This is a genomic window from Leisingera sp. ANG-S5, from assembly GCF_000813925.1.
Lineage (GTDB): Bacteria > Pseudomonadota > Alphaproteobacteria > Rhodobacterales > Rhodobacteraceae > Leisingera.
The window spans coordinates 669,132-726,170 of sequence record NZ_JWLH01000001.1 but is presented as its reverse complement, the minus strand read 5'-3'; the positions used below and the strand labels follow the sequence as shown (position 1 = coordinate 726,170).

At 62.1% G+C, this 57,039-nt stretch carries 50 protein-coding genes and 1 tRNA gene (2 of these 51 running past the window's edge); 30 read left to right on the top strand and 21 right to left on the bottom strand.

Annotated features, from left to right (window positions below; all coding sequences use genetic code 11):
* A protein-coding gene (locus RA25_RS03590) for a glutamate-5-semialdehyde dehydrogenase (protein WP_039170210.1) crosses the window boundary here: on the top strand, nt 1–1,083 show its 3' portion. It extends 183 nt beyond the left edge of the window; 1,083 of the gene's 1,266 nt are visible here — the last part of the coding sequence; its start codon lies off the left edge, out of view; the stop codon is at nt 1,081–1,083.
* Nucleotides 1,084–1,144: 61 nt separating this feature from the next.
* Here RA25_RS03590 and RA25_RS03585 read toward each other — a convergent pair whose 3' ends face one another.
* On the bottom strand, nt 1,145–1,741 hold the full coding sequence (locus RA25_RS03585; protein ID WP_019297802.1) for a histidine phosphotransferase family protein: 597 nt from the start codon (nt 1,739–1,741) through the stop codon (nt 1,145–1,147).
* A gap of 34 nt (nt 1,742–1,775) precedes the next feature.
* On the opposite strand from RA25_RS03585, the gene RA25_RS03580 reads away from it, so the two are divergent.
* The 5 genes from RA25_RS03580 to tsf all read left to right on the top strand — a co-directional run bounded on the left by RA25_RS03580 (nt 1,776) and on the right by tsf (nt 5,566).
* Nucleotides 1,776–1,958, top strand: coding sequence for a DUF3553 domain-containing protein (locus RA25_RS03580; RefSeq protein WP_039145992.1), 183 nt, complete (start codon nt 1,776–1,778; stop codon nt 1,956–1,958).
* A gap of 107 nt (nt 1,959–2,065) precedes the next feature.
* On the top strand, nt 2,066–2,821 hold the full coding sequence (locus RA25_RS03575) for a GNAT family N-acetyltransferase (protein ID WP_039170206.1): 756 nt from the start codon (nt 2,066–2,068) through the stop codon (nt 2,819–2,821).
* Nucleotides 2,818–3,648, top strand: a complete 831-nt coding sequence (locus RA25_RS03570; protein WP_039170204.1) for a lysophospholipid acyltransferase family protein — start codon at nt 2,818–2,820, stop codon at nt 3,646–3,648. The genes RA25_RS03575 and RA25_RS03570 overlap by 4 nt, the downstream gene beginning before the upstream one ends.
* 188 nt (nt 3,649–3,836) lie before the next feature.
* Nucleotides 3,837–4,610, top strand: coding sequence for a 30S ribosomal protein S2 (rpsB, locus tag RA25_RS03565; RefSeq protein WP_019297798.1), 774 nt, complete (start codon nt 3,837–3,839; stop codon nt 4,608–4,610).
* Between the two features lie 80 nt (nt 4,611–4,690).
* Complete coding sequence (tsf, locus tag RA25_RS03560) at nt 4,691–5,566, top strand: translation elongation factor Ts (RefSeq protein ID WP_019297797.1); 876 nt, start codon at nt 4,691–4,693, stop codon at nt 5,564–5,566.
* A gap of 490 nt (nt 5,567–6,056) precedes the next feature.
* Here the strand turns inward: tsf and RA25_RS03555 are convergent, their stop codons facing one another.
* Both RA25_RS03555 and aroQ read right to left on the bottom strand, forming a co-directional pair.
* Nucleotides 6,057–6,812, bottom strand: a complete 756-nt coding sequence (locus tag RA25_RS03555; protein ID WP_019297796.1) for a LuxR family transcriptional regulator — start codon at nt 6,810–6,812, stop codon at nt 6,057–6,059.
* The gene (aroQ, locus tag RA25_RS03550; RefSeq protein ID WP_019297795.1) at nt 6,809–7,258 is read right to left on the bottom strand and encodes a type II 3-dehydroquinate dehydratase; all 450 of its coding nucleotides are present in this window, start codon (nt 7,256–7,258) and stop codon (nt 6,809–6,811) included. The genes RA25_RS03555 and aroQ overlap by 4 nt, the downstream gene beginning before the upstream one ends.
* Nucleotides 7,259–7,531: 273 nt before the next feature.
* On the opposite strand from aroQ, the gene RA25_RS03545 reads away from it, so the two are divergent.
* Nucleotides 7,532–8,743, top strand: a complete 1,212-nt coding sequence (locus RA25_RS03545; protein WP_039170202.1) for a serine hydrolase domain-containing protein — start codon at nt 7,532–7,534, stop codon at nt 8,741–8,743.
* Between the two features lie 54 nt (nt 8,744–8,797).
* The gene (locus tag RA25_RS03540; RefSeq protein WP_019297793.1) at nt 8,798–9,661 is read left to right on the top strand and encodes an acyl-CoA thioesterase; all 864 of its coding nucleotides are present in this window, start codon (nt 8,798–8,800) and stop codon (nt 9,659–9,661) included.
* Nucleotides 9,662–9,985: 324 nt separating this feature from the next.
* Here the strand turns inward: RA25_RS03540 and RA25_RS03535 are convergent, their stop codons facing one another.
* From RA25_RS03535 to pdxH, 5 genes are all read right to left on the bottom strand, one after another.
* On the bottom strand, nt 9,986–13,630 hold the full coding sequence (locus tag RA25_RS03535) for a vitamin B12-dependent ribonucleotide reductase (RefSeq protein WP_019297792.1): 3,645 nt from the start codon (nt 13,628–13,630) through the stop codon (nt 9,986–9,988).
* A 723-nt stretch (nt 13,631–14,353) separates the two neighbouring features.
* Nucleotides 14,354–14,430, bottom strand: a tRNA-Pro gene (locus tag RA25_RS03530).
* 43 nt (nt 14,431–14,473) lie between these two features.
* On the bottom strand, nt 14,474–14,905 hold the full coding sequence (locus tag RA25_RS03525; RefSeq protein WP_039146005.1) for a DUF192 domain-containing protein: 432 nt from the start codon (nt 14,903–14,905) through the stop codon (nt 14,474–14,476).
* Nucleotides 14,906–14,957: 52 nt separating this feature from the next.
* On the bottom strand, nt 14,958–15,497 hold the full coding sequence (locus RA25_RS03520) for a cold-shock protein (protein ID WP_019297790.1): 540 nt from the start codon (nt 15,495–15,497) through the stop codon (nt 14,958–14,960).
* 133 nt (nt 15,498–15,630) lie between these two features.
* Entirely contained in the window at nt 15,631–16,236 is a 606-nt protein-coding gene (gene pdxH, locus RA25_RS03515) for a pyridoxamine 5'-phosphate oxidase (RefSeq protein ID WP_039170199.1), read from the bottom strand.
* 132 nt (nt 16,237–16,368) lie between these two features.
* On the opposite strand from pdxH, the gene fabI reads away from it, so the two are divergent.
* The 5 genes from fabI to trpE all read left to right on the top strand — a co-directional run bounded on the left by fabI (nt 16,369) and on the right by trpE (nt 22,592).
* Nucleotides 16,369–17,172 carry an enoyl-ACP reductase FabI gene (gene fabI, locus RA25_RS03510; RefSeq protein WP_039146008.1) on the top strand — a complete coding sequence of 268 codons (804 nt, stop codon included), beginning with the start codon at nt 16,369–16,371 and terminating at the stop codon, nt 17,170–17,172.
* Between the two features lie 72 nt (nt 17,173–17,244).
* A complete protein-coding gene (gene gpt / locus RA25_RS03505) occupies nt 17,245–17,748 on the top strand; it encodes a xanthine phosphoribosyltransferase (RefSeq protein ID WP_019297787.1) in 504 nt (167 codons plus the stop codon).
* A 180-nt stretch (nt 17,749–17,928) separates the two neighbouring features.
* Nucleotides 17,929–19,104, top strand: coding sequence for an aminotransferase (locus RA25_RS03500; protein WP_039170349.1), 1,176 nt, complete (start codon nt 17,929–17,931; stop codon nt 19,102–19,104).
* 118 nt (nt 19,105–19,222) lie between these two features.
* Nucleotides 19,223–21,064, top strand: a complete 1,842-nt coding sequence (locus RA25_RS03495; RefSeq protein ID WP_039170196.1) for a peptidylprolyl isomerase — start codon at nt 19,223–19,225, stop codon at nt 21,062–21,064.
* A 16-nt stretch (nt 21,065–21,080) separates the two neighbouring features.
* The gene (trpE, locus tag RA25_RS03490; protein ID WP_039170193.1) at nt 21,081–22,592 is read left to right on the top strand and encodes an anthranilate synthase component I; all 1,512 of its coding nucleotides are present in this window, start codon (nt 21,081–21,083) and stop codon (nt 22,590–22,592) included.
* Nucleotides 22,593–22,689: 97 nt separating this feature from the next.
* Here the strand turns inward: trpE and RA25_RS03485 are convergent, their stop codons facing one another.
* Nucleotides 22,690–24,261 carry a polysaccharide deacteylase family 2 protein gene (locus RA25_RS03485; protein ID WP_039170190.1) on the bottom strand — a complete coding sequence of 524 codons (1,572 nt, stop codon included), beginning with the start codon at nt 24,259–24,261 and terminating at the stop codon, nt 22,690–22,692.
* Between the two features lie 188 nt (nt 24,262–24,449).
* On the opposite strand from RA25_RS03485, the gene RA25_RS03480 reads away from it, so the two are divergent.
* The 7 genes from RA25_RS03480 (at nt 24,450) to lexA (ending at nt 30,045) form a co-directional block, all read left to right on the top strand.
* Nucleotides 24,450–25,031 carry an anthranilate synthase component II gene (locus RA25_RS03480; RefSeq protein ID WP_039170188.1) on the top strand — a complete coding sequence of 194 codons (582 nt, stop codon included), beginning with the start codon at nt 24,450–24,452 and terminating at the stop codon, nt 25,029–25,031.
* Entirely contained in the window at nt 25,028–26,047 is a 1,020-nt protein-coding gene (gene trpD, locus RA25_RS03475; protein ID WP_039170186.1) for an anthranilate phosphoribosyltransferase, read from the top strand. Before RA25_RS03480 ends, trpD begins: the two co-directional genes overlap by 4 nt.
* Nucleotides 26,044–26,715 carry a uracil-DNA glycosylase gene (locus RA25_RS03470; protein WP_039170183.1) on the top strand — a complete coding sequence of 224 codons (672 nt, stop codon included), beginning with the start codon at nt 26,044–26,046 and terminating at the stop codon, nt 26,713–26,715. The genes trpD and RA25_RS03470 overlap by 4 nt, the downstream gene beginning before the upstream one ends.
* Nucleotides 26,716–26,726: 11 nt before the next feature.
* A complete protein-coding gene (trpC, locus tag RA25_RS03465; RefSeq protein WP_039170180.1) occupies nt 26,727–27,539 on the top strand; it encodes an indole-3-glycerol phosphate synthase TrpC in 813 nt (270 codons plus the stop codon).
* 10 nt (nt 27,540–27,549) lie between these two features.
* Nucleotides 27,550–28,020: a cyclic pyranopterin monophosphate synthase MoaC gene (moaC, locus tag RA25_RS03460; RefSeq protein ID WP_039170178.1), complete on the top strand. Its 471-nt coding sequence runs from the start codon at nt 27,550–27,552 to the stop codon at nt 28,018–28,020.
* Nucleotides 28,021–29,193 carry a molybdopterin molybdotransferase MoeA gene (locus RA25_RS03455; RefSeq protein ID WP_039170177.1) on the top strand — a complete coding sequence of 391 codons (1,173 nt, stop codon included), beginning with the start codon at nt 28,021–28,023 and terminating at the stop codon, nt 29,191–29,193.
* A 144-nt stretch (nt 29,194–29,337) separates the two neighbouring features.
* Nucleotides 29,338–30,045, top strand: a complete 708-nt coding sequence (lexA, locus tag RA25_RS03450; RefSeq protein ID WP_019297776.1) for a transcriptional repressor LexA — start codon at nt 29,338–29,340, stop codon at nt 30,043–30,045.
* On the opposite strand, the gene RA25_RS03445 is transcribed toward lexA, so the two are convergent.
* On the bottom strand, nt 30,039–32,102 hold the full coding sequence (locus RA25_RS03445) for a ComEC/Rec2 family competence protein (protein WP_039170173.1): 2,064 nt from the start codon (nt 32,100–32,102) through the stop codon (nt 30,039–30,041). The two genes, lexA and RA25_RS03445, sit on opposite strands and share 7 nt — an antisense overlap.
* A 79-nt stretch (nt 32,103–32,181) precedes the next feature.
* Between RA25_RS03445 and gltX the strand changes: the two genes are divergently transcribed.
* From gltX to RA25_RS03430, 3 genes are all read left to right on the top strand, one after another.
* On the top strand, nt 32,182–33,582 hold the full coding sequence (gene gltX, locus RA25_RS03440) for a glutamate--tRNA ligase (protein WP_039170171.1): 1,401 nt from the start codon (nt 32,182–32,184) through the stop codon (nt 33,580–33,582).
* Between the two features lie 127 nt (nt 33,583–33,709).
* Entirely contained in the window at nt 33,710–35,005 is a 1,296-nt protein-coding gene (locus RA25_RS03435) for a citrate synthase (RefSeq protein ID WP_019297773.1), read from the top strand.
* Nucleotides 35,006–35,300: 295 nt separating this feature from the next.
* Nucleotides 35,301–36,167: a calcium-binding protein gene (locus RA25_RS03430; protein ID WP_039170169.1), complete on the top strand. Its 867-nt coding sequence runs from the start codon at nt 35,301–35,303 to the stop codon at nt 36,165–36,167.
* Nucleotides 36,168–36,226: 59 nt separating this feature from the next.
* Here the strand turns inward: RA25_RS03430 and RA25_RS03425 are convergent, their stop codons facing one another.
* The 11 genes from RA25_RS03425 to RA25_RS03375 all read right to left on the bottom strand — a co-directional run bounded on the left by RA25_RS03425 (nt 36,227) and on the right by RA25_RS03375 (nt 48,752).
* A complete protein-coding gene (locus RA25_RS03425; protein WP_039170167.1) occupies nt 36,227–37,006 on the bottom strand; it encodes an enoyl-CoA hydratase-related protein in 780 nt (259 codons plus the stop codon).
* Between the two features lie 110 nt (nt 37,007–37,116).
* Nucleotides 37,117–37,590, bottom strand: a complete 474-nt coding sequence (locus RA25_RS03420; protein WP_039170347.1) for a cytochrome c-type biogenesis protein — start codon at nt 37,588–37,590, stop codon at nt 37,117–37,119.
* Between the two features lie 5 nt (nt 37,591–37,595).
* On the bottom strand, nt 37,596–39,560 hold the full coding sequence (locus RA25_RS03415; RefSeq protein ID WP_039170165.1) for a heme lyase CcmF/NrfE family subunit: 1,965 nt from the start codon (nt 39,558–39,560) through the stop codon (nt 37,596–37,598).
* Between the two features lie 110 nt (nt 39,561–39,670).
* Nucleotides 39,671–40,246: a holin family protein gene (locus RA25_RS03410; RefSeq protein WP_039170162.1), complete on the bottom strand. Its 576-nt coding sequence runs from the start codon at nt 40,244–40,246 to the stop codon at nt 39,671–39,673.
* The gene (locus RA25_RS03405; RefSeq protein WP_039170159.1) at nt 40,237–40,848 is read right to left on the bottom strand and encodes a holin-associated N-acetylmuramidase; all 612 of its coding nucleotides are present in this window, start codon (nt 40,846–40,848) and stop codon (nt 40,237–40,239) included. Before RA25_RS03405 ends, RA25_RS03410 begins: the two co-directional genes overlap by 10 nt.
* Before the next feature lie 197 nt (nt 40,849–41,045).
* Nucleotides 41,046–41,489, bottom strand: coding sequence for a cytochrome c maturation protein CcmE (gene ccmE / locus RA25_RS03400; RefSeq protein ID WP_039170156.1), 444 nt, complete (start codon nt 41,487–41,489; stop codon nt 41,046–41,048).
* Nucleotides 41,490–41,529: 40 nt separating this feature from the next.
* Nucleotides 41,530–42,558: an N-acetyl-gamma-glutamyl-phosphate reductase gene (gene argC / locus RA25_RS03395; RefSeq protein ID WP_039170154.1), complete on the bottom strand. Its 1,029-nt coding sequence runs from the start codon at nt 42,556–42,558 to the stop codon at nt 41,530–41,532.
* Nucleotides 42,559–42,672: 114 nt separating this feature from the next.
* Entirely contained in the window at nt 42,673–43,482 is an 810-nt protein-coding gene (gene murI, locus RA25_RS03390) for a glutamate racemase (protein ID WP_039146054.1), read from the bottom strand.
* Nucleotides 43,483–43,491: 9 nt separating this feature from the next.
* Nucleotides 43,492–44,370, bottom strand: a complete 879-nt coding sequence (locus RA25_RS03385) for a lysophospholipid acyltransferase family protein (protein WP_039170152.1) — start codon at nt 44,368–44,370, stop codon at nt 43,492–43,494.
* A 118-nt stretch (nt 44,371–44,488) separates the two neighbouring features.
* Nucleotides 44,489–45,082 (bottom strand): dimethylsulfonioproprionate lyase family protein, encoded by a 594-nt coding sequence (locus RA25_RS03380; protein ID WP_039170150.1) that lies wholly within the window; start codon nt 45,080–45,082, stop codon nt 44,489–44,491.
* Between the two features lie 250 nt (nt 45,083–45,332).
* Nucleotides 45,333–48,752 (bottom strand): indolepyruvate ferredoxin oxidoreductase family protein, encoded by a 3,420-nt coding sequence (locus RA25_RS03375; RefSeq protein WP_039170148.1) that lies wholly within the window; start codon nt 48,750–48,752, stop codon nt 45,333–45,335.
* Nucleotides 48,753–48,921: 169 nt separating this feature from the next.
* Between RA25_RS03375 and RA25_RS03370 the strand changes: the two genes are divergently transcribed.
* From RA25_RS03370 to RA25_RS03340, 7 genes are all read left to right on the top strand, one after another.
* Nucleotides 48,922–49,827: a LysR family transcriptional regulator gene (locus tag RA25_RS03370; RefSeq protein ID WP_019297760.1), complete on the top strand. Its 906-nt coding sequence runs from the start codon at nt 48,922–48,924 to the stop codon at nt 49,825–49,827.
* Between the two features lie 399 nt (nt 49,828–50,226).
* A complete protein-coding gene (locus tag RA25_RS03365; protein WP_082023029.1) occupies nt 50,227–52,497 on the top strand; it encodes a mechanosensitive ion channel family protein in 2,271 nt (756 codons plus the stop codon).
* Nucleotides 52,498–52,528: 31 nt separating this feature from the next.
* Nucleotides 52,529–53,611, top strand: coding sequence for a BamA/TamA family outer membrane protein (locus RA25_RS03360; protein ID WP_039170144.1), 1,083 nt, complete (start codon nt 52,529–52,531; stop codon nt 53,609–53,611).
* A 103-nt stretch (nt 53,612–53,714) separates the two neighbouring features.
* Nucleotides 53,715–55,880 carry a phosphoribosylformylglycinamidine synthase subunit PurL gene (gene purL, locus RA25_RS03355; protein ID WP_019297757.1) on the top strand — a complete coding sequence of 722 codons (2,166 nt, stop codon included), beginning with the start codon at nt 53,715–53,717 and terminating at the stop codon, nt 55,878–55,880.
* 132 nt (nt 55,881–56,012) lie between these two features.
* Nucleotides 56,013–56,477, top strand: coding sequence for a hypothetical protein (locus RA25_RS03350; protein ID WP_039170141.1), 465 nt, complete (start codon nt 56,013–56,015; stop codon nt 56,475–56,477).
* A gap of 65 nt (nt 56,478–56,542) precedes the next feature.
* The gene (locus RA25_RS03345) at nt 56,543–56,779 is read left to right on the top strand and encodes a BolA/IbaG family iron-sulfur metabolism protein (protein WP_019297755.1); all 237 of its coding nucleotides are present in this window, start codon (nt 56,543–56,545) and stop codon (nt 56,777–56,779) included.
* Between the two features lie 26 nt (nt 56,780–56,805).
* On the top strand, nt 56,806–57,039 hold the 5' portion of the coding sequence (locus tag RA25_RS03340; RefSeq protein WP_039146073.1) for a hypothetical protein. Its footprint extends 39 nt past the window's final position; the window shows 234 of its 273 coding nt (coding positions 1–234); it begins with the start codon at nt 56,806–56,808; its stop codon lies beyond the right edge, outside the window.

Sequence of the window (57,039 nt, the reverse complement as noted above, 5' to 3'; positions counted from 1 at the left end):
GGCCGAAACAAGGGCCTGTCGGACGCGATGATGGACCGGCTGATGCTGGACGAGACACGCATTCAGGGCATCGTCGATGGCCTGCGCGCTGTGGCGGAGCAGCGCGATCCGGTTGGCGAGGTGATGGAAGAGTGGGAACAGCCCACCGGCTTGAAAATCCAACGCGTTCGCACCCCGCTGGGTGTGATTGGTGTGATCTATGAAAGCCGCCCTAATGTGACAGCTGATGCCGGCGCGCTCTGCCTGAAATCGGGCAACGCGGTGATCCTGCGCGGCGGCTCTGAAAGCTTCCATTCGTCGCAAGCCATCCATGCCTGCCTGGCAGAGGGGCTGAAGTCGGCAGGTCTGCCTGAAGACGCCGTGCAACTGGTCCCGACCCGCGACCGCGCTGCGGTGCAGGAACTGCTGACCATGACGGACTATGTGGACGTCATCGTGCCGCGCGGCGGCAAGGGGCTGGTCGGGCTTGTCCAGCGCGAGGCACGGGTGCCGGTCTTTGCCCATCTTGAAGGCATCGTGCACATCTACCTCGACAAGGCTGCCGATCCGCAGAAGGCGTTGGATGTCGTGCTGAACGCTAAGACCCGCCGCACCGGCATTTGCGGCGCCGCGGAATGCCTGCTGGTCCATCAGGACATTGCACCTACGCTTGGCAAAATGGTCCTGGACGCGCTAGCCTCTGCCGGTGTCGAGATCCGCGCCGAGGCAGGGCTGCCCGGACCGGACGGCATGATCGCGGCCACAGCCGATGACTGGGGTAAGGAATACCTGGATTCTATCATTGCAGCCAAGCAGGTAGCGGGCATAGATGAAGCGATCCAGCACATCCGCACGCATCACTCGCAGCACACCGATTGCATCATCACTGAGGACGAGGACGCGGTTCAGAAGTTCTTTTCTGAACTCGACAGCGCCATCCTGATGCACAACGCCTCAACCCAATTTGCCGATGGCGGCGAGTTCGGGATGGGGGCAGAGATTGGCATTGCCACCGGAAAGATGCATGCCCGCGGACCCGTCGGCGCAACTCAGCTCACCAGCTTCAAATACCTGGTACGGGGCAACGGAACGACACGCGTCTGACCCTCAGAAATGCAAAACGCCGGGCGGATTGCCCGGCGTTTCTTTGGTCAGAATGCAGTGTTCAGAACTGCATTGTGATATTTTCCAGGTTCAATTCCAGCCGCACCGTGCGGCCTGCTTCCTTGGCGGCCTCCGGCAGCAAGGCGAACTGAACCAATGCCGGGGTAATCTCGGCGTTTGAGCTGCCGCCGCTCACGCGGGCCCACAGCTCATCATCAACCGTGACCTTGCGGCCTTCGCCCACCACCGTCCATTTGCCGTCGGCACAGAATATCTTGACCGTGCCGCCATAGGGCAGGGCGCTTTCCAGGCACAGCGCCGACAAGAACGCCAGCCGTGCCTCGCTGCGGGTGCAGCCCTCCAGCGGCGCCCATTGGTATTTGATGCGCCCGCCTTTGCTGACGTCCTCGAGCACGGAAACGACTTCGGCCCGTGGTGTTTGCTGGTCGCCGGCGGCTCCAAAAGCGATGCGGAAGAAGCGGATGCGCGCATTGGCATTGGCGACGCTATCGGAAATCAATTCCAGCTCCGGCCCCGACATGCTGCCGGCCATGCCCAGCAGTTCCAGACCGTTGTTGATGGCGCCGACCGGGCTGATCAAATCATGACAGATCCGCGACCCTACCAATGCGGCCAGATTGGCGTTATCTACACCCATAACTATTACTTCCTCCGAACTGGGCCATCCCCCTATGAATGACCTCAACGCTATTTTAGCCCCCGGCATGTTTGTCCGGCACCCGGACCACCCTGAATGGGGTGTCGGCCAAGTGCAGTCGAACGCAGGCGGCAAGATCACGGTGAACTTTCCCGATCAGGGCAAGCTTGTGATTGACGGAGCGCGTGTCTCCCTTATTCCCGTCTTTGATCCATAACGGTTTATGAAGGGTTAACGTAATCCCTCAAATTCTCTCCAATTCCTGCGCGCTCTTTGCCTTATTGGCGAGTAGCGCTCAAGCCTGAACGACGCGAAGGTGAGTGAATGTCCGACACCGCACCGGAATTTTCCGTAAAGATCGCCGAAACCGAGAGTGAACTGCGCGCCGCGCAGGCCCTGCGCTATGACGTGTTCGTTCGCGAATTGGGCGGCGGCGGCGAGATGGTCGATCATCAGGAAGGGCTGGAACGGGATCGTTTTGATCCTTACTTCGACCACATGCTGGTGACAGATAAGGCCACAGGCACGGTGGCCGGGGTTTACCGGCTGCTGCGGGATGACCAGGCGGTAAGGGCGGGGCAGTTTTATTCTGAGGATGAATATGACCTGACCTTATTGAAGGCCTCGGGCCGCCGGCTGCTGGAACTGGGTCGTTCCTGCCTGCACCCGGACTACCGTGGCGGTATGGCGATGTTTCACCTTTGGTCCGGCTTGGCGGATTACGTCGAACAGCACGGTATAGAGGTGTTGTTCGGTGTTGCCAGTTTTCATGGAACGGATCCGCAGGCCCTGGCCAATCCGTTGGCCATGCTGCATCACAACCATCTGGCACCTCCGGATCTGCGCGTGCGGTCAAAAGTATTTCAAAGCATGGACTTAGTTGTCATTGATGATCTCGACCGCAAGCGTGCCATGGTCGAAACTCCAGCGCTGATAAAAGCCTATCTGCGGCTCGGCGGGTTTGTTGGGGAAGGCGCCTACATTGATAGGGCATTCAATACAACTGACGTTTGCCTGGTGCTTGACACGGCAAGGATGAACGAGCGGCAGCGCCGGATCTATGCCGGAGGCCGCGGATGAGCATCAGTTGGCACAGTGAGGACAGGCCTGATCCGGTCCGGATCAGCCCGTTGGGCTGGGTTCTGGTGCTGTTGCGCGGCCTGCCGCTGGCGCTGCTGGTCTTCGGAGGGCTGCTGGTACTGCTGCTTCTGCGGCTGGCAGAGCGGCCGCTGTTCGGGCTCCAGCGGCCGGTCACGCCGTTTATAACCCAGTTTGTTTGCCGCAATGCGTTCCGGATTATGGGGATCCGCTATCAGACCCGCGGCACGCTGATGCGGCAGCGCGGGCCGGTTGTTGCCAACCACTCCTCCTGGCTGGACATTTTTGCCCTGAACGCGCGCAAGCGGATTTATTTCGTGTCCAAGGCCGAGGTTGCCGGATGGCCCGGCATCGGCTGGCTGGCGCGGGCCACCGGCACCGTATTTATCGAACGGAACCCCAAGAAAGCCAGAGAGCAGGCGGAACTGTTCGAGCATCGGCTGCAGGCCGGGCATAAGCTGCTGTTCTTCCCGGAAGGCACGTCGACTGACGGGTTGCGCGTTCTACGTTTCAAAACAACACTTTTTGCCGCGTTTTTCACCGATCAGCTCCGCAACGGCCTGTACGTTCAGCCGGTTTCGGTGGTGTATCACGCCCCCAAAGGCGCCCCCGCCCGCTTTTATGGCTGGTGGGGCGACATGGACTTCGGGCCGCACCTTCTTAAAGTTCTGGCCGCCGCGCGCCAGGGCACGGTTGAGCTGATCTATCACCCACCTCTGAAAGTAGCGGACTTTCCGGACCGCAAGGCGCTGGCGGCCCGGGCTGAGGAAATGGTGCGCAAAGGCCATCAGGACGCCTTGAAAGCCTGAAATCCGGGGCAGGGCGCCGATTTCTGCGGGACGCCTCTTGCCAGCTGGCGGTTTCTGATCTATAGGCGCGCCTACGAACCCGCAGGCGGGGTTTGGCCTGATCAGGGGAGACATCCCTGACGGACCCCCGGTTGGAGCATCCGCTCTGAACCCCCGCCGAGGATAGAAACCGGAAAGGATATAATAGCATGGCTCTTCCTGAGTTCACCATGCGTCAGCTGCTGGAAGCTGGCGTTCACTTCGGCCACCAGACTCAGCGCTGGAACCCGCGCATGTCGCCCTTCATCTATGGCGCGCGCAACGGCATCCACATCATGGACCTGACCCAGACTGTTCCGATGCTGGACCAGGCGCTGCAAGTCGTCCGTGACACCGTTGCCAAAGGCGGCCGCATCCTGTTCGTCGGCACCAAGCGCCAGGCAGCTGCACCGATTGCCGAAGCTGCTGAGAAGTCTGCTCAGTACTTCATGAACCACCGCTGGCTCGGCGGCACCCTGACCAACTGGAAAACCGTTTCCCAGTCGATCAACCGCCTGAAGGAAATCGACGAGAAGATGGCTGGCGGCGCCGAAGGCCTGACCAAGAAAGAGCGTCTGGGCATGGAACGCGACCAGGAGAAGCTGCAGGCCTCCCTGGGCGGCATCCGCGAAATGGGCGGTGTGCCGGACCTGCTGTTCGTCATCGACGTGAAAAAAGAAGCACTGGCCATCGCCGAAGCCAAGAAACTGGGCATCCCGGTTGTGGCTGTTGTCGACACCAACTGCTCCCCCGATGGCGTTGACTACATCATCCCGGGCAACGACGACGCTTCGCGCGCCATCTCGCTGTACTGCGACCTGGTTGCCCGCGCCGCTCTGGACGGCATGTCGGCTCAGCTGGGCGCTGCAGGCGTTGACCTGGGCGCGCTGGAAGAAGCACCGGCAGAAGAAGCCGTTGCTGAAGAAGCAGCAGCCGAAGCCTGATCCGTCCTGTCACGGAACTGACATGCGGGGCAGGGTATCACCTGCCCCAAATCTGTTTTTGAATTGAGGAGAGCCAAGAGATGGCAATCACTGCAGCAATGGTGAAAGAACTGCGCGAATCCACCGGCGCAGGCATGATGGACGCGAAGAAAGCGCTGGTCGAAAACGACGGCAACATGGAAGCCGCTGTTGACTGGCTGCGCACCAAAGGCCTGGCGAAAGCCGCCAAGAAATCCGGCCGCACCGCCGCAGAAGGCCTGGTGGCCGTTGTCGTCGAAGGCGGCAAAGGTGTTGCTGTTGAAGTGAACTCCGAAACCGACTTCGTTGCGAAAAACGGCGAGTTCCAGGAGATGGTTGGCAAAATCGCCACCGCAGCTCTGGGCGCTGCAGACATCGAAGGCCTGGCCGCAGCAGATCTGGGCGGCAAATCCGTTGCCGACACCCTGACCGACAAGATCGCCACCATCGGCGAAAACATGTCTCTGCGCCGCATGGAAGCGCTGGAAGGCGAGACCGTTGTGTCCTACGTCCACAACGCGGCCACCGCAGGCATGGGCAAGATCGGTGTTCTGGTTGCGATGAACGGCGGCGACGAAGCCATCGGCAAGCAGGTTGCGATGCACATCGCAGCTGTGAACCCGGCTGCGCTGTCCGAGGCTGACCTGGATGCTTCCATCGTTGAGAAGGAAAAGCAGGTTCAGATCGACATCGCACGTGAATCCGGCAAGCCGGAGCAGGTGATCGAAAAGATGATCGAAGGCCGCATGAAGAAATTCGTGGCGGAATCCACTCTGCTGAACCAGCAGTTCGTGGTGAACCCGGACCTGACCGTCGAAGCCGCCGCCAAGGAAGCTGGCGCCACCATCACCGGCTTTGTCCGGGTTGAAGTCGGCGAAGGCATCGAAGTTGAGAAGGAAGACTTCGCAGCCGAAGTTGCAAAGGCAGCTCAGGGCTGATCAGCCCTCCAGTCTGAAAATAGAAACCGGCAGGAACTCCTGCCGGTTTTTTTGTGCCCGGTGCAATGGCTGAACCCTGGCAGCGCGCGTCGGGACGCGCCAGTAATGGTCTGGTCTGGTCTGTTGGTCCGGGAGAAGGTGCGAGGGGCCCCGCTGATGGGGATGGGCAGGACCCCTCAGATATCGGGGCAGGACACGGATCTATACGTGCCTGCCCCCGATCAGGTAGGAGAGCCCTGTAATCGCAAGGTTCAATACCCAAAGTTCCTTGGCCAAAGCCACCACTCACGGAACATGTGCAAATTGCAATGAATTATCCTTTAACGGTAGTACTGAATACCATACTTCTTGACGCTAATTGGCGTCGTGTGGACATTGCAGCCGGAGGCAGCCACGCTAAAGCGTTTTACTGAAACCAAATTTTGGAAGAAGATCCAGATTTATAAGCCCGTGAAGTTTGGGCCGTGCCCAGTGTGCCCGCCTGCCAGGTTCAGGTGTCCATCACATACATCTGGTTATGCAAGGCTGCCTTCAGAACTGCTTGCGCAGTGGTCTCCACAGAAAGGGATTCCCTGGCGAGCCGCAGGTGTTTTTCAATTGTTGCAGGGGTCAGCCCCATCAGCAGGGCAATATCCTGAGTAGTTTTGCCGTCGCCAACCCATTGCAGCACCTCCCGTTGCCGTTTGGTCAGGCTCCGGTTCGGGGCCGTATAGGGCAGAGTGAGGATCTTCAGGTGCGCAACGTTGTTCATCAGCACGATATCTTCGCCCAGCTCCTGCCACAGGGCATCCACCTGATCCTGAGAAAGGCCCGGCCGCGCCGCCAGCGAAATTGCCCCCTTATAGCGCGGGGAAGTGGAATAGAAGCTGACAGTATAGCCAGCCGTCATGTCCAGTTCCTGATTGAACGCATGCACCTTTCGGGCTTCAGGCCCCAGCGTTCCATTGGCGGCCATTTCTTGCACAATCCGCCAGCTGCCGGCGCCTTCATTCTCCAGCGCCCAGCGAAGCATCGGCGCGTGAAAATAGAGCCCCCTGTGCAAAAAACCCTCAAGATACGCGTTGTTGTGGTTCGACAGGATGACAAAGTCGTCCGGATCGCCAAGCGAAGTTTCAGTTTTATAGCGGGTGTATCCATAGATCAGCCGGTCAAAACCATATTCCGCCATCTGCTGGACGTGCCCATGCCATAGCTCCTCCAGGCTCTGCGCACCGCAGAGGAAATTCAGATACTTTTGGAGCTTCATGCCGTGCCGGCCTCTTTCAAACGCGCGGCCAATGCGTCCAGCGCCAGCAAGTAGCCCTGGGCGCCAAAACCGCAGATTTGCCCCTGAGCTGCCTTGGAGATGTAAGAGGTATGGCGGAAGTCTTCGCGCGCATGAATGTTGGAGAGATGAACTTCAACTGCCGGAATTTCCACGGAAATCAGCGCATCCATAAGCGCTATCGACGTGTGCGTATAGGCTCCGGCATTCAGGATGATACCCTGGTGCTTGCCTCTTGCGTCATGAATGGCGTCAATCAGCGCGCCCTCATGGTTTGACTGCAGGCAGGAAACTTCCAGCCCCAGCTTTTGCGCGTGGGCGGTGCAGGCGTCTTCTACCATCGCCAGAGTAACAGAACCATAGACTTCCGGCTGGCGGGTGCCAAGCAGGTTCAAATTGGGTCCGTTCAATACCAGAATACTCGCCATAAGATTTATGTCCTTACCGTCTTTCCCTTTGAACTTCTAAGACAAATTTGTTTCGAAAGCGAATAGGCAAACGTCTTTGGAGGAAAAAAACTTGGCGTAACCAGCTTAGGGTTGAACGTTTGCAGTGAATTGGATGGCGGACTGCCTTTGCGCTGCCGCTGGCCGAACTCCCAGCACCGTTACCACGTATTTCGCTCGACCCTGTCTGCGCGGCAGCGCATATTCCGGAGAACCCGAGACGGCCGGCCGGCCGCAAAGAAGAGAGGGGCAGCAATGAAATCCGACCGCAGTCACAGGATCAGATCCTGGCAGCAACGCTATGTAGATCAAAGGAAATATCCAGGCAGCGCCTTGTTGATCCGGCGCGGCAGCGAAGAAATTTATTTCCATGCAGCCGGACAGCGCAATGTCGAAGAAAACCTGCCGTTCACGCGTGATACCCTGGTGCGGCTCTATTCGATGACCAAGCCGGTGACATCAGTTGCCGTTATGAAACTTCTTGAGCAGGGCCTGTTTCACCTGGATGCCCCCGTAAGCAACTTTCTCCCGGAATTCTGCACCATGCGGGCGTTGGTGCCGGGGGCAACTGACTTAGATCAGACTGAACCGTGCCAGACACCAACTCTGCATCAGCTGCTGACACATACCAGCGGGTTGAGCTATCCGTTCAACCCCGGACTGCTGCCGGAGGCAATGGAGCAAGAGGATCTTCTGTTCAAACCGGACCACGGACCGCTGTCCGCCATGGTGGCACGTCTGGCGGAGCTGCCGCTGGCGTTCAAGCCCGGAAGCCGCTGGGAATACTCTGTGGCAACTGACGTGTTGGGCCGGGTTGTTGAGGTTGTGTCCGGCAAGCCCCTGGGCGACTTTCTGGCTGCTGAGATCTTTGAGCCGTTGGGCATGACTGAAACCGCGTTTCAGGTGCCGGAAGGGGCAGGGAACCGCTTTGCCTCTCTCTACACCCCGCTGGCAGGTGACGCGATGGCGCTCAATTCAGCTGATGCCGGCAGTGACAGCCTGCGCCTGACCGACAGCTACGGCAGTTCGCCGTTTGAACAGGTAACTATGCATTCCGGCGGCGGCGGGCTGATCGGAACAATTGACGATTACATGAAATTCGCTGAGATGCTCCGCCGCCGCGGGCGCTGTGGAGATGGCTTCATTATCAGCCCTCAAACCGCTGATTTTATGATGCAAAACCATCTTGATGGCGACATCGCTTCAATGGGGCCAAGCAGTTTCGCTGAACAGCCGATGGAGGGTATGGGCTTCGGCCTTGGCGGTGCTGTAGTGCTCAATCCGGCGCGCGCGCGCTGTCCAGGCTCCATCGGTGATTTCAGCTGGGGCGGGATTGCATCGACCTTTTTCTGGGTCGACCGGCAGCTTGAAACCTCGGTGGTATTCCTGACCCAGCTCGCGCCATCCAGCTCCTATCCGTCACGGCCAGAGCTCAAGGCGCTGGTGTATGGAGCCTTCACAGAATAGCGTCCGGGCGCAAACCCTGCCAAAATGACGGCCGGTCAAAGGAAAACACTGTAAATGTCTGATACTGCCAAAATCCTGCTGGATCTTCTGGACCTCGAAACGCTGGACACCAATCTCTACCGCGGGTCGGGATCCGGCGGCGAAACTCCGACACGCATTTACGGCGGCCAGGTGATCGCCCAGGCGCTGGCAGCAGCATACGCCAGTGTTTCCGGAAGGTTATGCCACTCTCTTCACGCATATTTCATCCGGCCCGGGGATCCTTCAAGACCAGTGATCTATGAAGTCGATCCAGCCCGCGATGGCCGCAGCTTCACCACACGGCGGGTGGTGGCTATGCAGAACGGCAAACAGATCCTCAACCTTGCGGCGTCGTTTCATGCTGAAGAAGACGGCTGGGACTTTCAGCACGCTATGCCGGATGTTCCGGAGCCGGGCAGTTTGGAGCCGCGGCACGAGATCCTCAAGCGGAACGCCAGCCGGTTTGCACCGGAGCGGCAGGCTGAACTGCTGCGGGCACGGCCGTTTGAGATCCGGGAGGTTGAGCCGCGCGATCCTTTGTCACCGGAAGAAACCAGTGATGCCAACCAGATGTGGATCCGGATGGAAGCGGCACAGGGCGCAGGGCCTGAACTGCAGCACATTTTGCTGGCGTATGTGTCGGACTTCGGGCTGCTGGGATCCTCGATGCGTCCGCACGGGCTGACGTTTCACAATCCGAAAGCGATGACCGCCAGCCTGGACCATGCAATGTGGTTCCATGCACCGGTGCAGTTGCAGAACTGGCATTTGTATTCGATGGACGCGCCATTTACAGGCAAAGCTCGCGGGTTCAATCGCGGTTCTATCTTTTCCGAGGATGGACAATTGGTGGCCAGTGTTGCCCAGGAGGGTTTACTGCGGCCTATAAGGCGTTGATCTTATTTGAAAGTGATTGGCTTTCGTGTCTTGTCTTCCGCCATATTTACCATAATTCTGATTATAAGATATCCAGATCAGCGAATAGCAACGGTTCCTAACGAGAAACCAAAAAGAAAATGGCTCCCTCTGATCCAGAGGAAGCCAGTTGTCACCGGTCAGGCTCCTTCATTGACTGCCCGAAAGTTTTTTCTTACCTGGGCCATCCCGGTGTTCAGAACGGGCGCACCCGTTCCTGATGTCGTCACAAGCAGCCCTCAGCCTGCCTGCAGTGTTTGGGTGCGGCGCCGTCGGGGGTAAGACCGGCGCCGCAAGCGAAGGTCCTCAGCTGCAGCCGGAGGTTCCCCCGCAGGTGTTGCATTTCATGCAGGTCCCGTTGCGCACCAGCGTGTAATTGCCGCATTCGCCGCAGGCTTCGCCTTCATAGCCTTGCATTTTTGCCTTGGTACGCGCGTCCATGCCGCTAGTATTTTGCGCCGGTGCTGCACTGGTCTCCGGAACCAGGGTTTGCAGCGCCGCCACCGGATCAGTTCCAGTTCCCAGCACGCCGGCGTCGGTCTGGCCGCCCTGCAGCACCACCAAATCCTGCGGCAGACGCTTGCGCAGATAACCGGTTGAGGAAATTTGCTTCAGAACTTCCAGCGACCGGGTCGCTGCGCTTTCGCTCAGCTCCGACAGGTTTGACACGCCTTCTTCCTCGCCCCGGCCAAGATCGTCAAAGGTTGCGCCTTCAGGTTTCACATGCGCCAGATCGGTGCGGTCCAGATAGCTGACCGCCAGTTCGCGGAACACATAGTCGAGGATCGAGGTCGCGTTCTTGATCGAGTCGTTGCCCTGGACCATGCCCGCGGGCTCAAACTTGGTGAACGTGAAGGCGTCGACAAACTCCTCCAGCGGCACACCGTACTGCAGGCCGACCGACACCGCGATGGCGAAGTTGTTCATCATCGCCCGGAAGCCTGCGCCTTCCTTGTGCATGTCGATGAAGATCTCGCCGAGGTTGCCGTCCTCATATTCGCCGGTGCGCAGGTACACCTTGTGGCCGCCGACAACTGCCTTCTGGGTATAGCCCTTGCGCCGCTGCGGCATCTTGGTGCGGTGCGATTTCAGCACCTCCTTGATGACCACTTTCTCGACGATCTTCTCGGCCAGAACCGCCGCCTTTTCCTGCGGCGCGCCGCTTTCCAGCACCTCAGCCGCATCGTCGTCATCCTCGACCAGCGCCGCTGCCAGCGGCTGGCTCAGCTTGGAGCCGTCGCGGTAGAGCGCGTTCGCCTTGATGCCCAGGCTCCAGCTCAGCTCATAGGCTTTCTGGCAGTCCTCGATAGTGGCCGAGTTCGGCATGTTGATGGTCTTGGAGATCGCGCCGGAGATGAAGCTTTGGGCCGCCGCCATCATGCAGATATGGCTGTCAACACTCAGGAAACGCTTGCCTTTCTTGCCGCACGGATTGGCGCAGTCAAAGATCGCATAGTGTTCTTCCTGCAGATGCGGTGCGCCTTCCAGGGTCATGGTGCCGCAGACGTGATCGTTGGCAGCCTCGATGTCCTTCTTGGTGAAGCCCAAGTGGCGCAGCAGATCGAAGGTTGGATCGTTCAGCTTGGTTGCCGGGATGCCCAGCACGCCGGTGCAGAAATCCTCACCCAGGGTCCACTGGTTGAACACGAAGCGGATGTCAAAGGCCGATTCCAGCGCCGCATCCACCTTGGCCAGCTCGTTCGGGCCAAAACCGTGGCCTGCCAGCGAGGTGTGGTTGATGCCCGGCGCGTTGCCGATGGAGCCATGGCCCACCGCATAAGACACGATTTCCTCGATCTGCGAGGAGCTGTAGCCCAGACCCTCCAGCGCCGACGGAACCGAACGGTTGATGATCTTGAAGTAGCCGCCGCCAGCGAGCTTCTTGAACTTCACCAGGGCAAAATCCGGCTCGATCCCTGTGGTGTCGCAGTCCATCACCAGGCCAATGGTGCCGGTCGGTGCAATCACCGTGGTCTGGGCGTTGCGGTAGCCGTGCTTTTCGCCCAGTTCCAGTGCTTCGTCCCAGGCGCTGGCGGCCAGATCGGTCAGCAGCGCATCCGGGCAGCTGGCGATATCCAGCGGCACCGGTTTCACGGACAGCGCCTCATATCCGTCAGCATTGCCCTTTGCAGCATTGCGGTGATTGCGGATCACACGCAGCATGTGGTCTGCGTTTTTCGCGTAGCCCGGGAAGGCACCCAGTTCCGATGCGATCTCGGCGGAGGTCGCATAGGCCACACCGGTCATCAGCGCGGTCAGCGCACCGCAAAGCGCCCTGCCCTCATCCGAGTCGTAGCTGTAGCCCATGTTCATCAGCAGGCCGCCGATATTGGCATAGCCCAGACCCAGGGTGCGGAAGTCATAGGAGCGCTGTGCGATTTCCTTGGACGGGAACTGGGCCATCATCACCGAAATTTCCAGCGTCAGCGTCCACAGGCGGCAGCAATGCATGTAGTCATCTGCCTGGAACTGGCCGTCCTTCAGGAAGCTCAGCAGGTTCAGAGATGCCAGGTTGCAGGCGGTGTCGTCCAGGAACATGTATTCCGAACAAGGGTTTGAGCCGCGAATCTCACCATCTTCCGGGCAGGTGTGCCACTCGTTCACGGTGTCGTGGAACTGGATGCCGGGATCGGCACAGGCCCAGGCTGCGTGGCCGACTTTCTCCCACAGATCGCGCGCCCGGATCACCTTGGCAACCTTGCCGTCGGTGCGGTTGAACAGCTCCCAGTCGGCGTCTTTTTCGACCGCATGCAGGAAGGCGTTGGTCACCCGGATCGAGTTGTTGGAGTTCTGCCCGGAGACAGAGCTGTAGGCCTCGGAATCCCAGTCGGTGTCATAGGTCGGGAACTCGATCGAGGTGTGGCCCTGCTTGGCGTAATCCAGCACCCGCTTGATGTAGGTTTCCGGGATCGCCACCTTCTTGGCCTCTCGGATGGCCGATTTCAGCCCGCCGTTGACCGCAGGGTCGTAGGCGTCGGCCTCAGCCCCGTCCCAGCTGCGGATCGCCTCGAAAATGCCGTTCAGCATCTTCTCGTGCATCTTGGAGCCCGCGACGATGGACGCGACCTTCTGCTCCTCGATCACCTTCCACTGGATGAAGTCTTCGATATCCGGGTGATCGGCGTCAACGATCACCATTTTTGCTGCCCGACGGGTTGTGCCGCCTGATTTGATGGCGCCCGCCGCGCGGTCGCCGATTTTGAGGAAGCCCATAAGGCCGGAGGATTTGCCGCCGCCGGACAGCGGCTCGCCCTCGGCGCGCAGATGGGAGAAATTGGTACCGGTGCCGGAGCCGTATTTGAACAGACGCGCCTCACGCACCCACAGGTCCATGATGCCGCCATCCTTCACCAGGTCATCGGAGACCGACTGGATGAAGCAGGCATGCGGCTGAGGGTGTTCATAAGCGCTGTCAGACTTGGTCAGTTTGCCGGTCTTGTAGTCGACGTAGTGGTGGCCCTGCGCCGGGCCGTCGATGCCATAGGCCCAGTGCAGGCCAGTGTTGAACCACTGGGGCGAGTTCGGGGCCGAGCGCTGGGTCGCCAGCATGTAGCGCATCTCGTCGTAGTAAGCGCGCGCATCCTCCTCGGAGGAGAAATAGCCGCCCTTCCAGCCCCAGTAGGCCCAGGCGCCCGCCAGACGGTCGAAAACCTGCTTGGAGGACGTCTCACCGCCAAATTCCGCGCCCTTATCGGGGACAGAGCGCCACAGGAACTCGGGCACGTCTTTTTCACGGACTTTCTTCAGCCGGGACGGCACACCGGCCTTGCGGAAATACTTCTGAGCAATGACGTCGCTTGCGACCTGGCTCCAAGAAGACGGGATTTCGATGTTGTCGAGCCGGAAAACAATGGTCCCGTCCGGGTTACGGATCTCCGAGGTGGCGGAGACAAAAGCCAGATCGGCATAAGCATCCTGCCCGGGTTTGGTGAATTTCCGTTCGATCTTCATGCTCTGCCCCTTCTCAAGCACACATCGGTCAAGTGTCACGGTGCCCCCGCACCAAATGTCCCGGCCACGCAACACGCAGATACCCAGCGCACGCCGCATACGGCGCACTTGCGGCCCTCGCCGGCCATTCTACAAAGGACTGTCTGCTGTCTTCAGCGTTGTTGCTGTGGCCCCTTAACCCACCAGATTTAGTGCCATCGCAACCGGTGTCCACAATTTGGCGTATTCACACACAAAGGGTCAACGTTAAATTTACCCCTTGGCAACGATCTTTGCTGTTGACGCTATTCGCGGTTTCAAGGGTCCGGCGACGGCCATTGATTCATCCACAGGCTGCCACGTCCGGCGGTGTAAAAATCCAGTTTGCGGGCAACCCGGATTTCTTATGCCAAGCAAGTAACTTGCCGCGTCGCAGAGGCGCCGGAGCGGCAGCTCATTCGGGCAATGATTCACATCCCTTGAGCGGCCAGCGGCAAGTGGCATGCACAAACAACTTTACGGTGATCTTCCGATGGTATCATGGCGCTGCAGCATTGGACCCCGTGGCGTCCTTAACAAACTGATGCGGTTCAGCGGCAGTTGGTTAAGGGAGTGTTAACAGTGTATTAAGAAAGTATTAACACTCATGATTGCATCAAGTCGATTACCCTCCCCAAAAGCGGGAACCGAATCCTTCAGGCGGTTTTACCTGGCAAAGATTCGCTGCAATTTTATGGAGAGAAGTGGTCGGGGCGGCGAGATTCGAACTCACGACCCCCTGTACCCAAAACAGGTGCGCTACCAGACTGCGCCACGCCCCGGACCGTGCGCCTTCCTATCTCCGGCGAAGTGATTTGAAAACCCCTAACAGGGCCAAACTGCGCCTCTGGCGGAAAAAATTTCATGCCGCATCTGACTGCCCGGGGCGATACCGTAGCGGCGGGCCAGTCCACCGTTTATTTCGAGAACGGCAAACACTTCATCGCCGCCTGGGATTGGCGTCAGATCGCCGGGTTTGGCATTTTCATGAACCGAAGTGACCCGTCCGCTTTCATCCAGGAAAATGATGTCCAGCGGGATCAGCGTGTTCTTCATCCAGAACGCCGCCGGCTGGGGGTGCTCATAGACGAACAGCATCCCTGCCCCGCGCGGCATCGTTTCGCGGAACATCAGCCCTTGGGCGCGCTCCTGCTCGTCATCGGCAATTTCAACAGAGAACCCGGTCTGCCCCCAACTGCCGCGCAGGTCTACCCTGCCGGGCTTGCAATCCCCGGCAAAGACTGGGGCGGCAATCACGGAAAATGCGGTGGCGGCGAAACTCCAGCTAAGAAGACGCCGCGGCACCAGATCAGACCTGGCTGCCGGCCGCCAATGCGGCTTCCCATGCAAGAACTTCGACCGCCATGCGGCCGCGCTTGCCGTCAATCACCCGCATCGCCAGTGCTTCGCCCGGCTGCAGGTCCGCCAAGCCGGACTGGCGCAGAACCTCAACATGCAGGAACACATCTTCATCCCGGCCAAACACATTGGCAAAGCCGAAACCCTTGCCCTTGTCGAACCACTTGACCCGCGCGGGCTCCAGCGGCTCGTTCTGCAGGCTGACCATGTCCAGCTCGGCAAAGTCGCTCAGCACCGGGGTGTCTTCGCGTTCCGGCGGCTGGATCGAGATGACCTCAACCGCTTGAACGCCGCGGCCGGTCTGATGCGTTACGATTTCAATCCGGGCGCCGTCCGCGACAGAGCTTTGCCCGAAATTACGCAGTACATTCACGTGCAGAAGGATATCCGGGCCGCCAGCGTCGGAAACGACAAAGCCATACCCTTTCGCCGGGTCGAACCACTTCACCAGCCCCTGAACTTGCTGCAAGCTGCTGAGATCTTCTGCCACTGGATTTTCCCTACCGCGTTTCTTGTTTTTTTGATGCTGCCCTGATGCGCCAAACTGACCTTGGAATTCAAGCTAAAAAGTCTTGAAAATGTCACGAAAGACGACTTGACCCAAGGTAAACTGACGATTCCTGTCAGGGATTAAGGCGATTAATATTCCATGCTGCAGATGCGTCATCGCGGCGCCAGCGGAACCGGTCGTGCAACCGGAAGGCGCCATCGGCCCAAAACTCGATTTCCAAAGGTACCAGACGGTAGCCGCCCCAGAACGGCGGCCGTTCCGGATTCGGTCCCTTCATCGCTGTCACTTTTGCGACCTCCGCCATCAGCGTGCCGCGGCTGTCCAGCGGCTGAGACTGTTTCGAGGCCCAGGCGCCTAGCCTGCTCTTGAGTGAGCGGGATCTATAGTATTCATCCGCCTGCGGCCCGTCCTCGCGCGTGATGGTTCCGCGCACCCGGATCTGGCGGCGCAAGGATTTCCAGTGCATGACAAATGCAGCCTTGCCTGCATGATCCAGCTCCTGCGCTTTGGCGCTCTCATAGTTGGTATAAAAGACAAAGGCGCCGTCCTCTATTTCCTTGAGCAGCACCATGCGGCTGTTGGGCAGCCCAGTCGCATCCACCGTGGCCAGCGCGATGGCGTTCGGGTCGTTGGGTTCGGACCGTTCTGCCTCTCCGAGCCAGGTCCTGGCTATGGCAAAGGGGTCGTCGCCTGCGAATATACCTGTGCGGTCGGACATGAGCACCTCAAACGGGAATTTGAACGCAACCTAGGCAGCTTCGTTTCTGCCTACAAGGGTAAGCACCCTTGAAGCGCCCCGCGCGGCATTATAAACACCGCTAAATTATCAGATCACAGGCGGAGAACCTGCATGTCTAGTCAACTGATGGCCGGTAAGCGCGGCCTCATCATGGGCCTGGCCAACGACAAATCCATTGCGTGGGGCATTGCCAAGGCCTGCGCCGATGCCGGGGCCGAGCTTGCCTTTTCCTATCAGGGCGATGCGCTGAAGAAGCGGGTCGACCCGCTGGCAGAGCAACTGGGCAGCAACATCGTCCTGCCTTGCGACGTCTCGGACGAAGCGTCGATCGACGCGCTGTTTGCCGAACTGGAAGCAAAATGGGGCAAGCTGGACTTCGTCGTTCACGCCATCGGCTTCTCCGACAAGAATGAACTGCGCGGCCGTTACGTCGACACCAGCCGCAGCAACTTCCAGATGACCATGGACATCTCGGTATTCTCCTTTACCGCCGTGGCAAACCGCGCCGAGAAGATGATGAAGGACGGCGGCTCGCTGCTGACCCTGACCTATTACGGTGCCGAGCAAGTGATGCCGCATTACAACGTGATGGGTGTTGCCAAGGCCGCGCTCGAGGCCTCCGTCAAATACCTGGCCGAGGACCTGGGCAAGGACGGAATCCGCGTCAACGCGATCTCTGCCGGCCCGATCAAGACCCTGGCTGCATCGGGTATCGGCGATTTCCGCTACATCATGAAGTGGAACGAGTACAACTCACCGCTGCGCCGCAACGTGACCATCGACGATGTGGGCAAGTCCGCGCTCTACCTGCTGTCCGACCTCAGCTCCGGCGTCACCGGAGAGAACCTGCATGTGGATGCGGGCTATCATGTCGTCGGCATGAAGGCGGTGGATGCACCGGATATCTCCAAGTAACTGAAAACACGGAGGCCCGGGCATCGGTCCGGGCTCCGGCAAGCTGACGCGATACCGCGGGGAGCACATAAAATGACTGATCGTCTGCCGCACGAAAAAGGCTTTCACATCAGCTGGGACCAGATCCACCGCGACAGCCGTGCCCTGGCCTGGCGCCTGGACGGGCAAGGCCCCGACGATGGCGCCTGGCGCGCCGTTGTGGCGATCACCCGCGGCGGCATGGCGCCGGCGATGATCGTCAGCCGTGAGCTGGACATCCGCACCGTCGACACCATTTCTGTCCGCTCCTACCATCACCAGGCCCAGGGCGAGGCCGAGGTGCTGAAGGCGCCGGATGCAGCCCTGATGGGTGACGGCGAGGGCGTGCTGATCATTGACGATCTGGTCGACAGTGGCAAAACCTTGGAACTGGTGCGCCAAATGTACCCCAAGGCGCATTTCGCAACGGTCTACGCCAAGCCCAAGGGCCGGCCGATGGTGGACACCTTTATTACTGAGGTTAGCCAGGACACTTGGATCTTCTTCCCCTGGGATATGGCCCTGCAGTACGTCGAACCCTATCGCGGCACTGATTGAAGCGGTCCAGCCTGCAGAAGTCCAAAGGCGCGCGTCACAGCGCGCCTTTTTCGTTGGTTGGACCGGCCTTAGGGCAAACCCGTGCGCCCTTCCCGCTTGAGCCGCAACGGGCGCCGTGCCAGACATATCCCGGTGCGCATCAGGATGCGCCTGAACTTTCGCTGCAGCCCGGAGCCGCCCATGCCCCTGACCCGCACCCAATCCACCTTTGTATCGCCCATCGTCGAATCGCGCCGCTGGGTGGCCGGGGCGGATTTCCCGCCGGACCGCCCGCTGTTGAATGTGAGCCAGGCCGCCCCGGCAGAGGCGCCGCCGGAAGGTTTGCGCCAGGCGCTGGCGGAGGCCGCTCTCAATGACGTCTCCGCGCATCTCTACGGTCCCGTCCTCGGCAACGACCCGTTGCGCCGGGCACTGGCGCAGCAGATGTGCCGCCACTATCAGGCGGAGGTGCTGCCGGAACAGGTCGGCATCACCTCCGGCTGCAACCAGGCATTTGCTGCCGCCATTGCCGCCCTTTGCGGTGAGGGCGATGAGGTGATCATCCCGGTCCCCTGGTACTTCAACCACAAAATGTGGCTGGACATGGCAGGCGTCACCGCCGTGCCGCTGCATGTGGGCGCGGGGATGCTGCCGGATCTGGCCGCGGCTGAGGCCCTTATCACCGACCGCACCCGCGCCATCGTGCTGGTCACGCCCAACAACCCTTGCGGCGTGGAATACCCCAGCGGCCTGGTCCAGTCATTCTTCAGCCTCGCCCGCAGCCGCGGCTTGGCGCTGATCGTAGATGAAACCTATCGCGACTTCGACAGCCGCGGCGGCGCCCCGCATGGGCTGTTTCAGATGCCGGATTGGGACAGCACCCTGATCCACCTCTATTCCTTCTCCAAGGCCTACCGGCTGACCGGCCACCGCGTCGGCGCCATCGCCGCCTCAACGGACCGCCTGTTTGAGATGGAGAAGTTTCTGGACACCGTCACCATCTGCCCCTCGCAATTGGGGCAGGCCGGCGCGCTGTGGGGCATTGAAAACCTGCATCACTGGCTGGCAGGCGAACGCCAGGAAATCCTCAACCGCCGCCTCGCGATTGAGGAAGGCTTTCCGGTGCTGGCCGAAAAAGGCTGGAAACTGCTCGGCTGCGGCGCCTATTTCGCTTATGTCGAACACCCCTTCACTCAGCCCTCGGACCAGATCGCGCGCCAGCTGGTTCAGGACGCCTCTGTCCTGATGCTGCCGGGCTCCATGTTCATGCCCGAGGGCGACCCGGACGGTGCCCGCCAGTTCCGCATTGCCTTTGCCAATGTGGACCGCGCGGGCATTCACACGCTGTTTGAACGCTTGGCCGCGTTTAATCCCTGACCATCCAGCAGTTTGCGCTGCATTCATCTTGCCCCTCTGCGGGCAGCCGCGTATTCAGTCAGCGGCATTTCCCGCTGCAAGACACTCTCTTGCGCGGCAGAACAATAAAGAGGGCATCATGGCCGCAGGCATGAAACATCTATCCAAAACCTTCGTCTGGATCCTGATGGGGATGCTGATCGTCGGCCTTGCCGGCTTTGGCGCCGTGAATTTCTCCAGTTCCTCTTCCTCCGTCGCCCAGGTCGGTGACGAGGATGTAAGCATCGGCACCTACGTGCGCGAGTTGCAGCGCGAACAGCGCGCTCTGCAGGCACAAACCGGCCAGGCGATGTCTATGGCGCAGATGACCGCTTTCGGCCTCGACCGGGTGGTCCTGGGCCGCCTGATTTCCCTGGCGGCACTGGATCACGAGGTTAAGAGCCTCGGCCTGTCGCTGGGTGATGAAAACCTGATTGAGGAACTGGCTGCCATCGACGCCTTCCAGGGTGTGAACGGACAGTTCGACCGCGAGGCGTACAGCTTTGCCCTTCGCAATGCCGGCCTCACGGAAAAGGAATTCGAAGAAGACCTGCGCCGCGAGGCCGCCCGCACCATCGTGCAAAGCGCGGTACTGTCCGGCGCAAAAATGCCCGATACCCTGACCGAAACCCTGACCAGCTACATCGGCGCCCGCCGCAGCTTCTCCTATGTGCAGATCAACGCCGCGGAAATCGCCCTGACAGCTGAGGTGCCATCGGACGCGGACCTGCAAGCCTTCTACGAGGCCAATCAGGACCAGTTCATGCTGCCGGAAACCAAGGTCATCACCTATGCCGCTCTGCGTCCCTCCATGCTGCTGGACGAGATCGAGGTGGACGAGGCCCAGCTGCAGCGCCTGTTCGAGGACCGCTCTGACCAGTATCAGGTTCCCGAACGCCGTCTGGTCGAACGTCTGGTGTTTGGCGATGAGGAAGCCGCGGCCAGCGCCAAGGCGCAGCTGGAAACCGGCGGTGCCACCTTCGAAAGCCTGGTCGAGACCCGCGGCCTGACACTTCAGGACATCGACATGGGCGACGTCACCATGGGCGACCTTGGCGCAGCCGGCACTGATGTCTTTGCTGCTGAGGTGGGCACCGTGGCAGGCCCCCTGCCCTCGGACCTTGGCCCGGCGCTCTACCGTGTGAACGGCCGGCTTGAGGCGCAGATCACCACCTTCGAAGACGCCAAACCGGAATTGGTGGAGGAACTGGCCTCCGACCGCGCCCGCCGCCTGGTGGAAACTCAGGCCGAGGACATTGACGACATGCTGGCCGGCGGCGCCACGCTGGAGGAGCTGGCAACCGACAGCGGCCTGGAGCTGGCCCAGATCAACTGGACCGAGGACAGCAGCGATGACATCGCGGCCTATGAGGGCTTCCGCACCGCCGCCGCTGGCGTAACCGCCGACGACTTCCCCGAGGTTGGCTTCCTTGAGGACGGCAGCCTGTTTGCCCTCCGCCTGGATGACACCCTGCCGGAACGCCCGGAACCCTTTGGTGATGCCAAGGACAAGGTCTTGACCGCCTGGCAGGCGGACCGGCTTGCTGCGGCGCTGAAGGATCAGGGCGAAGCGTTGCTGGCGCAGGCAGAGGCAGCAGATGGATTTGCTGAGGACGCCGAAGTGAAAACAGAAACCGGCCTCACCCGCACCGCCTATATCGACACCGTGCCGGCCGGTCTGGTCGCAGGTGCCTTTGAAATGGAGCTTGGCGATTTCCGCCTGGTGCAGGATGCAGAATCCGCCGTGGTTGTCCGCCTCGATGCCATCCTGCCGCCGGAGGCAAGCGACGACATGACCCTGCTCACCCAGGCGCTGCAGGCGCAGCTGGACCAAGCGCTGGCGCAGGAGCTGTTCCAGGCCTATACGCAGGACGTCCAGACCCGCGCCGAACCCCGTGTAGACCAGCAGGCGCTGAACGCAGCGCAGGCGAACTTCCAGTAATCAAGGCACCAGATCCATGGCCCTGACCCCCGATTTCGACACGTTCGCCAAAGCCTATGAGGCCGGCGAAAACCAAGTCGTCTACACCCGCCTTGCTGCAGATCTCGACACGCCGGTGTCACTGATGCTCAAGCTGACCGGCGCCCAGAAGGACGCCTTCATGCTGGAATCGGTGACCGGCGGCGAAGTGCGCGGGCGCTACTCAATCATCGGAATGAAACCGGATCTGGTCTGGCGCTGCCACGGGGAGCAGTCGGCCCTGAACCGCTCGGCGCGGTTTGATGCGGATGACTTCACGCCCCAGGACGGCAACCCGATGGACAATCTGCGGGCCCTGATTGCCGAGAGCAAGATTGACCTGCCCGATGATCTGCCTCAGGCCGCGGCCGGCCTCTTTGGCTACCTCGGTTATGACATGATCCGCCTGGTGGAACATCTGCCGGACGTGAACCCCGACCCGCTCGGCCTGCCCGATGCGCTGATGCTGCGCCCCTCGGTCATTGCGGTTCTGGATGGCGTCAAGGGTGAGGTCACCGTGGTATCCCCCGTCTGGTCCAGCGACGGCCAGACCGCCAAGGCGGCTTACGCCCAGGCGGCCGAACGGGTGATGGACGCGGTGCGCGATCTGGAACGCGCCATGCCCGCCGAAAGCCGCGACCTCGGCGACGCGCACGAAGTCTCCCCGCCGGTCTCAAACTTCACCAAAGAGGGCTATATGGCCGCGGTGGAGAAGGCCAAGGAATATATCCGCGCGGGCGACATCTTTCAGGTCGTTCCGGCACAGCGCTGGACCCAGGAATTCCGCCAGCCGCCGTTTGCACTTTACCGTTCGCTGCGGCGCACCAATCCGTCGCCCTTCATGTTCTACTTCAACTTTGGCGGCTTCCAGGTTGTCGGGGCATCACCGGAAATCCTCGTCCGTGTTTTCGGGCAGGAGGTCACCATCCGCCCGATCGCGGGCACCCGCCCGCGCGGCGCCACACCCGAAGAAGACAAGGCGCTGGAAGCGGATTTGCTGGCCGACAAGAAGGAACTGGCCGAACACCTGATGCTGTTGGATCTGGGCCGCAACGACACCGGCCGGGTCGCCAAGATCGGCACCGTGCGCCCGACCGAGAAGTTCATCATCGAGCGCTACAGCCACGTCATGCACATCGTCTCCAACGTCGTGGGCGAGCTGGCTGAGGACAAAGACGCGCTCGACGCTTTCTTTGCCGGTATGCCCGCGGGCACCGTCTCCGGCGCGCCCAAGGTGCGGGCGATGGAAATCATCGACGAACTGGAACCGGAAAAGCGCGGCATCTACGGCGGCGGCGTCGGCTATTTCTCGGCTGGCGGCGACATGGACATGTGCATCGCCCTGCGCACCGCCATCGTCAAGGATCAGAACCTTTATATCCAGGCCGGCGGCGGCGTTGTGTATGACAGCGACCCGGAGGCGGAATATATGGAGACGGTCCACAAATCCAACGCCATCCGCCGCGCAGCCGCCGATGCCGCACGCTTTGCTGGCAGCGGCAATAGCTGATGCACAGGCTTGCCGCGCTGCGGCTTCTTTCTGGTTGAAAATACCCCCGCCGGAGGCAGCGGCGCCCTTTCAGGGCGCCGTTTTCATTTGGCAGAACTCACTTGCCTGGCAGCAGCGACTCAAGGCTGGCCGAGACCGGTGCCAGCGCCACCCGCTCTGCCCGGTCCTGCAGCCCCCACAACAGCAAAGCTGAGATCGTATCCGGGCGCAGACGGCCCAGCATGATGACTGCACCTTCCTGCCCGGCCCGGAACGCCGCCTGATCCAGGAACCGCCGGATTGCCCGCGGATCCTGACCCGCGCCGTCAAAGTCGCGGAACACCACCCCGGCCGGCACGCCATCGCGCAGTGCCAGTTTCTGCACGGTATTGAGACCGCTGTCCTGGGTCAGCAGCCCATAGCCGGCAGCGGCCGCCACCGCTGCAACCTGGTCTGCCAGCGGCCGGTTTCCTTGCACGCCGGTATCAACTCCCTCCAGGATTGCCACCGCCTCCGGCAGCTTGCCGCGCCAGACCTCCAATGCGGTCTCGGCATCCTGCGGTGTGGCCTCACGCGGCAGGTCCGCCAGCATCAGCACCTCAAACCCTGCGGCCCGGCGCGCCGCCATTTTCTCGGCGGCCTGCGGATCGTCGGGATCAATGGCAAAGCTCAAGGGATAGGGGAATTCCGCCAGGGCCTCTGCGCCGATAGCGCCGGCATCATCAATCAGCACAATCGACATCAACGGCCGGTCCTCCGGGTTGAAGAACGGTTCGGCATGTGCGGTGAATGGGGTGGCCGCTGGCTCGGCATTGCCATTGGCTGAAACGGTTTCCTGCTTGTCCCGCTCGGTCAGCGGTACAACCGGCGTACCAATGCCGGGCGTCAACGCGGCAGGCTCCACCGCTTCCGAACCCGTAGCAACTGCCGCGGATTCAGCATCTTCATCTGTATCACTGCTGTTTGCGGCCTCCGGCACGCCGGACGCAGCACCAATCACCGGAAGCGTGATTTCTGCAGGTGCGCTGCCGATATCCGGAACCTGAACGCTACTGGATACAGGCGCCTCCACTGTTTTAGGAGCGGTCTCCTGAGCCGGCTGTTCAACCGGATTAAGGTCTTCTGTCCCGGTGCTTTCTTCCGGCGCTGCTGCGGGTTCGGTTGCCGCCACGATCACACTTTCGCTGCCTGGCGCCTCCGGGGCCGCGGGCAACGCCGCTTGCGGCTGGTGCTCCACAACTGTCCCGGCGGGTTCAGGGGCCTCTGCGGGTGCAAGCTTTCCCGCACCTTGCATTGCGGTGACAAGCCCAACCGCCGGCTGTTCCGCCGGGGAGGTATCGGCGCCAGCCAGGGCGCTCAGGTCATCCCCCGCGGCATCTGCCCCGGGCGCTTCGGGCTGAACCTCGGCCAGATCGGCGTCCCTCTGGCCGCTGGCTGCAACAGCCGCCGTTTCGCCGCCTCCGTTGGGCATCTGCGGCGCCTCGCCGGGATCATGTGCAACAGGTTGCGGTGCCTCAACGGCCTCGGTTTTCGCTGGCGCAGGCGCAGTGCCGGCTGTCTGCCCGGAAGGTTCCGGCGCTGCTTCCGGTTTGAGTGCCATCTGCGGCAAAGGCACTGACAATGACAGCATCGCCAGCCCGCCAGCCGCCAGTAATGCCCCGACACTCACGCCGCCCAGAAATCCACGCATGCCTGTTTTGCCTCTCAATCTTTCTGAGGTGCTGCGCCGTATCAGCCTGCCTGCGCGATCCTTGTGCCGGTTCGCCCCTGCATTCGCCTTTCCTGCCCTTGACGCTGCCCCGTATCCCTGAACAAGTATGTTGCAACCACTATACTGCGGCGCGCACCCCGCCCGCCACCCTTAAAAGAGCCCGCAAGATGCTGCTGCTGATCGATAACTACGATTCCTTCACCTACAACCTCGTCCATTACCTCGGCGAGCTTGGCGCCGAAATGGAAGTGCACCGCAACGACGCCATCAACGTGCAGGAAGCGATGGCGATGAAGCCCGCAGGCATTCTGCTGTCGCCCGGCCCGTGCGACCCGGATCAGGCCGGCATTTGCCTCGCCCTGACAGAAGCCGCGGCGGAGACCAAGACGCCCCTGATGGGTGTCTGCCTTGGCCACCAGACCATCGGCCAGGCCTTTGGCGGCAAGGTGGTCCGCTGCCACGAGATCGTGCACGGCAAGATGGGCATGATGCACCACAAGGACACCGGCGTTTTCAAGGGTTTACCGACACCTTTTGAGGCAACCCGCTACCACTCCCTGGTGGTGGAGCGCGAAAGCCTGCCCGATTGCCTGGAAATCACGGCTGAACTGGAAGACGGCACCATCATGGGCCTGCAGCACAAGGAGCTGCCGATCCACGGCGTCCAGTTCCACCCGGAATCCATCGCCTCTGAACACGGCCACGCGCTCTTGAAGAACTTCCTCGATGTGATGCAGGTGCCGGCATGAGCGACCAGCTGAAGCCGCTGATCGGTGCTGCCGCCGAGCGTTCCCTGAGCCGCGAAGAAGCCGAGAAAGCCTTCACCCTGCTGTTTGAGGGCGAGGCGACGCCCAGCCAGATCGGCGGCCTGCTGATGGCGATGCGCACCCGCGGTGAAAGCGTTGATGAATACGCTGCTGCCGCCGCCGTGATGCGCGCCAAGTGCAACCCGGTTAAGGCGCCTGCAGGCGCCATGGACATCGTCGGCACCGGCGGCGACGGCAAAAATACCCTAAACATCTCCACCGCAACTGCCTTTGTCGCAGCGGGCGCCGGTGTTGTGGTTGCCAAGCATGGCAACCGCAACCTCAGCTCGAAATCCGGCACTGCCGACATGCAGTCCCAAATGGGAATTAACGTGATGGTCGGCCCGGATGTGGTTGAAAAGGCAATAAATGAAGCCGGGATCGGTTTCATGATGGCGCCGATGCACCACCCGGCAGTGGCGCATGTGATGCCAACCCGCCAGGAGCTGGGCACCCGCACCATCTTCAACATCCTTGGCCCCCTCACCAATCCGGCCGGCGTCAAGCGGCAGCTGACCGGCGCCTTCAGCCGCGAGATGATCCGCCCGATGGCGGAAACCCTCAAGGCGCTTGGCTCAGATCGCGCTTGGCTGGTCCACGGCTCCGACGGCACTGATGAGCTGACCATCACCGGCGTCAGCTGGGTCTCCGCGCTGGAGGAGGACGGCAGCATCCGTGACGTGGAGCTTCACCCCGAAGACGCTGGCCTGCCGGTGCATTCTTTTGACAAGATTATCGGCGGCACGCCGGAGGAGAACGCCATGGCCTTCCGGGTTCTGCTGCAGGGCACGCCTTCGGCCTACCGCGACGCGGTGCTGCTGAATGCCGCCGCCGCGCTGGTGGTTGCGGGCAAGGCTGCCGATCTCAAGGAAGGAGCCGCCTTGGCTGCAGAATCCATTGACAGCGGCGCGGCCAAGGCCAAGGTCGAGGCTCTGGCCCGGATCACCTCAGCCGCATGACCGGTCTGCCCGCAGGGCTGGGCGCCTGGTCCAGCCTGCCGTTCTTTCAGGATCAATGGCCGGGCATTGCCGCCGCGATCGCAGCGGACGCCCGGGACATTCTGCCGCCCGCGCACCAGCGTTTTGCGGCGCTGGAACTGACCCAGCCGCAGGACACCCGCGTGGTGATCCTTGGCCAGGATCCCTATCCCACACCCGGCCACGCCCACGGGCTGGCCTTCTCGGCAGAACCGCATGTGCGCCCCCTTCCCCGCTCTTTGTCTAATATTTACAAGGAGCTGCAGGAGGACCTTGGCGTCACCCGCCCCAACGCGGACCTGCGCCCATGGGCGCAACAGGGTGTGCTTTTGCTGAACACCGCTCTCTCGGTCCCGGCGGGTGAAGCGAACGGCCACAAGCATCTCGGCTGGCACCACCTGGTGCACCAGGTACTGGAGCTGACCTCGGAAACCCCGACGGTTTACATTCTCTGGGGAAATGCGGCGCAAAAGCTTGAAAAACATATCAAACCGGGCGATCACCTGATCCTGAAAACCGCCCATCCCTCGCCCCTGTCGGCGCGGCGCGGTTTCTTCGGGTCCCGGCCCTTTTCAAAAGTGAACAATTGGCTTACCGCCCGCGGCGAGGATGCCATAGACTGGAACGCAGGAACGGAGGCCCAGGCATGAGTGGAACTGGAATGACCGAAAACGTGCTCGACAAGATCAAGGCCTACAAGCTCGAGGAAGTGGCCGCGGACAAGGCCGCCAAACCGCTTGAGGCGGTCGAGGCCGAGGCGAAGAATGCCTCCCCGGTGCGCGGTTTCGCCAATAGCCTGATGCAAGCTAACCGCTCCGGCTACGGCCTGATTGCCGAGATCAAGAAGGCGAGTCCTTCCAAGGGCCTGATCCGCCCCGATTTTGAACCTGCGGAACTCGCCAAGGCTTATGAAGACGGCGGCGCCACCTGCCTGTCGGTGCTGACGGACACTCCCAGTTTCCAGGGCGCCAAGGAGTTCCTTACCCAGGCCCGCGCCGCCTGCTCCCTTCCTGCCCTGCGCAAGGATTTCATGTATGACACCTATCAAGTCGCCGAAGCCCGCGCGCTGGGGGCCGATTGCATCCTGATCATCCTTGCCTCGGTTTCCGACGCCCAGGCGCAGGAGCTGGAGGAAAGTGCCTTTGAGTGGGGCATGGATGTGCTCTTGGAAGTGCATGACGCGGAAGAACTGGAACGTGCCTGCAACCTGAAATCACCGCTGATGGGCATCAACAACCGCAACCTCAAAACCTTTGAGACCACGCTGGACACCACCCGAACCCTTTCCCGCATGGTGCCCGCGGACCGTACCATCGTTTGCGAAAGCGGACTGTTCACGCCGGAGGACCTTAGCGATATGGCCCGCTACGGCGCCCGCACCTTCCTGATCGGCGAGAGCCTGATGCGGCAGGATGATGTGGCCGGCGCCACCCGCGCGCTGCTCGCTAACCCGCTGATGCCGGGCATGATGTAAGGAGAGCCTCATGAGCCTCACCCATTTCGACACCAAGGGCGACGCCCATATGGTCGACGTCTCGGACAAGGCAGTGACCTCGCGCATCGCCACCGCCGAGGGCCACATCACCATGGCGCAGGAAACCTTTGATATCATTGCCGAAGGCCGCGCCAAAAAGGGTGATGTTCTGTCTGTGGCCCGCCTTGCCGGTATCATGGGGGCCAAGAAGACACCGGACCTGATCCCGCTCTGCCACCCGCTGCCGGTGACCAAGGTCGCGGTGGAACTGACGCTGGACCCTGACCTGCCCGGCGTGCGGATTGAGGCCACGGTCAAGACCACCGGCCAGACCGGGGTCGAGATGGAAGCGCTCACCGCCGTCTCCACCGCCGCGCTCACCGTCTATGACATGGCCAAGGCCGTGGATAAGGCGATGCAGATCGGCGGCATCCGCGTCACGCTGAAAGATGGCGGAAAATCAGGCAGGTACGAGGCGTAAATGATCTCCGTCAGCGAAGCCCGCGCACATCTTTTGGCGCTTGTCAGCCAGCTGGAAACCGAGGAAGTTCCGCTTGCGGAGGCCGCAGGCCGGGTGCTTGCCCGCGATCTCCAGGCCCGCCGAGACCAGCCGCCGTTCTCTGCCTCTGCCATGGATGGCTACGCAGTAAACGCCGCCGAGGTTGAGCTGCACGCCATGTTCAAGGTGATCGGCGAGGCCGCTGCCGGCCACGCCTTTGGTGGCCGCGTCGGCGCCGGACAGGCGGTGCGGATCTTCACCGGTGCCCCGGTACCGGAAGGCGCAAGTTTCGTTGTGATACAAGAGGATGTGACCCGCAGCGGCGACCTCATCACCATCACCGATGAACCTGGCAGCAACCACAATATCCGCCCCCGCGGCGGCGATTTCACCGATGGCCAGACCGTCAGCGCGCCGCGGCTGCTGACGCCTGCAGACATTGCCCTGCTGGCCGCGATGAACATCCCCGCGGTCCCCGTCACACGCCGCCCGGAGGTTGCGCTGATCTCCACCGGCGACGAACTGGTGATGCCCGGGGATGCGCCCGGACCGGATCAGATCATCGCCTCCAACACCTTCGGTCTCAAGGCGATGCTGGAAGGCATGGGCGCCCGCGCCCGTATCCTGCCCATTGCCCGCGACACCGAAAGCGCTCTGCGCACCGCGTTTGAACTGGCAGAGGGAGCGGATCTGGTGGTCACCATCGGCGGCGCCTCGGTCGGCGATCACGATCTGGTCGGCAAGGTGGCGCAGGACCTCGGGATGGAGCGCAGCTTCTACAAGGTCGCCATGCGCCCCGGCAAGCCGCTTATGGCTGGCCGCATGGGCAGTGCCGCGATGGTCGGCCTGCCGGGCAACCCGGTTTCGGCCATGGTTTGCGGCCATGTCTTCCTGGCGCCAATGATCCGCGCCATGCTGGGATTGCCTTCTGAAGCCCAGCAACTGCAGGAAGCAACCCTTGCAGAGCCGCTCGGCGAGAACGGCCCGCGGGAGCATTACATGCGGGCAAAGGTCGAAAACGGCCAGCTGACCGCCTTTGAAAATCAGGACAGCTCTCTCCTCACCATTCTGGCAGAGGCCAATGCCCTCCTGGTGCGTGCACCAGATGACAGCGCCCGTGCGGTAGGCGAAACGGTGCAATACCTCCCCGTCTGACCCCACTTCTTATTTGCACAAATACTCAAACCGGTGGCGGCAGCTTCCGGGCCTGCCGCTGCCATTCTTCAGATACAGCCATGTTGACACAAAACGTGAACATGCGTAGAACAAAAGAAAACCTGAGGCACGGAGGGAGCGGCGATGCTCACAAAGAAGCAACTTCAACTGCTGGAATTCATTCACAAACGCCTGCAGCGCGATGGCGTGCCCCCCAGTTTTGATGAAATGAAGACGGAACTCGACCTCAGGTCGAAATCGGGCATCCACCGGCTGATCACGGCACTGGAGGAACGCGGCTTCATCCGCCGCCTGCCTCACCGTGCGCGTGCCATTGAAATCATCCGCCTGCCAGAAAGCCTTGGCGGCACTGGCGAACCGCAGGGGTTTGCCCCCAAGGTGATTGACGGCGGTCAGGCCAAAACCACCGCTCCTGCCCGCGCTTCGGCGGACCCGCTGCGCCAAGCGGCGGTTGAACTGCCGGTGATGGGTCGCATCGCTGCCGGCGTGCCGATTGAGGCAATCAGCCAGGTCTCGCATCAGGTCGCAGTGCCAGGGGGCATGATTGCCACAGGCGGCCAGCACTACGCGCTGGAAGTGAAGGGCGATTCCATGATTGAGGCCGGTATCAACGATGGCGACATCGTGGTGATCCGCGAAAGCGCTGCCGCCGACAACGGCGACATCGTGGTGGCGCTGGTCGAAGGCCAGGAGGCAACGCTGAAACGCTACTACCGCGAGGGGTCGATGATCGCGCTGGAGGCCGCCAACCCGGCCTATGAAACCCGCCGCTATCCCGAAGACATGGTTCAGGTCCAGGGCCGCCTGGTCGGCCTGATCCGCACCTACTGACCTCCAGCTCCACTCAGCAGCTGCCGAAGGCGGCGGATTTCCCGCCCCTCCGGCTGCCAGCCGGTCCAGGGCCGCTCGCCTGCAGCCTCCCGCGCTGTCAGGATCTCACCTTCGCGTGTCATGGCAATACTGCCGGTCTGCCGCATCACCTCCGGTGTCAGCAGCAGGCAATTGCCGTCGTCCGGCACAGTGGAAATGATTATGTCCCTTTCGTTGCAGCCGCTTACAGCCGCCAGCTTACGCTTTCCCGGCGCGTGCAGCAGACGGTAGCCCGCGCCCTGCCAGACCGGAATCCGGTCCAGCCCTTCTTCCCAGCGGGCAGCGGCAACAGGCTGAGGTGCCGGATCGCCGTCGTTCTCCAGCCAGATCCCGGCGGTGAACGCCTGCCCCTTGGCGCGCGACAGCGCACGGCCATCTGCTTCCATCACCCCGATCAGCCCGCCGGAGTCGGCAATCAGGATGTCGGGACGCCCGGATGAGGTCCAGAGAGCAAAAGCTGCTGCGGCTGGCAGCAGACCTGCCAGCCGCAACCGCCCCTGCCAGGCCACCGCAAAGACGAACCCTCCGGCCAGCAGCGGCAGCACCCAGGGCACTGGCGCCGCCACATGCGACACTGCGCCGTCAAAGCCGGATACGGTACTGGCCACCATCAGGATCCAGTCCAAGCCCCATTGCATCACTGTCAGCCCGATCCACTCCAGCCCCAGCGGTGCCAGGCACAGCGCCAGCACCGCAGCGGGGATCACAATCGTGCCCATCACCGGCACCGACAGAAGGTTTGCCAGCAGGCCGTAATGCGGAATGGTGTTGAAATGCGCCGCCGCAAAGGGGGCCGTTGCCGCCCCGGCCACCGCGGAGGAGACAACCAGCGCCAAGACAGGCCGCAGCCAGCGCGGCCCCAGCGGCACCTGCCCGTCCCGCAGCGCGGCAAATACGGCCACCAGCGCTGCGGTGGCGGCAAAGCTCATCTGGAAACCAGGGCTCAGCAGGCTTTCCGGCCGCTTCAGCAACACGATCACCGCCGCCACCGCGACCGCGCGCAGGGTGATCGCCCGGCGGTTCAAGAGCACCGCGCCGAACATCACCGCCACCATGACAAAGGCGCGCTCTGTCGCGACATTGCCGCCCGACAGCAGCAGATACCCGGCCCCCGCGGTCAGCGCAGCAACTGCGGCCAGTTTCTTGACCGGCCAGCGCAACGCAACCCATGGTACCAGGCACATCAGAGTTCGAAGCGCGGCGAAAACAAACCCGGTCAGCAAACCCATATGCAGGCCTGAAATTGCCAGCAGATGCGCCAAGTTGCTCTGCCGCAGCGCGGTCAGTGTTTCCTCCCCCACGCCGCTGCGGTCGCCGGCTGTGACAGCCGCGGCAAACCCGCCGGTCTCGCCCGGCAGCTGTTTTTGCAAATACTGCGCCAGCGATCTGCGCAGCTGCTCAACTGGTTTGTCTTCACCGGGGGCTTCGGCCAGCAGCACCGGCACGCGGGTATATCCCAGCCCGCCCAGCTGTTTGAACCAGGCATGGCGGCGGAAGTCGAAACCGCCCGGTTCCGCCGGCCCCTGCGGCGGCAAGAGATGCGCGGTGGTCATCACCCGCGCGCCGGGCGGCGGTATTTCCGCTTGCCCCTTCAGTGAAACCCTGACCTGCGCGGGCGTATCCTCCGGCGCAACCCGGTCCAGCCGCACCTGATCCAGCGTCAGCCGCAGCGCGTCCGTAGGAGAGCGGTCGACAGTCACCACCCGACCCTCAACCGGTCCGTAATAGCGGAAGTCCAGTACCGGAGCGGCCACCAGATGGGTGCGTGCAAACGCCAGGCAAATCCCCGCCGCCAGAAGCGCTGGAACCCAGCACAGAAAGGCCATAGGCCGCCGCAACAGCGCGCAAGCCCCCAGCAGCAGCGACGCACAGCCCAACGCGGTTATTGCCGCGGTGCCCGGTTCGGTTTTCAGGCTGAAATAGGCTCCGATCCCGGCACCCAGAAACACCGGCACCCAGGGAAACAGGTTGCCGCGCTGGCCTTGCAGAACGTCGCTGACTGCAGTTCCAAGCCCCATGCTTGCCCCCCGCCTTCTGGCCCGGTAGACAGGCGGAAACTCTACGCCTCACATGGTTTCCAAAAGGTAAATCCTGCACATGACCCAACCGGTTGTCACCCGCTTCGCGCCCTCTCCCACCGGCTATCTGCATATCGGCGGCGCCCGCACCGCGCTGTTCAACTGGCTCTATGCCCGCGGCCGTGGCGGTAAGTTCCTGCTGCGGATCGAGGATACCGACCGCGAACGCTCCACGCCGGAGGCCACCGCGGCCATCCTGCAGGGTATGGAATGGCTGGGATTGGACCATGACGGTGAGGTGATCAGCCAGTTTGAACGCGCGGACCGCCACGCCGAAGTGGCGAAACAGCTGCTGGCCGAAGGCAAGGCGTATAAGTGCTTTGCCACCCAGGAAGAAATTGCTGCCTTCCGCGATCAGGCCAAGGCAGAGGGCAAATCGACGCTCTACCGCTCTCCCTGGCGCGACGCGGATGCCGCCAGCCACCCGGACGCGCCTTATGTGATCCGCATCAAGGCGCCGCAGGACGGCGCCACCGTGATCCAGGATGAGGTGCAGGGCGACGTCACCATCCGCAACGACCAGCTGGACGACATGATTCTGCTGCGCTCCGACGGCACCCCGGTCTATATGCTGGCGGTTGTGGTTGATGATCACGACATGGGCGTGACCCATGTGATCCGCGGCGACGATCACCTGAACAACGCCGCCCGCCAGATGATGATCTATCAGGCGATGGGCTGGGACGTGCCAGTCTGGGCGCATATCCCGCTGATCCACGGCGCCGACGGCAAAAAGCTCTCCAAGCGCCACGGCGCGCTTGGCGCACAGGAATACCAGGCGATGGGCTATCCGGCTGCCGGCATGCGCAACTACCTGGCACGTCTCGGCTGGTCACACGGCGATGACGAGTTTTTTACGGACGCGCAGGCCAAAGAGTGGTTTAATCTCGGCGGCATCGGCAAAAGCCCGGCCCGGTTCGACACCAAGAAGCTGGAGAATCTCTGCGGCCAGCACATTGCCATCGGCGATGATGCCGCACTGCGGCAGGAAATCTGCGCCTATTTGGCGGCTGCCGGGGAACCCGCCCTGACTGACGCGCAGTCACAAGGTCTGGAGCGTGCGATGTATTGCCTCAAGGACCGCGCGCGCACCTTCCCTGAACTGCTTGAAAAAGCGCATTTTATCCTTGCTTCACGGCCTCTTGACCGGGACGCGAAGGCAGAAAAGGCTCTGACGTCTGTATCCGATGGTATACTGGAAGAATTGACGCCGCAGCTGCAAAATGCTAGCTGGGTCCGTGACGATCTGGAGGCGCTTCTGAACGGATTTGCAGAAGCCCATGATACCAAGTTCGGCAAACTGGCAGGCCCCTTGCGGGCGGTGCTGGCCGGCCGGGCGGTAACGCCTTCGGTGTTCGACATGATGCTGATTCTAGGCCGCGAGGAAACCCTCGCCCGGCTCAAGGACGCAACAGGCTGACTGCGGTCTTAACGCCCGGGAAAGCCTGTTTTGATACGACAACCCCTGCGCGAAACCGCGCAGGCGCTGCCCGCATGAATGCACCCGGACCGGGCGGTATTCGTGCCTGCAACAGGAAGGGACATTTATGACCGACACACAGAAATCAGCCACGCTCACGCTGGATGGCGAAAGCTTTGAGCTGCCCATTTTCTCGCCGACGGCCGGGCCCGATGTTGTCGACATCCGCAAGCTCTACGCGCAGGCAGGTGTGTTCACCTACGACCCGGGCTTCACTTCCACCGCCAGCTGCGACAGCACCATCACCTATATTGATGGCGACAAAGGCGAGCTGCTGCACCGCGGCTACCCGATCGACCAGCTGGCGTCCAAATCGCATTACCTCGAGGTCTGCTACCTGCTGCTTTACGGTGAACTGCCGACCGCAGCCCAGCTCGAGGATTTCGAGACCCGTGTGACCCGTCACACCATGGTGCATGAGCAGATGCACAACTTCTTCCGCGGCTTCCGCCGCGATGCGCACCCGATGGCAACTCTGGTGGGTGTTGTCGGCGCAATGTCGGCCTTCTATCACGACTCGCTGGATGTGACCGATCCCTGGCAGCGCGAAGTTGCCGCCGTGCGCCTGATCGCCAAGCTGCCGACCATCGCCGCGATGGCCTACAAGTATTCGATCGGCCAGCCGTTTGTGTATCCGCGCAACGATCTGGATTACGCGGCCAACTTCCTGCACATGTGCTTCTCTGTTCCGGCCGAGGAATACCATGTGAACCCGATCCTCAGCCGGGCGATGGACCGTATTCTGACCCTGCACGCAGATCACGAGCAGAACGCCTCCACCTCCACCGTGCGCCTGGCGTCTTCCTCCGGGGCAAACCCGTTCGCCTGCATCGCAGCCGGCATCGCCTGCCTCTGGGGCCCGGCCCACGGCGGCGCCAACCAGGCCTGCCTGGAGATGCTCAAGGAAATCGGCACCGTCGACCGCATTCCGGAATACATCGCCCGCGCCAAGGACAAGAACGACCCGTTCCGCCTGATGGGCTTTGGCCACCGCGTCTACAAGAACACCGACCCGCGCGCGACCGTGCTGAAACAGTCCGCCGATGAAGTGCTGGAGCTCCTGGGCGTCGATGACAACCCGCTCCTGCAGGTCGCCAAGGAGCTGGAGCAGACCGCGCTCAACGACCCCTACTTCATCGAGAAGAAGCTGTTCCCGAACGTCGACTTCTACTCCGGCATCATCCTCGAGGCGATGGGCTTCCCGACTTCGATGTTCACCCCGATCTTCGCGCTGTCGCGCACCGTCGGCTGGATCTCGCAGTGGAAGGAAATGATCGCCGATCCGCAGAACAAGATCGGCCGCCCGCGCCAGCTGTATCTGGGCGAAACCCTGCGCGACTACGTCGACATCGAACAGCGCTGAGCGCCGGTTCAAAACATTTCAAACGCCCCGCCGACTGCGGGGCGTTTTCTTTTGTGCTCACTCCGCACACGGCCGCCCCGAACGCTGCGGGACGACCCGCGGAAAGGGTGGCGATCCGGGACAATAACCGGTTTCCAGCCAGACTGTTTCTTCTGAAAATTCAATATTTAAGAGTATTTGACTAAACTCACACAACCCAATACTGAACTGAGGAGTTTATTCAATTCTGGCAGAGCGCCTCCCCGCGCGCGGTACTGCAGAACGCCGTCTGCCAGCTGACTACGGGATTGATGACATGGAATTTTTGATCTTGCTCGGCATCGGCCTCACCATCGGCGGCGTGGCGATTGCGCTGGATGACGACGATGATGAGGTGCAGGAAGAAAGCAACTCTTCCGAACCCATTCCGGAGTCCCTCACGGAAGATGGCAGCAGCATCACAACCTCGGACGGTGACGACGATTTCACAGCGAGCGATCAGGATGAAACAATTTTCCTGCGCGGCGGCAACGACGTTGCGGAAGGGCGTGGCGGCGACGACCGTATTTTTGGTGGCGACGGCGAGGACGTCATTGTCGGCGGCGAAGGGGACGACTTCTTGCGAGGCGGGTCGGAAGACGACACGCTTGTCGACAATGCGGGTTCTGATACGATCTACGGTGACGGCGGCAATGACCTGATCTTCGCGACGACAGCGGTTGATGGAGAAGGCATTGTCAACTTTGCCCGCGGTGTCAGCGATGGCAGCATCACCGATTTCACCGAATTGAATCAGTATTACACGCCGGATACCGACACGGATGCACAGGCTGACGAGGTCTTCGGCGGTGCTGGCGACGACACGGTCATTGCCGGCGACGGAGACACAGTGACGCTTGGCAGCGGCAGCGACACTCTGGGTGTCGGCGATTGGGTTGTTTCAAATCATGACCCGGTGACGGTCACCGATTTTGACCCAGGCGAAGATGTCCTTGTGTACTCGCATGATGGAGAAGGTCCGACGCCTGAGCTTTCGGTGAATCATCTTTTCGATGGAGAGGGAACAGCTCTTCTGTTTGCTGACAATGTTCTGGTTGCCCGCCTGCCTGGTGTCGGAGAAGATTTTTCCCTAGGCGACGTCTCCATCGTCGACCGGGGTGGCAGCGGATCAACACTGGTCTGAAAAAATGTGCCTCAGATAAGCTGAGGCACAAAATCACAGCAGCGGCTCATCAGTACTTGTCAGCGCCCCTCGAATTTCGCGGGGCGCTTTTCCATGAAGGCGGTGACACCCTCCAGGAAATCCCGCGTCTTGCCGCACTGCCCCTGAAGATGCGCCTCTTCCGACAGCTGCTCTGCCAGGGTGCGGGTATAGCTTTCGCGCAGGGCGGTTTTGGTTGCCGCCAGCGCCTTGGTCGGGCCTTCGGCCAGATAGGCCGCCCGCGCGCGCCAGTGGGCGTCGAATTCCGCGTCCGGCACGGCTTCCCAGATCATGCCCCAGTCGCTGGCCTGCTGCGCGCTGATGCGGTCGGCAAACAGCGCCGCACCCGTCGCCTTGGCCAGGCCGATCTGGCGCGGCAGGAACCAGGTGCCGCCGGCATCGGGGATCAGTCCGATCTTGGTGAAGGCCTGCATGAAGAACGCGCTTTCGCAGGCAATCACCACATCCGCCGCCAGCGCCAGGTTGGCCCCTGCCCCGGCTGCTGCACCGTTGACTGCGGCCACTACCGGAACCGGGCAATCATAGATCGCCTGCAGCATCGGCAGGTATTCATCCCGCAGGGTGCGCTCCAGATCCAGCGCGCCGCCGGTGCTGCCTGCATCGCTCAGGTCCTGGCCGGAGCAAAACGCATCGCCCGCGCCCGTCAGCACCACTGCCCGTGCCTCAGCTGCGGCCAGCCGCATCGCATGGGTGATTTCCGACCGCATCCGGCTGGTCAGCGCATTCTTGCGCGCCTCCCGGTTCAGCGTGATCACCGCCAGCCCGTCCTGCAGTGAAAACAGGATTTCTTTGTATTCCATCGGAGTGCCCCATCTAACAATAGCCTTGGGCCGCGCGATCTGTCCGCCTGCGCAGCCGGTTGGCAGGCATGGTGACGCAAAGCGCGCGGGCCGGAAAGACAGACCCGGCGTCAATCCTCCAGGATTTTCTTGAGCCGTTCCTGCTCTTCCGCGCTCAGGGATTGCTCTGCCGCCTTTGGCGTGCGCGCCCGGCCGCGGACATAGAAGATCCCGATCACCAGCGCTGCCAGCAGCATCAATGGACCCGCAGCCCAAAGCAGGAGGTTGGCGCCCTGCGCCGTGGGATTCAGCAGCACATACTCGCCATAGCGGTCGACGATGAAATCCATCGCCTCCCGGTCGCTGTCCCCGGCCACCAACCGCTCGCGCAGCAGGACCCGCAGGTCACGGGCCAGGTCGGCATTGGAGTCATCAATGCTCTCATTGCGGCAGACCAGGCAGCGCAGATCTTCGGACAGCTCGCGGGCCCGGGCCTCCAGCGCCGGGTCCTCCAGCACCTCATCCGGCTCCACCGCCAGCACCGGGGCCGGAACGAAGACTGCAACAGCCACCAGCGCCGCCAGGGCAAGGATCAGGAAACGCATCTGTTTCATTCCGCTGGCACTCCCGCCGATGGTGTCTTGCGCGCGCCGGCGGCCACCCGGAACCGCCGGTCGCTGAGGCTGAGGAGCCCGCCAAGCGACATCAGGATGCAGCCTGCCCAGATCCAGTTGGCAAAGGGCTTGATATAGGTCCGCATGGTCCAGCTGCCGTCCGCCTGCTGATCCCCCAGCACCACATAGAGGTCACGGGTCACGCGGTAATCAATCGCCGCCTCGGTGGTGGGCATCTTGGCAACCGGGTAGTCGCGTTTTTCCGGGAACATGACCGCCTCGGGGCGGCCATTGCGGGTGACTTCGACGCGGCCCTTGGTGGTGAAATAGTTCGGCCCCTGCTCGCGGCTGACATCCGTCAGCTTCAGGGTGAAGGCCCCGACATCAAACGGCTCTCCCAGCTGGGCAACACGGATGTCTTCCTGCTCCCAGGCCGTGAGGCCCGCGATGGCAAAGATGGTGATACCCAGTCCGCCATGGGCCACCGCCTTGCCCCAATCCGCCCGCGGCAGCCGCAGCATACGGCCAAGGCGGTTCTCGCGGCCGCTGCGCAGCCACAGGTCGGCCAGCGCGCCAAAGACCATCCAGGAACCCAGGAACAGTCCCACCGGCCCCAGCGCCGATTTGCCGGTCTGCATCGCCCAGGCCAAGACGCCCAGCGATACCGCCAGCACGAAAACATAGCGCAGCTGCCAGGCCACCTTGCCGATCCTGCCGCGTTTCCACGGCAGCATGGCGCCAATCGGCATGATCAGCCCCAGAACCACCATGAACGGGGTGAAGGCAGAGTTGAAGAACGGCGGGCCGACGCTCAACTTGCGGGCAAAGACCATCTCCGCGATGATCGGCCAGACGGTGCCGAAGAACACCACAAAGCAGCTGACGGCCAGCAGGATGTTGTTGGCCACCAGCGCGGTCTCGCGGCTGACCATGCCAAACAGGCCCTTGGCCTCCATCGCCTGTGCGCGGGCTGCAAACAGCGTCAGCGCGCCGCCGGTGAAGAAGGCCAGGATGAACAGGATGAACACGCCGCGCTCCGGGTCGTTGGCGAAGGCGTGCACACTGGTGATGATGCCGGAGCGCACGATGAAAGTGCCGATCAGCGAGAAGCCGAAGGCAAGGATCGCCAAGAGGATGGTCCAGCTTTTCAGGGCCTCGCGCTTCTCCACCACGATGGCGGAGTGCAGCAGAGCGGCGGCCAGCAGCCAAGGCATGAAGGAGGCGTTTTCAACCGGGTCCCAAAACCAGAAACCGCCCCAGCCAAGCTCGTAATAGGCCCACCAGGACCCCAGAGCGATGCCGATGGTCAGGAACACCCAAGCCGCCAGTGTCCACGGCCGCACCCAGCGGCCCCATGCAGCGTCAATGCGGCCTTCGATCAGGGCGGCCACGGCAAAGGAGAACGCCATGCTGAGGCCCACATAGCCGAGGTAGAGGAATGGCGGGTGGAAGGCGAGGCCCGGGTCCTGCAGCAGCGGGTTCAGGTCCTGGCCGTCGAACGGCGGCACCGTCAGCCGCAGGAACGGGTTGGAGGTGAACAGTATGAAGGCAAAGAAGGCCACGCCAATCGCGGCCTGAACCGACAGCACGCGGGCTTTCAAGGTGGGCGGCAGCCCGCCGCCAAAGACGGAGGCCATGGCGCCGAACAGGCTGACAATCAGCACCCACAACAGCATCGAACCCTCGTGGTTGCCCCAGGTGCCGGAGATTTTATAGAGCATCGGCTTGGCCGAATGGCTGTTCAGCGTCACCAGCTTCAGCGAGAAGTCCGAGGTGATGAAGGCCCACATCAGCGCGCCGAAAGAGAACGCGGTGAACAGGAACTGCGCCTGTGCTGCGGGCTCTGCCACGGCCATCCAGCCAGGCCAGCGTTTATGGGCGCCGATCAAGGGGATAACGGCCTGCACGATGGCAATCATGAAGGCGAGAATTAGGGCGAAATGTCCGAGTTCTGTGATCATGTGCCGGTCTGTCCATGCATGGTCTTCAGGGATGGGTTTCCTATACGCCTCTCTGCCGGGAGGGCCAATGGCAAACGCCGCGCCACGCCGCCGCAGAGGGCAAATTGTGATCAGCCGCGGCGGGCTTTCCAGGCCCTCAGGGCCGGGTTGACCTCCGTTTCGGTGGCATCCAGCCGGGCGGCGGCATCGGTGCCGGTTGCCGCGACAGCCGGTGAGTCTGCCCGCAAACCTTCAAGAGCCGCGATGTTGCGGGCCACCTGCGGCGCCCTTGCCACGCTGGCGGCCAGCCCCTGCTGGAATTCCTGGCTTTTCATCTGATGGCGCGCACCGAAGTAGAAGGAGACAATCACCCCCAACAGCCACCACAAGGGTTCCGGCACCAGCGCCAGGCCTTGCATCCGAGCGGCAAACCAGACCGGATCGCTGAGGGCCGAGATCAGCAGCGCCAGGGTTCCCAGCGCCAGCAAAGGCCGGGGCAGCCGGTTGACGCCGTCCATGATCCGGTCGAACCGGCTTTTGCCGCCATATTGAAACTCGGCCGCCAATTGCTCCAGCGCGGCGCCCTGCATTGCGTACGCCCGCTCTGCACCGGCTTCGGCGTTTTCCCGGAAAACTTCAACAGTTTCCCGCAATACGTTGCGATGCCTCCCAAAAATCAATCCCAGAACATCCGTGATCAGCCCCATTCTGCTGTCCTCCGCTGAAATGCCTGCCGGCTCAGGTGGTACTGGGCTGAGATGAACTCCTCCGCCCGTTTGATCCAGCCGCCTTTGGTGCCGTCACGGGCGCGGGCGAACTTGCGGCTGGCCGCGCGGCGGTCAGCAAGGCGGAAATAGTAATTGCGGCGCGCTATGCCATAGGCGTCGCGCAGGGCGTCCGCGTCAACCAATGCCGCCTGCTCGGCCGCCGATGCCGTCTCCGGGCCGATGGCGCCGTCCACAACCACGCCAAATCCCATTTCATTCAACAGCCGCTGCAGGATGCGCACCGCATTGCTGCCTGCATTCACATACATGTCAAAGACAGTCGCCTGCAGGCAGGCCGGCAGGCTGGCGATACCGGGAGCCTCGTAATAATGGCGGATGAAAATCTCCACCGCCTGCGCCCGGCTGAGCGCCTGCACATCCGCAACTCCCACCCGCCCGTCGCCGGTCAGGTCCAGCCCCAGCCGCCGCATCGTGCCGATGGTCACACCGTATTTGGTTGCGCCGCCCGGGTCAGCCGGGTCATTCACAAAGCCGCCTTCGCGCGCCACGATCTGTTCTGCAATCTCAGTCACTGTTTGCATGTCGCCTCACCATTCTTCGGTTTGGGTCATACTGCCGCACAGGGCCTAAGATCTCCTGACACCACCGTACGCAGGATACGCAACACCTGCCCAGGGCGCTGCCGCGCCGCGCATTGCGCGGCGCCCGGCCCAACGCAAAACGCCCCCCGTGAGGGAGGCGTTCTTGGGGCGGGAGCGCTCTGCTTCCATGACCGGGCTTAGGTTTCGGGCTCCTGATAAACGCCTTGTTCCTTCAGCGCGTCCATGACTTCCTTGGGCATGTAGGTCTCGTCATGTTTCGCCAGGATTTCAGTGGCTTCGAACACGCCATTGACGTAGCTGCCGGTGCCGACCATGCCCTGGTTCTCCTCGAATAAATCGGGCAGCACGCCGGTATAGGCGACGGGCACCGTAGCGCCGCCGTCGGTCACGTCAAAGCGCACGGTCATGCCTTGGCCGCGCTGCAAAGAGCCTTCGGCCACCAGCCCGCCGATGCGGAACACCTCGGAGGGTTTCGGCGGTTCCTCCGCCACCTGGCTGGGCGAACGGAAATAGTTGATCCCGTCCTGCAAGGCATAGCCGATCAGGACGGTGGCAACGATCAGGGCCACCGCGGCAATGGCGATGACCTGGATACGGCGCTGTTTCTTCAGGTTCTTCATGGTGTCCTCATTTCAAGCCCAAGCCAGCGCCGCCCCCGGATCAGGGGAACAGCGGCGCCATCATCAGGCCTTCGGTCTCTTCCTCACCTAACATCAGGTTGGCGTTCTGCAAGGCCTGGCCGCTGCTTCCTTTTGTCAGGTTATCCAGTGCTGCGATGACGATGGCGCGGCCTTCGATCCGGTCCTGCGCCACGCCGATATGGCAGAAGTTGGAGCCGCGCACGTGGTGGGTGCTCGGCGCCTCGCCAAACGGCAGCAATTCGATGAAGGGTTCATCGGCGTAAGCCTTGGCAAAGGTATCATGTATCGCCTGTGCATCGCCCTTGACATAGACGGTCGCAAGAATGCCGCGGTTCACCGGCAGCAAATGCGGGGTGAACTGCACCTTCACAGGGCGGCCGGCGATTTTGCTGAATTCCTGGTCGAACTCGCCCAGGTGCCGGTGGGTGCCACCGATGGCATAGGCGTTGTAGCCCTCGCTCAGCTCCGCGTGCAGCAGGTTTTCCTTGAGCGACCGGCCGGCGCCGGAGACGGCGCATTTCAGGTCCAGGATGATCTCGTCCAGGTCGATGACGCCGGCTTCGATCAGCGGCCGCAAGGCAAACTGGCCGGTGGCGGCGTTACAGCCGGTGCCTGCAACCAGCCGTGCGGATTTGATCTCTTCCCGGTAGAACTCGGTGAGGCCATAGACCGCCTCTTCCTGCTGCGCCAGCGCGGCGTGCGGGTTGCCGTACCACTTCTCATACTCCGCGGGGTCGCGTAGCCGGAAGTCTGCCGACAGGTCGACGATCTTCAGGGTCTTGGGCAGGCCTGCGATCACTTCCTGGCTGGTCTTGTGCGGCAGCGCGCAAAAGCAGAGGTCGATGCCGGAGAAATCGATCTCGTCGATCTTGCACAGCACCGGCAGCTCCATATGGCGCAGGTGCGGGAACACTTCGGCCATGGTCATGCCGGCCTTGCGGTCGGCGGAGAGCGCCGCGATGTCGATGTTCGGGTGCTGGGCAATCAGCCGCACCAGTTCGGCGCCGGTGTAGCCGGAAGCGCCAAGGATAGCCACTTTATGGGTCATGTCAGACCTCGTCTTTCGATGTGATATGCCGGTTCCGCAGCCATCTGCGGAAAGAAATAGGGAAAACTGCGCCCGCGCACTTTGACCTGGAACAAGGTTCCAGGGCGTTTGCGATCAGGCCGCCTGAAAGGAGATTTCCCGTCGGAGGAACTGGGTCGCGCGGTCGCTGACGCGCCCGGGGTTTCCGGTGGTATAGAACCCGCCCGCACCGTTGCCGTACATGTTCGGGTGGCGGGTCAGATAGTCCGACAGGCTGTCGGCCACCAGGTTGCCTTGGCTGAAGACCTTGACGTCCGGACCCAGTGCTTCCTGAAAAGTCTTCTCCATCAGCGGGTAATGGGTACAGCCAAGGATCGCAGCCTGCGGGTGCGGCATCTTGCGTTTCAGCGCATCGACGTGGGAGCGCACCAGCGCCTCGGCCAGGATCATGTCGCCGTCCTCGATCGCATCGACAACACCGCCGCAGGCCTGCGCCTCGACGTCGACACCGATGGCGCGGAAGGCCAGTTCCCGCTGAAAGGCGCGGCTGGCGACAGTGGCGGGAGTTGCGAACAGCGCCACGTGTTTCACCTCAACCTCGCGCGGCGGCGAGTTGTCACCCCACTGCCGCTCGGTCAACGCCTCAATCAGCGGCACAAACACGCCCAGCACCCGTTTGCCCTGGGGCAGCCCGCCTTCCTGCATCCGGCGCAGGGCGGCGGCAGAGGCGGTGTTGCAGGCGAGGATCACCAGATCGCAGCCCTTGTCCCACATGTCGGCCACGGCGGCTTTGGTCAGCTGATACACATCCTCAGCATCGCGCACGCCATAGGGTGCGCGGGCGTTGTCGCCGTAATAGAGGAAATCCACATCCGGCAGGCGCTTTTGCGCCGCGTCCAGAACGGTCAGCCCGCCCAGGCCTGAATCAAAGATGCCTACAGCCATGTCGCCTTCTCACGCGCGGTGTTTCTCTTCGAACTCAAACCCGTACGCATAGGATTTGAGAGGTTCTGGAGAAAGCTCATACGTCGCTTTGCGCAAGAAATCCATAAGGGCTTTTGTATCACCTGCCAAAGGCGCCAGAACGTCGCGGCCCATCGGCTCGCCGATCACGACCCGGACCGGGGTATCGACCCGCTTGCGGAACTCCTGGATCAACAGCCCCATGCGCAGGGTTGCGTGCAGATGGCTGGCGATCTGGAACAGGCGCGAGGTGTGGCCGTCAAAGTACACCGGAACCACCACCGCCTCCGACTTGGCGATCATCCGGGCCGTGAATCCGCGCCAGCCCGGGTCCATCGGATGGCCCATAGGACGCGCCGCGGTGGAGACGGTGCCGCCTGGGAAGATGCCGATGGCGCCGCCCTGCCCCAGATAGCTGAGCGCCTCCTTGCGGGTTTGCAGGTTGGTTTGCATTGCTTCCCGGGTCTCGGCAAAGTCCACCGGCAGGATCACCTTGTTCAGATCCTCCGCCTTGCGGAAAACGTGATTGGCGAGAATGCGGAAATCGCCGCGGGTCTGGGCCAGGATATGCCCCATCATCAGCCCGTCGAGAATGCCGTAGGGGTGGTTGGCTATCAGGATCACCGGCTTGTCTTGCGGGATGTTCGCCAGCGCGCCGCCAGCGATATCCAGCGTCAGCCCGTAGCGTTCGGCCATGACGGTCCAGAAATCCCGTCCCGCGGCGACCTCCTGCTCATAGCCTGCAGCGCGGCGGATCAGGTTCAGCCGGCCGGTGGAGTTCTCCATCAGCCGGATGACCGCGCGGCCCGCGCGGGTAGACGCCGAATGGGCATAGGAAATGTCACGGGCGATATGGCGCTGCGCCTGCATCTGGGCGGGTCTCCGTCTGGTGATACCGGCCAGATAAGACCGGCAGCGCTCTATGCAACAGGTCTGTGACAGGGATGTGACGCTTTGCAGCAAACCGCTGGCCGGGGCTGATACCGGGTCAGGCTGCGGCTTCCCGGTTGCTGCCCATCAGAGGCAGGCCCTCCAACCCGGCGCCGCGCCACAGCACATATGTCAGGATCGGCTCTGCGCCCGTGTTCATCGCATGCGGCTGCCAGCCGCTGTGCAGGCGTGTATCGCCAGCGCCCAGCCAGCTCTCGTTCTCTTCTGTCAGGAACTGCGCGCCGCCGCCCAGAACCACATACAGCTCCTCTGCCTCGTGGCTGTGCCAGTCGTAATTCAGCCCGGCGCCCCAATAGGCGATATAGCCGCGCAGCTGGGTGCTGCGGAAATGGCCGGTTGGTCCGAACAGCTCGAAATAGCCGTAGTTCTGCAGGAAATGCGCGCCGACTTCTTCCTCGGTGTAGGTCTGGGTCCAATGCGCTTGGGAGGCCGAGTTGCGCAGAGCATTGATCAGCGGCTGGGTCGCGGCAGTGCAAGGCTGCTCGAACCCGGCCACCTGATCCAGCGCGGGCATTGCTGCGGGCGCAAGCGCGGCCGGCTGCAAATCACCGGGCCAGGGCGCAAATTCGCGCAGAGCAGGCAGTCGGCTGTGCAGTTCGCGGGCGGCCTGCAGGGCCTGAGAGAGGGACATCGGGCGGCTCCTTTCCGGTGCAGCAGAAACATGCAATCCGGGCCGAGCCTAGCGGCGGCGCGTCAAGCCGCGCGCTGCATTTGCAGGAAAATTGGCCAAAAGCGACCGCCGCAGCAAAAATTTTCAAGCGGACCGGTCCCAAAAGGCGGAACGGCAAACGCCGCGCGTCAGCGCGGCGCCGGGCCCAACTGTCTTGGGCCTTTCTTCGAAAGGATCAAGGCGGGCGGGTGTGCCCCGCCCTGCCCCGGTATTATTCTGCCGCCTGTTTCAGCGGCACGCCGCCCTGGCGCAGCGCGGCCAGCAGCTCCTCGCGGCGCTTGGCAGCCTTCTGCTCGTTCGCCATCTTCACCGGGCCGAAACCACGGATCTGCAGCGGCAGTTCGGCCAGCGCCATGAGCGGCTCCATGATTTCAGGCGCAGCCTTGGGCAGCCATTCCTTCATGTCAGCTTCATACTGCTTGATCAGCGCCCGCTCCATCTTGCGCTCTTCGGTGTAGCCGAAGACGTCCAGCGGTGTGCCGCGCAAGCCCTTCAGCTTGGCCAGCAGGCGGAACCCGCGCTCCATGCCGGCGCCGAACTTACGCTTCTTCGGACGGCCGTTGGGATCGGTGCCGCCCAGCATCGGCGGTGCCAGGTGGTAGGAGAGCTTCAGATCGCCCTCGAACGCCTCTTCAGCCTTGGCGCGGCTGTCGAGCAGCAAGCGGGCGACTTCGTATTCGTCCTTGTAGGACAACAGCTTGTGATAGCCATTTGCCACCGCTTCTTTCAGCGCGGGGTCGCTGATGCCGTCCAGCAGCCTGCCGTAGCGCTTGGCAAGGCCCTTGCCCTGGTAGGCCACCAGATGATCGGCGCGGAAAGCGATCTTCTCATCCAATGTCTTGGGCTTGTCCACCACCTTGGGCTCAATCAGCCTGGCGGCTTCCTGCGGGTGCAGCACCGCCCAGCGGCCGATGTCGAAAGCGCGCTTGTTGCGGTCCACCGCGGCGCCGTTCATCTCGATCGCCTGCTCGATGGCTTCATGGCTGACGGGCACCAGCCCCTTCTGCCAGGCACCGCCGAACACCATCATGTTCGAGAAAATCGAGTCGCCCATGGTGGCGCGGGCCAGCTCGGACGCATCAAACAGGTCCAGCTGGTCGCGGAGGCGCGCCTGCAATGCCAGTTCCAGACGGTCGGAGGGCACCTTGAACTCTGTGTTCTTGGTGAACTCGCCGGTGATAATCTCATGGCTGTTCACCACCGCGCCGGTCTTGCCGGTGGTGGTCAGGCCCAGGGTCTTGGCGCCGGCACTCACCACCAGGTCGCCGCCGATCAAGGCGTGCGCTTCGCCGGTGGCAACACGGATGGCGGAGATGTCCTCGGGGTTGTTGGCAATCCGGCAGTGGATATGCACCGCGCCGCCCTTCTGGGCGAGGCCGGCCATTTCCATCAGGCCCGCGCCCTTGCCGTCGATCTGCGCCGCCTGCGCCAGCACCGCTCCGATGGTCACAACGCCGGTGCCGCCGACGCCGGTTATCACCACGTTATGGGTGCCGTCGATTGCAGGCAGCTCCGGTTTCGGCAAGTCCGGCAGGTCGAGGCCCGCGGTTGCTTCCTTGCGGATCTTGGCGCCTTCGACGGTCACGAAGGACGGGCAGAAGCCGTTCAGGCAAGAGAAGTCCTTGTTGCAGGACGACTGGTCAATGGCGCGCTTGCGCCCCAGCTCGGTGTCCTTGGGCACGATGGAGACGCAGTTCGACTGCACCCCGCAATCACCGCAGCCTTCGCAAACGTCGGAGTTGATGAACACCCGCTGGTCCGGGTCCGGGAACTGCCCCCGCTTGCGGCGGCGGCGTTTTTCGGCGGCGCAGGTCTGGATGTAGATGATGGCGGAGACGCCCTCGACCTGTTCGAACTCGCGCTGGATCTTCATCATCTCGGCGCGTTCATGCATCCGCATGCCAGCCGGGAACAGCGCAGCGTCCACGTCCTCTTTCTCGTCATAGACCACAGCCATGGTCTTGACGCCCATCGCCTTCAGCTCATGCGCGATCTGCTGGGCAGTGAGGCCGCCCTCGGCCTGCTGGCCGCCGGTCATCGCCACCGCGTCATTGTACAGGATCTTGTAGGTGATGTTGGTGCCTTCGGCCAAGGCCGCGCGGATCGCCTGCACCCCGGAGTGGTTGTAGGTGCCGTCGCCCAAGTTCTGGAACACATGCTTACGGGTGGAGAACGGCGCCTCGCCGACCCAGTTTACGCCTTCGCCGCCCATATGGGTGAAGCCAGTGGTTTCGCGGTCCATCCACTGCACCATGAAGTGGCAGCCGATGCCGGCATAGGCGCGGGAGCCGTCGGGCAGCTTGGTTGAGCTGTTATGCGGGCAGCCGGAGCAGAAATAAGGCAGACGGGTGGCGATTTCCTCGGCGTTGTCGGCGCGGCGCGCTTCTGCCAGCGCCTCCATCCCGGCCTTGATTGCCTCGGTCTCGCGGCCTTCCTCGATCAGGATGCCGCCCAGTTTCTCGGCGATCATGATCGGGTCGAGGGCGTATTTGGTCGGGAACAGCTCCTCGCGGTGCATGCCGCCGGCGCCGCCTTTATACCAGCCGTAAACCCGGCGGCCGCGGCGGTTGTCAAAGATCGCTTCCTTGATCTGGATTTCGATCAGCTTGCGCTTTTCCTCGACCACGACGATCAGGTCCAGCCCCTCGGCCCAGTCGTTGAAGCCCTTCATGTCCATCGGCCAGGTCTGGCCCACCTTGTAGGTGGTGATGCCGAGCCGTTCGGCCATGTTTTCGTCGATGTTCAAGAGCTTCAGCGCATGCACCAGGTCGAGCCAGTTCTTGCCCGCGGCCACAAAGCCGATCTTGGCGCCGGGTTTGCCCCACATGCGTTTGTCCATCTTGTTGGCATGGCTGAATGCCTCTGCCGCAAAACGCTTGTAATCGATGATGCGGTTTTCCTGGCGGAAGCGGTCGTCATCCAGGCGGATGTTGAGGCCGTCGGCCGGCATGTCAAATTCCGGGGTGACCAGTTGCATCCGCTCCGGGCGGGCATCGACAACCGAGGTGACCTCAATGGTATCCTTCATGGTCTTTAGGCCGGTCCAGAGGCCGGAGAACCGGCTGAGCGCATAGCCGTAGATACCGTAATCCAGGATTTCCTGCACGCCGGCCGGGCTGACGATCGGCAGGTAGCAGTCCAAGAGCGACCATTCCGACTGGTGCAGCACGGTGGAGCTTTCGCCGGTGTGGTCGTCGCCCATTGCCAGCAGCACGCCGCCGTATTTGGAGGAGCCGGCCATATTGGCGTGCCGGATCGCGTCGCCGGAGCGGTCAACGCCCGGACCCTTGCCGTACCAGAGGCCGAAGACGCCGTCGTATTTGCCTTCGCCGCGCACCTCTGCCTGCTGCGCGCCCCAGAGCGCGGTGACAGCCAGGTCCTCGTTCAGACCGAACTGAAAGGTGACATCCGCCTCTTTCAGCTGCTTTTCGGCGCGGGACATCTGCAGGTCAACGGCCCCCAGGGGCGAACCGCGGTAACCGGTGACAAGCCCGGCGGTGTTGAGACCTTCCGCCTTGTCGCGGTGCTTCTGCATCAGCATCAGGCGAACCAGCGCCTGGGTGCCGTTCAGCAGTACCGGGGATTTGGTCAGATCGTATTTGTCGTTCAGCGTGATTTTCGGCGTGCTCATCGTGGCCTCCTCAACCGGGATTAGCTTGCACTTTCTGCCGGGAAGAATAGGTCATAATTGCTGACCTGAATAGCCGCATTTTTTTCGTTTTTGCTCGCTTGCGCTGGGGAAACTGATACATAACTAAGATTTCATACAGTCGGCCCCGAACGGACAGAAAGTAACACATATGGATTGGGACAAGCTCAGAATATTTCACGCAGTGGCCGATGCGGGCAGCCTGACCCATGCGGGCGACAAGCTGAATCTGTCGCAATCGGCGGTCAGCCGCCAGATCCGGGCGCTGGAGGAAAGCCTCAATGCGACGCTTTTCCACCGTCATGCGCGCGGACTGATTCTCACCGAGCAGGGCGAGCTGCTGTTTGACGCCACACAATCCATGTCGGCGCGGCTGGAGGCGGCCTCTGCCCGCATCCGCGACAGTGAAGAGGAAGTGTTCGGGGAACTCAGGGTCACCACCACTGTGGGGTTCGGAACCCTGTGGCTGGCGCCGCGGCTGACAAAGCTCTACGAACAGTATCCCAATCTCAAGATTGACTTGATGCTGGAGGAACGGGTGCTGGACCTGCCGATGCGCGAAGCAGACGTGGCAATCCGCATGAAGGAGCCGAGCCAGGCCGATCTGGTGCGCAAGCGTCTGATGACGGTGCGGATGGGGCTCTATGCCACTCCATCCTACCTGGAAAAGCACGGCGAGTTGGAAACTTCTGCAGATATTTCCAATCACCGGCTGATCTGCCAGAACCAGCACTCTGCCCAGGTTGGGTCTGCAGCTGTTCTCAGCAAGAAGCTGATGGCGATGGACCCTGGCTCGCTGCTGACTGTGAATAACTATTTTGGCGTTATGCAAGGGGTTCTGCACAATCTTGGGATCGGCATTCTGCCTGATTATGTGACGGAAGAATTCCCGCATCTGGTCGAGGTGCTGCCAGAAGAGACCCAGAACGAGGTTCCGGTTTACCTCGCCTATCCGGAGGAACTGCGTCATTCCCAGCGTGTCGGCGCCTTCCGCGATTTCGTGCAAAGTGAAATCATGGCCCACCGCAAACATATGAAAGAACTGGGCAAGCTCTGAAGTCCGCAGCCGCCGTGCCAGCCGGAAAATTCCGCCGTTCCGCGGCGGGTTATTTATTCTGCAGGGCAAAACGCCGCCAACCGCTGCGCCAGCCATGCAAAAACCGCATAGCAGCATTGACGCTGATTTGGCGTTAATCCCCTTGAAGGGTAGGCGTCATCACCCTAAATGAAACTCATGAAGGCGGCGGCTTCGCCCCCCTTCATACCTCCCTGTTGGACTTCGGCCGAGCTTAGTGCTCGGCCTTTTTTTTGGCTTAACGTCACCCCGCAGACAGCTGCCGTGGATTAACATCCTGCAACAAAAACCCTTTTTTCTTTGACCTGAATACAACTCATCGGTTCAACTGAGCCAGAGGTTACCCGCACCCGGCCCGAATTTCTGGCACAGGAGGTTCCGATGATGTTTTATTTTCAGCACTTCGCCCGCATTTTGAGCGTTTTTTTGACAGTTCTGGTTCTTGGAACAGTCCTGCAAGCGCCAGCCATTGCTCAGACCAGCGAGGCGCCTGCCCTGCCCGATCCGCTGACGGAGGACGCCGTACATGAGATGGTCGCCCGGATGTCCGACGATCAAGTGCGGGCGCTGCTGCTTGAAAGGCTGGATGCCGTGGCGGCCCGGCAGCAGGCCGAAGCCCAGCCCCCGACCCTGACCGGGCGGGTGGTGCAGCTGTGGACAGCCTTTACGCTGCCGGTCACGGATGCGGTGCGGAAACTGCCGGTCCTGCCGGAGGGCCAGTCCCGCGCAATTGGCAATTTTGTGCAAAAGCACGGCGGCCTGGGCGGCGTGCTGAAGATGCTGGGGCTGATTGCCCTGACACTCGCCATCGGCCTGGCTGCGGAATTTGCGGTTCGCAAGCTGATCGCGCGCTGGCGCAACCTTGAAGCCGTCAGCGGCGATGCGGACACATTGGCAGGCGCGCTGAGCTTTCTGGGCCGGCGGTTCCTGCGTGAGATGATCGGCCTGGTGGTGTTCTATATCGTGATCCGCACGGTGGGCCGGGCGCTGCTCGATGCGCAGATGCTGCAGTTTGCGGCACCGATGGTCACCTATCTGATCTGGATGCCGCGCGTTGGGGCGGCCGTGTCCCGTTTCATCATGGCTCCGGAACGTCCGGACCGGCGGCTGGTCAACGCCAGCGACCGCTGGGCCGATTTCCTGTACCTGCACACCATTGGCCTGGTTTTTCTGGCCGGTCTTACGATCTTTTCCGTTGGGTTCAACACGGCCAACGGGGTTCCGCCTGAATCGATCCGCCTGGCCTATTGGCTGGATACCCTGGTCTATGTCTACATCATCTGGATTGCCTGGACCGCGCGCGAGGGCCTCACCGACATGATGCGCGGCACGGACCCGGACCGCACCCGCTATGACGAGGTTGCGGCGCATTACTACCCGTTCTTCGCCATGGCAGTGGCGGCGCTGACCTGGGTCGCCGTCGGCACCTTGGTTGGACTTGGCAAAGTGGCACAGCTGATCCACGGCGCCCATTACGTCACCATGTTCTGGCTGCTGGCCGCGCCGGCGCTGGACACCGCCATCCGCGGGCTGGTCAAGCATCTGGTGCCGCCGATGTCCGGCGAGGGCCATCTGGCCGAAGCCGCCTATATCTCCACCAAGCGCAGCTATATCCGGATCGGCCGGGTGCTGGTCGCGGGTATCGTGCTGATGATCATCTCCAATGCCTGGGATGTGGACCTGATGGCCATTGCCTCTGGTGCGGAAGGCATCGCCGGCAACATCATCGGCTGCCTGATGACCATTGCGGTGGGCTATGTGGTCTATGAGGGCGTGTCGCTGTGGATTAACCGGCGGCTCGCCAAGGAGCAGACCTCCGGCGAGGAGGCCGAGGTCGGCGGCGAAGGCGGCGGCGCGGGCGGCTCGCGGCTGGCGACGGTGCTGCCGCTGTTGCTGGTCACCGCGCAGATCGCCATTACGGTGATCTTTGGCCTGCTTGCGGTTGGGGCGCTGGGCATCGACATCACGCCGCTGCTGGCCGGCGCCGGGATTCTGGGCCTCGCCATCGGCTTTGGCGCGCAAAAGCTGGTGTCGGACGTGGTGTCCGGCATCTTCTTCCTGGTCGATGATGCCTTCCGCGTTGGCGAATATGTCGAGGTCGAAGGCACCCGCGGCACGGTGGAGAAGATTTCAATCCGCTCCATGCAGCTGCGCCATCACCGCGGTCCGATCAACACCATCCCTTATGGCGAGATCCCCAAGCTGACCAACTACAGCCGCGACTGGGTGATCATGAAGCTGCGCTTCACGGTGCCGTTTGATACCGATCCCAACAAGGTCAAGAAGATCTTCAAGAAGATCGGTGCCTCGATGCTGGAGGATGAACTGTACAAGGACGACTTTCTGCAGCCGTTCAAAAGCCAGGGCGTGTTTGATTTCGACGACGTCGGCATGATCATGCGCGGCAAGTTCATGGCCAAGCCGGGCACACAGTTCACCATCCGCAAGGAGATCTACAACCGGGTCAAGGCAGCCTTTGCTGAAAACGGCATCGACTTTGCCCGCCGCGAAGTCCGGGTCGCGATCCCGGGGCTGGAGGATACGGATCAGTTGAACGACTCCGAAAAGGCCGCTGTGGCTGCTGCCGCGGGCAGTGCAGCGCAGCAACAGGCGGCTGAGGGGGAAGCTGGTGCTGCCGGGCAGAAAAAGTAACTCCTTTGGCTGCGCTGTCAGGTTCGCGGCTTTGGTCGCTGGACTGGCGGTGCTTGCCACGGCCGGGCTGGCTGCAGGGCCGGAGCAGACGGAGCGGCAGCTGGACCATATTGAGACGGCGCAGAAGGCAGAGGGTTATGGCTTCCGCAACGGCTCTGTCGTGGTGGCGCCGGTGCCGTTTTCCAGCCCGATGATCGGCTCCGGTCTTGCGTTGGGGGCCGGGTATCTGTTCAAGACCAGCCCGGATGCCAATACTTCTGTGATCGGGCTGGGTGGTCTCAGATCCGATAACGGCAGTCAGGCGGCGGCAGCCATGGTGAACCTCGCCTTTCCCGGCAACCGCTGGCAGGTCAAGGCCTTCGCGGCACGGGCGGATGCGGTCTATGACCTTTATACCGGCCTTGGGGTGCTGCCGGTCAGCCAGGACGGGTCGCTGGTGCGGATCAACGCGGCGTATGGGGTGACGCCGGAGCTGTCTGCCGGGATCCTGCTGCGCTACTTGGAGACGGGCATCACGCCAAACGCGGGGCTGCTGCCGTCCAGCCTGCAGCCGGACGCCGATCTGGAAATCGGCACCTTCGGCCTCAGCCTCGACTGGGACCGGCGCGATGACAGCGACTATCCCACGCAAGGCACACGGCTCACTGCCTTTGCCACCCGGTCCCACACCCTGGGCGGGCTCAGCCGCCGGTATGACAAGGGTTATGCCATTCTTGACGGCTACCGCCCGCTGGGGCGGCGCGGTGTGCTTGCCTTGCGCGGCACCCTTTGCGCTGCCTCCGGCAACACGCCGTTCTTCGACCAGTGCTCCATCGGCGCAACCGACAACATGCGGGGCTTCAACAGCACGCAGTTCATCGGCGCGCGCTCTGTCTCGGTGCAGGCCGAGTACCGCAAAAGGTTTTCCAAGCGCTGGGGCAGCGTGGTCTTTGCCGGCACCGGCTGGACAGGACCGGAGTTCGGCGATTTGACGCAGGGCGGCAGCCACAGCGCCGCCGGCGCAGGCCTGCGCTACCGGGTGTCCAGGAAATTTCCGGTGGATTTCTCCATTGATGTCAGCCGCAACAACGCGCAGGAAACCCAGTTGTATGTCTATGTCGGGCAGCGGTTCTGACACTGGGGCCACGCGGCGTGCATCCGTTTGCGCAACCCCTCTTTCCCAATGGCAAAGCTTGCTCTAAAAGGCGCGCAATCGCAGCCATTGGGGACGTTTACGGATGCAGGAACCCGCCATCACGCCTGAACTGATCGCAAATCACGGGCTGAAGCCTGATGAATACGATCTGATCCTCGAAATCATCGGGCGGGAGCCGACCTTCACCGAGCTGGGCATCTTCTCGGCGATGTGGAATGAGCACTGCTCCTACAAGTCCTCCAAGAAATGGCTGCGCACCCTGCCGACCGACGGCCCGCAGGTGATCTGCGGCCCCGGCGAGAACGCGGGCATCGTGGACATCGGCGACGGCGATGCCGTTGTTTTCAAGATGGAAAGCCACAACCACCCCTCCTACATCGAACCCTATCAGGGCGCGGCAACCGGGGTTGGCGGCATTCTGCGGGACGTCTTTACAATGGGCGCGCGCCCCATCGCCTCGATGAACTCGCTGTCCTTCGGCGAGCCGGGCCACCACAAGACCCGCCAGCTGGTCAACGGTGTGGTTGAGGGCATCGGCGGCTACGGCAACTGCTTTGGCGTTCCGTGTGCAGGCGGCGAAGTGCGCTTTCACCCCGCCTATAACGGCAACTGCCTGGTGAACGCCTTTGCGGCCGGCCTCGCACGCACCGACTCGATCTTCTACTCCGCCGCCTCTGGCGTTGGCATGCCGGTTGTGTACCTTGGCGCCAAGACCGGCCGTGACGGCGTTGGCGGTGCAACCATGGCATCCGCCGAGTTCGACGATACCATCGAGGAAAAGCGCCCCACCGTTCAGGTCGGCGACCCCTTCACCGAAAAGCGCCTGATGGAAGCCACGCTGGAGCTGATGCAGACAGGCGCGGTGATCTCGATCCAGGACATGGGTGCCGCTGGCCTCACCTGCTCTGCCGTGGAAATGGGCGACAAGGGCAAGCTGGGCGTGCGCCTGGACCTGGAAAAGGTGCCGCAGCGCGAAGAGAACATGACCGCCTACGAGATGATGCTGTCGGAATCCCAGGAGCGGATGCTGATGGTGCTGAAGCCGGAGCTGGAAGCTGAGGCGCGCGCGGTGTTCGAAAAGTGGGACCTGGACTTTGCCATCGTTGGCGAGACCATTGCCGAAGACCGCTTCCTGATCATGCACAACGGCGAAGTGAAAGCCGATCTGGTGCTGTCGAAACTGTCCTCCACCGCACCGGAATACGACCGTCCGTGGGTGGAAACCCCGGCCGCCGAGCCGCTGACTGACGCTGATGTGCCCTCCATCGACCCGATTGACGGTCTGAAGGCGCTGCTGTCCTCGCCGAACTACGCGGGCAAGCAGTGGGTCTATGAGCAGTATGACACCACCGTGATGGGCGACACCCAGCGCCGTCCGGGCGCGGGCTCTGGTATCGTGCGTGTGCATGGCACCGGCAAGAAGCTGGCGTTCACCTCCGACGTGACCCCGCGCTACGTCAAGGCGAACCCCATCGAGGGCGGCAAACAGGCGGTGGCCGAGGCCTACCGCAACCTGACCGCTGTCGGGGCCAAGCCGCTGGCGACCACTGACAACCTGAACTTCGGCAACCCCGAAAAGCCGGAAATCATGGGCCAATTTGTCGGCGCCATCAAAGGCATCGGCGAGGCTGTGGCCGCGCTGGACATGCCGATCGTCTCCGGCAACGTGTCGCTGTATAACGAAACTGACGGCAAGGGCATCCTGCCGACCCCGACCATCGGCGCCGTGGGCCTGATTGCCGCGGGTGAAGAGCCGATCATCGGCGAGGCGCGCGACGGCCATGTTGCCCTTCTGGTGGGTGAAACCACTGGCCACCTGGGCCAATCAGCACTGCTGGCAGAGGTCTTCAACCGCGAGGACGGCGACGCCCCGGCGGTGGATCTGGCAGCCGAGAAGCGCAACGGCGAATTCATCCGCGCCAACCGCGATTTCATCAAGGCCTGCACGGACCTGGGCGACGGCGGCCTGGCGCTGGCGGCGTTCGAGATGGCCGAAGAGGCAGGCGTCGGCGTGCAGATCGACGCGGGCGACACCCAGACCGTGTTCGGCGAGGACCAGGCGCGCTACCTGATTGCCTGCAACTTCGACCAGGCTGAGGCGCTGATGCTGGCCGCGGGACAGGCGGGCGTGCCGCTGACCTCCGTCGGTAAATTCGGCGGCGATATGGTGAAGTTCGGTGCTTCCGAGGCCCCGCTGGCAGAGCTGAAGGACATCTTCCGCTCCAGCTTTGCCGCCGCCGTGGCTTGATCTGCAGCGCAAAGCGTTGACATTTAACGGGCGGGATGGCGCAGCTGTCCCGCCCTTATTCATGACGGGGGTTCCCGCTTGCCGCTTCCTGAACTCACCGAGGATTGCAGCCGCTGCGCAGGCCTGTGTTGCGTGGCCTATCCGTTTGAAGAACATGAGGATTTTGGCCTGCTGAAGGCGGCAGACATCCCCTGCCCCAACATCGCCCCGGATTTCCGCTGTAACATTCACAATGACCTGGCCAAATGCGGCTTTGGCGGCTGTGTGGCTTATTCCTGCGCCGGTGCCGGTCAGCGGGTGACGCAAGTGTTGTTTGACGGCGAAACCTGGCGCGACGACCCGGATCTGCTGACCCATATGACCTATGCCCTGCGGGTGTTGCGCCCGATTCACGAGGCGCTTCTGGTGCTGCAAGAGGCCGCCGCGCTGCCGCTGCCAAAGGATCTGCAGGAGCGCTGCGCGGAGCTGACGCGCGCGCTCTGCCCGGAGGCACCGTCGTCGGTCTGGGATTTCGAGGAGGACAGCGTGCAGGACGCCCTGGCGGCGCTGCCTGGTTTCGTTGAAACCATTGCCCCTTATACGCAGCACCGCAGTTAATCCGGGTTGCACAGCCCCAAGCGGACACTTACATTTTTGTCAAATCAGACAAAGGACTCCCCCAGATGCCTATGCAAGCCCATGAAATTGAAGAATTGCTGCGCGAGAGCTTTCCAGACGCCGAAATCCAGGTGGCTGGCACAGACGGCGTGCACATGTCAGCGATGGTTGTCGACGAGAGCTTCCGCGGCAAGAACCGCGTCCAGCAGCAGCGCGCTGTCTATGCCGCGCTGAAAGGCAAGATGGACGGCCCCGACGGCGAGCTGCACGCGCTGGCGCTGACCACCAAGGCGCCGGAATAATCTGAATGTCTTCTGGCTGGTGGTTCATGATCGGCCTTCTGGGCCTCGCTGCAGGTATCTATGCCATTGATACGCAGTTGAAGAAACGACGCCGCAAGCGTCCTTTATCGCGCAGCCAGCCAGATTACGAATACCATCCCCTAACGCCGGACAGCGACTTGGGTCTGGAAGCGGTCGACCTGAAGATGGTGGACAGCGTAAACAAAGAAAACGAGCGGCTTGAGAAACTGAACGGCAAAATGCGCAGACCTCTCAGAAGA

What these genes read in the sequence shown, in the direction of transcription:
- RA25_RS03585 (WP_019297802.1), bottom strand. Translation starts at nt 1,741, where the DNA reads ATGGGTGTAGATAACGCCAATCTGGCCGCATTGGTAGGGTCGCGGATC.
- RA25_RS03580 (WP_039145992.1), top strand. Translation starts at nt 1,776, where the DNA reads ATGAATGACCTCAACGCTATTTTAGCCCCCGGCATGTTTGTCCGGCAC.
- RA25_RS03575 (WP_039170206.1), top strand. Translation starts at nt 2,066, where the DNA reads ATGTCCGACACCGCACCGGAATTTTCCGTAAAGATCGCCGAAACCGAG.
- RA25_RS03570 (WP_039170204.1), top strand. Translation starts at nt 2,818, where the DNA reads ATGAGCATCAGTTGGCACAGTGAGGACAGGCCTGATCCGGTCCGGATC.
- rpsB (WP_019297798.1), top strand. Translation starts at nt 3,837, where the DNA reads ATGGCTCTTCCTGAGTTCACCATGCGTCAGCTGCTGGAAGCTGGCGTT.
- tsf (WP_019297797.1), top strand. Translation starts at nt 4,691, where the DNA reads ATGGCAATCACTGCAGCAATGGTGAAAGAACTGCGCGAATCCACCGGC.
- RA25_RS03555 (WP_019297796.1), bottom strand. Translation starts at nt 6,812, where the DNA reads ATGAAGCTCCAAAAGTATCTGAATTTCCTCTGCGGTGCGCAGAGCCTG.
- aroQ (WP_019297795.1), bottom strand. Translation starts at nt 7,258, where the DNA reads ATGGCGAGTATTCTGGTATTGAACGGACCCAATTTGAACCTGCTTGGC.
- RA25_RS03545 (WP_039170202.1), top strand. Translation starts at nt 7,532, where the DNA reads ATGAAATCCGACCGCAGTCACAGGATCAGATCCTGGCAGCAACGCTAT.
- RA25_RS03540 (WP_019297793.1), top strand. Translation starts at nt 8,798, where the DNA reads ATGTCTGATACTGCCAAAATCCTGCTGGATCTTCTGGACCTCGAAACG.
- RA25_RS03535 (WP_019297792.1), bottom strand. Translation starts at nt 13,630, where the DNA reads ATGAAGATCGAACGGAAATTCACCAAACCCGGGCAGGATGCTTATGCC.
- pdxH (WP_039170199.1), bottom strand. Translation starts at nt 16,236, where the DNA reads ATGTCCGACCGCACAGGTATATTCGCAGGCGACGACCCCTTTGCCATA.
- fabI (WP_039146008.1), top strand. Translation starts at nt 16,369, where the DNA reads ATGTCTAGTCAACTGATGGCCGGTAAGCGCGGCCTCATCATGGGCCTG.
- gpt (WP_019297787.1), top strand. Translation starts at nt 17,245, where the DNA reads ATGACTGATCGTCTGCCGCACGAAAAAGGCTTTCACATCAGCTGGGAC.
- RA25_RS03500 (WP_039170349.1), top strand. Translation starts at nt 17,929, where the DNA reads ATGCCCCTGACCCGCACCCAATCCACCTTTGTATCGCCCATCGTCGAA.
- RA25_RS03495 (WP_039170196.1), top strand. Translation starts at nt 19,223, where the DNA reads ATGGCCGCAGGCATGAAACATCTATCCAAAACCTTCGTCTGGATCCTG.
- trpE (WP_039170193.1), top strand. Translation starts at nt 21,081, where the DNA reads ATGGCCCTGACCCCCGATTTCGACACGTTCGCCAAAGCCTATGAGGCC.
- RA25_RS03485 (WP_039170190.1), bottom strand. Translation starts at nt 24,261, where the DNA reads ATGCGTGGATTTCTGGGCGGCGTGAGTGTCGGGGCATTACTGGCGGCT.
- RA25_RS03480 (WP_039170188.1), top strand. Translation starts at nt 24,450, where the DNA reads ATGCTGCTGCTGATCGATAACTACGATTCCTTCACCTACAACCTCGTC.
- trpD (WP_039170186.1), top strand. Translation starts at nt 25,028, where the DNA reads ATGAGCGACCAGCTGAAGCCGCTGATCGGTGCTGCCGCCGAGCGTTCC.
- RA25_RS03470 (WP_039170183.1), top strand. Translation starts at nt 26,044, where the DNA reads ATGACCGGTCTGCCCGCAGGGCTGGGCGCCTGGTCCAGCCTGCCGTTC.
- trpC (WP_039170180.1), top strand. Translation starts at nt 26,727, where the DNA reads ATGACCGAAAACGTGCTCGACAAGATCAAGGCCTACAAGCTCGAGGAA.
- moaC (WP_039170178.1), top strand. Translation starts at nt 27,550, where the DNA reads ATGAGCCTCACCCATTTCGACACCAAGGGCGACGCCCATATGGTCGAC.
- RA25_RS03455 (WP_039170177.1), top strand. Translation starts at nt 28,021, where the DNA reads ATGATCTCCGTCAGCGAAGCCCGCGCACATCTTTTGGCGCTTGTCAGC.
- lexA (WP_019297776.1), top strand. Translation starts at nt 29,338, where the DNA reads ATGCTCACAAAGAAGCAACTTCAACTGCTGGAATTCATTCACAAACGC.
- RA25_RS03445 (WP_039170173.1), bottom strand. Translation starts at nt 32,102, where the DNA reads ATGGGGCTTGGAACTGCAGTCAGCGACGTTCTGCAAGGCCAGCGCGGC.
- gltX (WP_039170171.1), top strand. Translation starts at nt 32,182, where the DNA reads ATGACCCAACCGGTTGTCACCCGCTTCGCGCCCTCTCCCACCGGCTAT.
- RA25_RS03435 (WP_019297773.1), top strand. Translation starts at nt 33,710, where the DNA reads ATGACCGACACACAGAAATCAGCCACGCTCACGCTGGATGGCGAAAGC.
- RA25_RS03430 (WP_039170169.1), top strand. Translation starts at nt 35,301, where the DNA reads ATGGAATTTTTGATCTTGCTCGGCATCGGCCTCACCATCGGCGGCGTG.
- RA25_RS03425 (WP_039170167.1), bottom strand. Translation starts at nt 37,006, where the DNA reads ATGGAATACAAAGAAATCCTGTTTTCACTGCAGGACGGGCTGGCGGTG.
- RA25_RS03420 (WP_039170347.1), bottom strand. Translation starts at nt 37,590, where the DNA reads ATGCGTTTCCTGATCCTTGCCCTGGCGGCGCTGGTGGCTGTTGCAGTC.
- RA25_RS03415 (WP_039170165.1), bottom strand. Translation starts at nt 39,560, where the DNA reads ATGATCACAGAACTCGGACATTTCGCCCTAATTCTCGCCTTCATGATT.
- RA25_RS03410 (WP_039170162.1), bottom strand. Translation starts at nt 40,246, where the DNA reads ATGGGGCTGATCACGGATGTTCTGGGATTGATTTTTGGGAGGCATCGC.
- RA25_RS03405 (WP_039170159.1), bottom strand. Translation starts at nt 40,848, where the DNA reads ATGCAAACAGTGACTGAGATTGCAGAACAGATCGTGGCGCGCGAAGGC.
- ccmE (WP_039170156.1), bottom strand. Translation starts at nt 41,489, where the DNA reads ATGAAGAACCTGAAGAAACAGCGCCGTATCCAGGTCATCGCCATTGCC.
- argC (WP_039170154.1), bottom strand. Translation starts at nt 42,558, where the DNA reads ATGACCCATAAAGTGGCTATCCTTGGCGCTTCCGGCTACACCGGCGCC.
- murI (WP_039146054.1), bottom strand. Translation starts at nt 43,482, where the DNA reads ATGGCTGTAGGCATCTTTGATTCAGGCCTGGGCGGGCTGACCGTTCTG.
- RA25_RS03385 (WP_039170152.1), bottom strand. Translation starts at nt 44,370, where the DNA reads ATGCAGGCGCAGCGCCATATCGCCCGTGACATTTCCTATGCCCATTCG.
- RA25_RS03380 (WP_039170150.1), bottom strand. Translation starts at nt 45,082, where the DNA reads ATGTCCCTCTCTCAGGCCCTGCAGGCCGCCCGCGAACTGCACAGCCGA.
- RA25_RS03375 (WP_039170148.1), bottom strand. Translation starts at nt 48,752, where the DNA reads ATGAGCACGCCGAAAATCACGCTGAACGACAAATACGATCTGACCAAA.
- RA25_RS03370 (WP_019297760.1), top strand. Translation starts at nt 48,922, where the DNA reads ATGGATTGGGACAAGCTCAGAATATTTCACGCAGTGGCCGATGCGGGC.
- RA25_RS03365 (WP_082023029.1), top strand. Translation starts at nt 50,227, where the DNA reads ATGATGTTTTATTTTCAGCACTTCGCCCGCATTTTGAGCGTTTTTTTG.
- purL (WP_019297757.1), top strand. Translation starts at nt 53,715, where the DNA reads ATGCAGGAACCCGCCATCACGCCTGAACTGATCGCAAATCACGGGCTG.
- RA25_RS03345 (WP_019297755.1), top strand. Translation starts at nt 56,543, where the DNA reads ATGCCTATGCAAGCCCATGAAATTGAAGAATTGCTGCGCGAGAGCTTT.